This is a genomic window from Shewanella sp. SACH, from assembly GCF_001887095.2.
Classification (GTDB): Bacteria; Pseudomonadota; Gammaproteobacteria; order Enterobacterales; family Shewanellaceae; genus Shewanella; species Shewanella baltica.
On record NZ_MPDG02000008.1, the window covers coordinates 1 to 57,671 of the forward strand.

At 46.4% G+C, this 57,671-nt stretch carries 41 protein-coding genes and 4 tRNA genes (1 of these 45 running past the window's edge); 25 read left to right on the plus strand and 20 right to left on the minus strand.

Going from position 1 to position 57,671, the window contains the following annotated elements; all coding sequences use genetic code 11:
* From BM607_RS19755 to BM607_RS19785, 7 genes are all read left to right on the plus strand, one after another.
* Positions 1–5,541 (plus strand): type I secretion C-terminal target domain-containing protein (locus tag BM607_RS19755; RefSeq protein ID WP_140393436.1); only part of this gene is annotated, 5,541 nt, incomplete at its 5' end.
* 91 nt (positions 5,542–5,632) lie between these two features.
* Complete coding sequence (locus tag BM607_RS19760) at positions 5,633–7,810, plus strand: type I secretion system permease/ATPase (protein ID WP_071940599.1); 2,178 nt, start codon at positions 5,633–5,635, stop codon at positions 7,808–7,810.
* Positions 7,807–9,189 carry an HlyD family type I secretion periplasmic adaptor subunit gene (locus BM607_RS19765; protein ID WP_006083434.1) on the plus strand — a complete coding sequence of 461 codons (1,383 nt, stop codon included), beginning with the start codon at positions 7,807–7,809 and terminating at the stop codon, positions 9,187–9,189. Before BM607_RS19760 ends, BM607_RS19765 begins: the two co-directional genes overlap by 4 nt.
* Positions 9,190–9,218: 29 nt before the next feature.
* Entirely contained in the window at positions 9,219–10,637 is a 1,419-nt protein-coding gene (locus BM607_RS19770; RefSeq protein ID WP_006083435.1) for a TolC family outer membrane protein, read from the plus strand.
* Entirely contained in the window at positions 10,637–11,245 is a 609-nt protein-coding gene (locus tag BM607_RS19775) for an OmpA family protein (protein ID WP_006083436.1), read from the plus strand. Before BM607_RS19770 ends, BM607_RS19775 begins: the two co-directional genes overlap by 1 nt.
* 19 nt (positions 11,246–11,264) lie before the next feature.
* Entirely contained in the window at positions 11,265–11,972 is a 708-nt protein-coding gene (locus tag BM607_RS19780) for a transglutaminase-like cysteine peptidase (protein WP_006083437.1), read from the plus strand.
* Between the two features lie 8 nt (positions 11,973–11,980).
* Positions 11,981–13,900, plus strand: coding sequence for an EAL domain-containing protein (locus tag BM607_RS19785; protein WP_012090415.1), 1,920 nt, complete (start codon positions 11,981–11,983; stop codon positions 13,898–13,900).
* A gap of 511 nt (positions 13,901–14,411) precedes the next feature.
* On the opposite strand, the gene BM607_RS19790 is transcribed toward BM607_RS19785, so the two are convergent.
* The 4 genes from BM607_RS19790 to BM607_RS19805 all read right to left on the minus strand — a co-directional run bounded on the left by BM607_RS19790 (position 14,412) and on the right by BM607_RS19805 (position 14,860).
* A tRNA-Pro gene (locus tag BM607_RS19790) sits at positions 14,412–14,488 on the minus strand.
* A gap of 56 nt (positions 14,489–14,544) precedes the next feature.
* Positions 14,545–14,621, minus strand: a tRNA-Pro gene (locus BM607_RS19795).
* A 33-nt stretch (positions 14,622–14,654) separates the two neighbouring features.
* Positions 14,655–14,730: transfer RNA gene (locus BM607_RS19800), tRNA-His, on the minus strand.
* A gap of 53 nt (positions 14,731–14,783) precedes the next feature.
* A tRNA-Arg gene (locus tag BM607_RS19805) sits at positions 14,784–14,860 on the minus strand.
* Between the two features lie 206 nt (positions 14,861–15,066).
* Between BM607_RS19805 and BM607_RS19810 the strand changes: the two genes are divergently transcribed.
* Positions 15,067–17,715, plus strand: a complete 2,649-nt coding sequence (locus tag BM607_RS19810; protein ID WP_071940600.1) for a diguanylate cyclase — start codon at positions 15,067–15,069, stop codon at positions 17,713–17,715.
* A 47-nt stretch (positions 17,716–17,762) separates the two neighbouring features.
* On the opposite strand, the gene rep is transcribed toward BM607_RS19810, so the two are convergent.
* A complete protein-coding gene (gene rep, locus BM607_RS19815; RefSeq protein ID WP_071940601.1) occupies positions 17,763–19,775 on the minus strand; it encodes a DNA helicase Rep in 2,013 nt (670 codons plus the stop codon).
* Positions 19,776–20,009: 234 nt separating this feature from the next.
* Here rep and BM607_RS19820 point away from each other — a divergent pair, with 234 nt between their 5' ends.
* From BM607_RS19820 to BM607_RS19830, 3 genes are all read left to right on the plus strand, one after another.
* Positions 20,010–20,264: an accessory factor UbiK family protein gene (locus BM607_RS19820; protein WP_006083441.1), complete on the plus strand. Its 255-nt coding sequence runs from the start codon at positions 20,010–20,012 to the stop codon at positions 20,262–20,264.
* 96 nt (positions 20,265–20,360) lie between these two features.
* The gene (locus BM607_RS19825; RefSeq protein WP_071940602.1) at positions 20,361–20,705 is read left to right on the plus strand and encodes a hypothetical protein; all 345 of its coding nucleotides are present in this window, start codon (positions 20,361–20,363) and stop codon (positions 20,703–20,705) included.
* A 70-nt stretch (positions 20,706–20,775) separates the two neighbouring features.
* Positions 20,776–21,123: a hypothetical protein gene (locus BM607_RS19830; protein ID WP_071940603.1), complete on the plus strand. Its 348-nt coding sequence runs from the start codon at positions 20,776–20,778 to the stop codon at positions 21,121–21,123.
* Here the strand turns inward: BM607_RS19830 and BM607_RS19835 are convergent.
* Entirely contained in the window at positions 21,120–22,292 is a 1,173-nt protein-coding gene (locus tag BM607_RS19835) for a crosslink repair DNA glycosylase YcaQ family protein (RefSeq protein ID WP_071940604.1), read from the minus strand. The two genes, BM607_RS19830 and BM607_RS19835, sit on opposite strands and share 4 nt — an antisense overlap.
* Positions 22,293–22,541: 249 nt before the next feature.
* On the opposite strand from BM607_RS19835, the gene BM607_RS19840 reads away from it, so the two are divergent.
* The 3 genes from BM607_RS19840 to BM607_RS19850 all read left to right on the plus strand — a co-directional run bounded on the left by BM607_RS19840 (position 22,542) and on the right by BM607_RS19850 (position 25,639).
* Positions 22,542–23,048, plus strand: a complete 507-nt coding sequence (locus tag BM607_RS19840) for a hypothetical protein (protein WP_012588743.1) — start codon at positions 22,542–22,544, stop codon at positions 23,046–23,048.
* A gap of 207 nt (positions 23,049–23,255) precedes the next feature.
* Positions 23,256–24,734 (plus strand): cell envelope integrity protein CreD, encoded by a 1,479-nt coding sequence (creD, locus tag BM607_RS19845; RefSeq protein ID WP_071940605.1) that lies wholly within the window; start codon positions 23,256–23,258, stop codon positions 24,732–24,734.
* A 122-nt stretch (positions 24,735–24,856) separates the two neighbouring features.
* Positions 24,857–25,639, plus strand: coding sequence for a phosphatase PAP2 family protein (locus BM607_RS19850; protein WP_071940659.1), 783 nt, complete (start codon positions 24,857–24,859; stop codon positions 25,637–25,639).
* A gap of 53 nt (positions 25,640–25,692) precedes the next feature.
* On the opposite strand, the gene BM607_RS19855 is transcribed toward BM607_RS19850, so the two are convergent.
* Entirely contained in the window at positions 25,693–26,418 is a 726-nt protein-coding gene (locus tag BM607_RS19855; RefSeq protein WP_012588746.1) for a transporter substrate-binding domain-containing protein, read from the minus strand.
* Positions 26,419–26,610: 192 nt separating this feature from the next.
* On the opposite strand from BM607_RS19855, the gene BM607_RS19860 reads away from it, so the two are divergent.
* Positions 26,611–27,111, plus strand: a complete 501-nt coding sequence (locus BM607_RS19860; RefSeq protein ID WP_006083449.1) for an Lrp/AsnC family transcriptional regulator — start codon at positions 26,611–26,613, stop codon at positions 27,109–27,111.
* Positions 27,112–27,479: 368 nt separating this feature from the next.
* A complete protein-coding gene (locus BM607_RS19865; protein ID WP_071940606.1) occupies positions 27,480–28,844 on the plus strand; it encodes a sodium-dependent transporter in 1,365 nt (454 codons plus the stop codon).
* A 235-nt stretch (positions 28,845–29,079) separates the two neighbouring features.
* On the opposite strand, the gene BM607_RS19870 is transcribed toward BM607_RS19865, so the two are convergent.
* A complete protein-coding gene (locus BM607_RS19870; protein WP_071940607.1) occupies positions 29,080–29,943 on the minus strand; it encodes a Tim44-like domain-containing protein in 864 nt (287 codons plus the stop codon).
* A gap of 745 nt (positions 29,944–30,688) precedes the next feature.
* On the opposite strand from BM607_RS19870, the gene BM607_RS19875 reads away from it, so the two are divergent.
* Entirely contained in the window at positions 30,689–32,446 is a 1,758-nt protein-coding gene (locus BM607_RS19875; protein WP_071940608.1) for a retron Ec67 family RNA-directed DNA polymerase/endonuclease, read from the plus strand.
* A 100-nt stretch (positions 32,447–32,546) separates the two neighbouring features.
* Positions 32,547–32,675, plus strand: coding sequence for a hypothetical protein (locus tag BM607_RS22265; protein WP_012090428.1), 129 nt, complete (start codon positions 32,547–32,549; stop codon positions 32,673–32,675).
* Between the two features lie 58 nt (positions 32,676–32,733).
* On the opposite strand, the gene BM607_RS19880 is transcribed toward BM607_RS22265, so the two are convergent.
* From BM607_RS19880 to ilvC, 7 genes are all read right to left on the minus strand, one after another.
* Positions 32,734–32,994 (minus strand): hypothetical protein, encoded by a 261-nt coding sequence (locus BM607_RS19880; RefSeq protein ID WP_071940609.1) that lies wholly within the window; start codon positions 32,992–32,994, stop codon positions 32,734–32,736.
* Between the two features lies 1 nt (position 32,995).
* Complete coding sequence (locus BM607_RS19885; protein ID WP_071940610.1) at positions 32,996–34,129, minus strand: alanine--glyoxylate aminotransferase family protein; 1,134 nt, start codon at positions 34,127–34,129, stop codon at positions 32,996–32,998.
* Between the two features lie 266 nt (positions 34,130–34,395).
* The gene (gene ilvA, locus BM607_RS19890) at positions 34,396–35,991 is read right to left on the minus strand and encodes a threonine ammonia-lyase, biosynthetic (RefSeq protein WP_012090431.1); all 1,596 of its coding nucleotides are present in this window, start codon (positions 35,989–35,991) and stop codon (positions 34,396–34,398) included.
* Between the two features lies 1 nt (position 35,992).
* The gene (gene ilvD / locus BM607_RS19895) at positions 35,993–37,867 is read right to left on the minus strand and encodes a dihydroxy-acid dehydratase (protein WP_006083458.1); all 1,875 of its coding nucleotides are present in this window, start codon (positions 37,865–37,867) and stop codon (positions 35,993–35,995) included.
* Positions 37,868–38,040: 173 nt separating this feature from the next.
* Positions 38,041–38,298, minus strand: a complete 258-nt coding sequence (ilvM, locus tag BM607_RS19900) for an acetolactate synthase 2 small subunit (protein WP_006083459.1) — start codon at positions 38,296–38,298, stop codon at positions 38,041–38,043.
* A complete protein-coding gene (ilvG, locus tag BM607_RS19905; RefSeq protein ID WP_006083460.1) occupies positions 38,295–39,968 on the minus strand; it encodes an acetolactate synthase 2 catalytic subunit in 1,674 nt (557 codons plus the stop codon). Before ilvG ends, ilvM begins: the two co-directional genes overlap by 4 nt.
* 750 nt (positions 39,969–40,718) lie before the next feature.
* Entirely contained in the window at positions 40,719–42,197 is a 1,479-nt protein-coding gene (gene ilvC / locus BM607_RS19915) for a ketol-acid reductoisomerase (RefSeq protein ID WP_071940611.1), read from the minus strand.
* Between the two features lie 261 nt (positions 42,198–42,458).
* Between ilvC and ilvY the strand changes: the two genes are divergently transcribed.
* Positions 42,459–43,331, plus strand: a complete 873-nt coding sequence (gene ilvY / locus BM607_RS19920) for an HTH-type transcriptional activator IlvY (RefSeq protein ID WP_006083462.1) — start codon at positions 42,459–42,461, stop codon at positions 43,329–43,331.
* 209 nt (positions 43,332–43,540) lie between these two features.
* Here ilvY and BM607_RS19925 read toward each other — a convergent pair whose 3' ends face one another.
* The 4 genes from BM607_RS19925 to BM607_RS19940 all read right to left on the minus strand — a co-directional run bounded on the left by BM607_RS19925 (position 43,541) and on the right by BM607_RS19940 (position 50,472).
* Positions 43,541–44,857 carry a hemolysin family protein gene (locus BM607_RS19925; RefSeq protein ID WP_006084442.1) on the minus strand — a complete coding sequence of 439 codons (1,317 nt, stop codon included), beginning with the start codon at positions 44,855–44,857 and terminating at the stop codon, positions 43,541–43,543.
* Between the two features lie 908 nt (positions 44,858–45,765).
* Complete coding sequence (locus BM607_RS19930; RefSeq protein WP_071940660.1) at positions 45,766–47,550, minus strand: GGDEF domain-containing protein; 1,785 nt, start codon at positions 47,548–47,550, stop codon at positions 45,766–45,768.
* Between the two features lie 45 nt (positions 47,551–47,595).
* Positions 47,596–48,624: an ABC transporter substrate-binding protein gene (locus BM607_RS19935; RefSeq protein WP_071940612.1), complete on the minus strand. Its 1,029-nt coding sequence runs from the start codon at positions 48,622–48,624 to the stop codon at positions 47,596–47,598.
* 729 nt (positions 48,625–49,353) lie between these two features.
* Positions 49,354–50,472 (minus strand): DUF1963 domain-containing protein, encoded by a 1,119-nt coding sequence (locus BM607_RS19940; RefSeq protein ID WP_071940613.1) that lies wholly within the window; start codon positions 50,470–50,472, stop codon positions 49,354–49,356.
* Positions 50,473–50,685: 213 nt separating this feature from the next.
* On the opposite strand from BM607_RS19940, the gene BM607_RS19945 reads away from it, so the two are divergent.
* The 3 genes from BM607_RS19945 to BM607_RS19955 all read left to right on the plus strand — a co-directional run bounded on the left by BM607_RS19945 (position 50,686) and on the right by BM607_RS19955 (position 54,176).
* On the plus strand, positions 50,686–52,212 hold the full coding sequence (locus BM607_RS19945; protein ID WP_071940614.1) for a YifB family Mg chelatase-like AAA ATPase: 1,527 nt from the start codon (positions 50,686–50,688) through the stop codon (positions 52,210–52,212).
* Between the two features lie 109 nt (positions 52,213–52,321).
* Entirely contained in the window at positions 52,322–53,224 is a 903-nt protein-coding gene (locus tag BM607_RS19950) for an acyltransferase (protein ID WP_071940615.1), read from the plus strand.
* A gap of 7 nt (positions 53,225–53,231) precedes the next feature.
* On the plus strand, positions 53,232–54,176 hold the full coding sequence (locus BM607_RS19955) for an acyltransferase (RefSeq protein ID WP_071940616.1): 945 nt from the start codon (positions 53,232–53,234) through the stop codon (positions 54,174–54,176).
* 18 nt (positions 54,177–54,194) lie between these two features.
* On the opposite strand, the gene BM607_RS19960 is transcribed toward BM607_RS19955, so the two are convergent.
* A complete protein-coding gene (locus tag BM607_RS19960) occupies positions 54,195–54,689 on the minus strand; it encodes a DUF523 domain-containing protein (RefSeq protein WP_011848084.1) in 495 nt (164 codons plus the stop codon).
* Between the two features lie 300 nt (positions 54,690–54,989).
* On the opposite strand from BM607_RS19960, the gene BM607_RS19965 reads away from it, so the two are divergent.
* The 3 genes from BM607_RS19965 to prpC all read left to right on the plus strand — a co-directional run.
* Positions 54,990–55,757, plus strand: coding sequence for a GntR family transcriptional regulator (locus BM607_RS19965; RefSeq protein WP_012090443.1), 768 nt, complete (start codon positions 54,990–54,992; stop codon positions 55,755–55,757).
* 57 nt (positions 55,758–55,814) lie between these two features.
* Entirely contained in the window at positions 55,815–56,693 is an 879-nt protein-coding gene (prpB, locus tag BM607_RS19970; RefSeq protein WP_071940617.1) for a methylisocitrate lyase, read from the plus strand.
* Between the two features lie 275 nt (positions 56,694–56,968).
* Positions 56,969–57,671, plus strand: partial view of a 2-methylcitrate synthase gene (prpC, locus tag BM607_RS19980; protein WP_071940618.1) — the 5' portion only. The gene runs 425 nt beyond the window's last position; 703 of the gene's 1,128 nt are visible here — the first part of the coding sequence; it begins with the start codon at positions 56,969–56,971; the stop codon falls past the right edge of the window.

Sequence of the window (57,671 nt, forward strand, 5' to 3'; positions counted from 1 at the left end):
GCCAACGGCTTGGTGATTGATGCCAGCGGTAACTGGAGCATCGACTTAACCGGCACCACCTTGGCCGATGGCACTTACCCTGTCAGCGCCACGGTCACTGACCTGGCGGGCAACAGCAAAACCGTCACCCAGGACGTGGTGATTGATACTACCGCCCCAGCGGTCAGCATCAGCATCACCGAAGACACTAACAATGACGGCCTGCTCAGTAGTGCTGAGCTCGACGGGCAAGTAAACTACGTCGTTACCCTCGGCGCCGGCACTGCCCTGGGCGATACCTTAGTGATTGTCGATCAAGACGGGAGCGAGCTGTTTAACGGCCCTGTCACCCAAGCCATGCTCGACAGCGGTCTGGCGCTGGCAGTGAATGCTCCAGCAGACGGAGCTACCCTAACCCTAACGGCCACTGTCACCGACCCTGCGGGCAACAGCTATTCCGCCCACGACAGTGTCACGATTGATACCACCGCCCCTAATCCTCCAACAGTATTAATCGTTGATGACGGTATACCTGGTGATGGTGTACTTACTCAATCTGAGATTAGTAGTAATGGTGCTGGTGTTCAGATCGAAGTTAATATTGATGCCACTGACTTTTTAGCTGGAGGGCATGTTAATTTAACGATCAATAACAGTGCAGTCATAACCTCAATTGAGCTTAAAATAGTCGATGTTGGTAACGGGGTTATCGAACTACAATTTGCTGATGGCACTCCCGCAACAAACTTCAGCTACAGTAATGGTATCATTAGCTGGACAGAGTCAACCCCTGAAGCAGGTCAAGATATTACAATCTATGCGACCCAAACGGATGCGGCGGGCAACACTTCAAGTCAGGGCTCAGATACTGCAACGGTCAATTCAGTACCAACGATTAACGTACTTAATAACGTAATTGTTTCAGAGGAAGGTTTGCCCCTAGGTCTACCTGATAGCACTGGAGATACCGATTCGACTAATAGTCCTGACGCCTCTGGGACAGTAAGCATACAAGATAGTAATAATGATAATCTGACCGTTTCACTTTCTGGCCCATCAGGATTATTCTCTGGTGGCCAAGCAATTCAATGGAGTTGGGATCCTGTCACGCAAACTTTAACGGGTTATATTGGTACTGCAGGTGAGGCTTCATATACCGAAATTATGACTGCAACACTGACGCCACCGGTTACTGGTAGTTCAGGAAATTGGGCCTATGATGTCACGCTTAAAGGTCCTGTCGATCATCCAGATACTGCGACAGAAGACACCTTGTCAGTCAATATTGGCATCAATGTTAATGATGGCCATGGTGGTACATCAACTGGAAGTTTCAATGTCACCATTGAAGATGATGCTCCAGTCATATCACCAATTGCAGCCGTGCAAACCACAACGACAAGTATTCCTGATTCATTGGTGGGTTCATTCTCACTCACTGGTTACAGCGGCAACAATAATTCATTAGATTTCAATGGATTTACTATCAGTGCAAGAGGATTCACTTCGTCAACTAACTCAAATTTAATTGATGCCGCAATCTTTGGTAGTAGTAGTGGGATAGGTGTTAGTAGCGCTGGTGCTCCTTATCATAATCTCGCGAACGAAGTCGATTTCCGTAAATTTGCAGATGGAAGTTCTGCATCTGAAGAAATCATCATTACTCTCGATCCTGGAACTATTGCCTACGGCGTAAATATCCAGTTTTCCCACATGTTTGGTGGCGAACTAGAAGTCGGTGTCGTCGAGTTTTGGCGAGATGGCCAACTTATCGCAACTCAAACATTTAGCTCAGATGCCAGCAGTGGCGACTATGCCGCCAACTTCCAAGCCTTACAAGGCGGTTTTGACACTATGGTCATCAAAGCCCTTGATAATGGCCAGGGCCCAAGTAGCGGTGATAATAGTGACTTCACTGTTACCGCTATTGAGTTTTTAGGCACAACGACTCCACCAGCAATCGCCTTTGCTTCAGGAACAGTTAGCCCTGATTGGGGCGCAGATGGTAAAGGTTCGCTCACCTTACAAGGTAGTGATGAAACCAATTTATTCACGGCAACAGGCAGTGCAATTACTATAACCCAAACGGCAAATACACTGATTGGGGTCGATGCAGCTGGTCACTTGGTATTCAAACTTGAGTTCACCCCAGGTACAGGTCAATGGGACTTCCATCAATATCAAGAGATGTTACAACCTAGCGATGGTGATATTGATTTCAAAGTAAGAGCCACTGATGGAGATGGCGATCATACAGATGGTACTTTCTCTGTTATCCCACAAGTTTATGTTGATACAACACCACCTTCGGCACCTGAAGTACGCATCATCGATGATGTAAATGATGACGCGTATTTGACGAGTACAGAGATAGGTAATAATGGCATTCAAATACAGGTCAAAATTAATGCTAGTGACTTTAATACTGGCGGCAGTGTACATCTAGAAATCGATAATGCAGGTAATAGCAGTACAGTAGACCTCATTCTTGACAATGGCGTACTGAAATTTAGTAATGGTGCTCTAGCAACAGGTTACACCTATACAAATGGTGTTATTACTTGGACAGAGCCTACTCCGACTGCAGGTCAGGCAATCTCAGTCACCGCCACTCAAACTGATAGTGCGAATAATGAATCAGCTGAAGGCACGGATAATGCTACCGTTATTGATGCGACTGACGATCGTTATACCATCGACGAAGATCAGCAGCTAACGGGTAATGTTCTTACCAATGATCAACTCGGCAATCTGAGCATCACTAGCTTCAGAGTCATGTATAACGGTATGCAAACCAGTTTTAACGCCGGACAAACCGTTACCTTGGCCGTGGGTAGCTTATTAATACAAGCCAATGGTGAATTCCAGTTTATTCCAAATGATAACTGGGCAGGCGAAATGCCAAGTGTCACCTACACAACAAATACTGGTTCCACAGCAGCACTTGATATCACTGTCTTACCTATAGCAGATAAGCCTGTAGTTAACGTTATTCTGACTGATAATGGCATACCGCTATACAGTAACTTTAAGACTTCAGGTATCACTACCGAACAATTCCGTACGGGCGATTTTACTACCGCACCATTTAATACTGGTACGCGTACTATTGATAATACTTCCGGACAAGATCAGTTGCTCGGTACTGGAGGGAACGATCATCTTGTCAGCGCAAATGGCGGCGGTGATCTACTCTACGGTATGGATGGTGATGACATACTCGTCGGCAGTGATGCCGTTCAAGGTGACTCTCTCTATGGCGGAACAGGAAATGATGTTCTTGTTGCTGGTCTAGGTAATGACGGACTCTACGGTGGTGCAGGAACTGATATCGCCGTACTTCTTGGCAACCGAGCCGACTACATAATAGAGAAAGGCACAGGCTACTCTAGCAATGATCGTTGGTTCAACTTCTTTGTAACTGAAAATGGCATCGGTGTTACTAAGGCCCTGCATGATGTTGAGTATGTGCAATTCAAGGATGGCATATACGCGATCAATCAAATCACAGGTGAACTCACATTAGAACAGCCTACAGCTGTAGACTATCCAATCGAAATTAATGTGTCACTTGCGGATCGAGACGGTAGCGAAAGCATCGATAGCATTCAGCTCAGTGGTTTACCCGAAGGCACCTTACTCTACAGCAGTAACGGTACATTGATGGGGACTGCAGATGCAGACGGTAATATTCTTCTAAATCATGGCAGCGTATGGAACAGTGCATCCTTAGATGTCAATCTGACAGGATTAACATTAAGGGTTCCTGGTGAATATGCAGGTCAAGTCAACCTCGTTGTCGAAGCAGTATCAAGAGAGTCAGGTACAGACCTGACCAATACTGCAACAGATGCAGATAGCGTCATTCTTAGCTACTTCAGTGGTCATGAAGGAGAGCCTGGCGATCAAAATCTTAACTTTGGTAATGAGCACAACATTGTGGTCGGCGATTTAGACGGTAGCGTTATTTTGCCAGGTCAAAACTACAATATCGCCTTTATGGTTGATAGTTCTGGCAGTATAAATAGCGCCACGTTGAGTACAATGACTGATCAATTAGCGCAGGTATTTGAAACACTTAAAGCCAGCGCAGGTTCAAATGGTGCAGGGGTTGTAAAATTATTCCTTGTCGACTTTGACTCCCATGGCAACAAGAGCATTAGCGTAGACTTAAGTTCGCCAAATGCTCTGTCCCAACTGCAAACTATATTACAAAGCATGGTTTCAGGTGGTAACACTAACTATGAAGACGTATTTAAAACTACGGCAAATTGGTTTAGTAGTGCAGATGCAACAGGAAATGCGGGAGCAACGAACCTGGCTTACTTCATTACTGATGGACAAGCAAATAGATACAATACTAATGAGGGATCAAATCCATTGATAGATGATTGGATTAATAACTCTAAAGATGTTTATCTCAATACTCTATTACAAAATGGTTATATACCAGGACAAGTGTATAAGTCTAATAACTACACGATTATTAATGCAGCTGGTGAAGTGTTTAAAATAGATACGCAGGGAAAATCTAGCCTGATTGGTTATATGCGCCCTAATGGTACTGGTACCTATGAATACTCAAGTCTAGGAAACAATAGTGGTAGCATTGATAGCCAATCTCAAAGTGGTTTCGCATTCTTATCAGCCCTTGGCGTCACAGTAGCTGCAATCGGAATGGGTTCAAGCTTGAACAATAGTGACTTACTTCCTTACGATTCGGACGGACATATCCAAACGGGTGTCAACGCTGAGGATTTAGCTGATGCGATCATTGGTACTCCAATTACCCAACTGCCAGGATCTGATACCATCAACGGTGGTAACGGCGACGATATACTCTTTGGTGATGCCATCAACTTTAACGGTATCAGTGGCCAAGGTTATGTTGCCATCAAAGATTATGTTGCTGATCAGCTAGGGGTAGCTGCAGTAACCGATGCCCAAGTACATAGATATATTACTGAGCATGCATCTGATTTTGACCAATCTGGTGCCAGCGATAAGGCAGATATTCTTATCGGCGGACAAGGTAATGACATACTTTATGGGCAAGGTGGGAATGATCAGCTTTACGGCGGTAATGGTAATGATCTTATATTTGGTGGTGCTGGTAACGATACTATTATTGGCGGCCTAGGAAACGATAAACTAACGGGTGGGACTGGTGCTGATACTTTCGTCTGGCAGGCTGGCGAGTCAGGAACAGACCATATCACTGACTTTAATATCCATGAAGATAAATTGGATTTACGCGATCTACTTCAAGGTGAAAATACCAACACGCTAGACAGCTATTTGAATTTCAGCCTTAACAGTAGTGGCTCTACAGTGATCGATATTGATGCCAATCAAGACGGTGTCTTTGAACAACATATCATCCTTGATGGTGTTAATTTGTTCGACGAATATGGCAGCACTAACGATGCTGGTATAATTAATGGCTTACTGGGTAGTAATAATGATGGTCCGCTAATCATTGACTCTCAGCCTGTCACACCAGAACCTGCACAAGGAATCGCGCCACTGGATACTAATCCACACCATAATATTATTCCTTAAATAAAATCAGTTCAGATGGCCTATAGAAATATAGGCCATCATGACCGATACTTGCCATAACCATATAAAAATCCAAAGGATAAGTAATTAGGTGTCAGCTGCAGCTTCTGAAAAAATTGACCAATGGACCATTTCAGCCTCGCAAAGAGTCTTAGTGGATCCGCTGCTGGATTGTTTAGTGTTACTCACTGAGCATTTTGGCAACCCGTGCTCAAGCGACTCGCTTGCGGCAGGTTTACCTTTGTCAGGTGCGGTATTAACACCCGATTTATTACCTCAGGCCGCGTCGAGGGCTGGCCTAGCGGCGAAGTTATCTCGAAAAGGCTTAAACGAAGTATCACCTATATTGCTTCCCTGTATTTTGTTATTAAAAGACAAGAAAGCCTGCATATTGCGTGAACTTGATGTTGAGTCCGATAAAGCGATTATTCAATTACCTGAGACGGGTGGTGAAGAGACGCTGACAATTGAGTCGCTCGAAGCCTTATATGTGGGATATTTATTTTTAGTTAAACAAGAATACCGTGGTGACATGGGCTTTGATGTTTATCTACACGATAATAAAACCCACTGGCTAGTCCAAACCTTAAAAGATTCTGCGCCCATTTATCGCGATGCATTAATCGCTTCTGTATTAGTGAATTTGTTCGCCTTAGTTTCACCTTTATTTATTATGAACGTGTATGACAAAGTCGTGCCCAATCTTGCCTTCGAATCCCTGTGGGTGTTAGCGATTGGCGCTTCTATTGCTTATCTGTTTGATCTTGTCATGCGGCAGCTCAGAAGCTACCTGATTGATGTAGCAGGTAAAAAAGTAGACATCATAGTATCTTCTCGCCTCTTCGCAAAAGCGATTGGTATCCCCTTAGAAAAACGCTCCCCCAGTATTGGCGGTATGGCAAAACAATTAGGCGAATTCGATAACATCCGTGAAATTTTAACCTCGGCGACGATCACAACTTTAGTCGATCTGCCCTTTGCGGTATTTTTCTTAATTATTATCTACATCGTTGCCGGCGATCTCGCCATTGTTCCAGTGATCGGTGGCGCCATCATTATTGGCTTTACACTTTATATACAACCTAAACTCAAAGCCGCTATCGAAGAAGGCAATAAATTTTCAAGCTTGAAACATGGGCATTTAATCGAGAGTTTATCGGCACTAGAGTCAATCAAAGCCAATGGTGCCGAAGGGATAGTACAAAAAAGCTGGCAACAAATGATAGGCCACAGTGCCAACTGGCAATTAAGGTCAAAAAAGCTATCTAACTCAGTATCGAACGTGGCTAACTTCACAGTGCAATTTACCGTTGTTTGTGTGGTGATTTTGGGCGTTTATCGCGTGGCCGATAATGCGATATCGATGGGCGGAATTATTGCAGCCGTTATGTTATCAAGCCGTGCCATTTCACCTATGGCGCAGCTTGCAGGCCTGATGACCAGAGCAAACCACACTGCCAGCGCACTGCGTCAGCTTAATGAAATCATGACTCAAGAAGATGAGTTTGAAAATAAAGGGCATTTGGTTAGTAAACAAAGGCTGATAGGTAAAATCAATGCTGATCATGTCGGTTTTGGTTACCCTGGTTCAGAAAAACCTGTACTTCATCCTATGTCACTGACGATTAATCCCGGCGAGCGTATTGCGATTATTGGCCGCAATGGTTCAGGTAAAAGTACCCTTGCTAAGCTATTGGTTGGACTATTTCAACCGACAGCAGGAAGCTTGCGTTATGACGGTTTAGACTCGGCACAAATCCATCCGAGTGATTTACGCCGTAACTTTGGCTACTTGCCCCAAGATGTCACCCTGTTCCACGGTTCGATTCGCGACAATATTTTATTTGGTACCCGCCAAGTCACTGAACATCAGCTAATCCGTGCCGTACAACTTTCTGGGGTAAGCCAATTTACCAACCTAGAAGCAGAAGGGTTAGATCAGCAGGTCGGTGAAGGTGGTATGTCACTCAGTCGCGGACAAAGGCAAACCGTTGCCCTTGCGCGTGCCACACTCAATGATCCACCAGTGCTACTAATGGATGAGCCCACCGCCAGCTTGGATGCGCGCGCAGAACAACAATTTATTCGCTCAATGCAGAATGTCAGTAAAGACAGAACCTTGATTCTTATTACCCATAAGATGCATCTACTGCAGCTTGTTGACCGTATTATCGTACTCGAACGCGGCCATGTGGTCGCCGATGGTCCCAAGACAGAAGTGTTAGAAAAACTCAATTTTGGCCTCGTGAATGGAGAAGCTAAAAGATGAGTAAAAATTTAACCGCAAATGACTTAGACATGGTTGATGATGTCTACGGCGCCATGATGACGGACGCTCCCAGCGGACACAGGTTAATCATATGGGCACTTGCAGCTATGGTTGTGTGTTTTTTACTGTGGGCAGGTTTTGCTAAATTAGACAAGGTCACCACTGGGACGGGGAAAGTCATCCCCTCATCACAAGTCCAAGTCATCCAGAGTTTAGATGGCGGCATAATGCAAGAACTCTACGTTCAGGAAGGTGAAATGGTGACCAAAGGGCAACCTTTAGTACGTATTGATGATACCCGCTTCCGCTCCGACTATGCTCAACAAGAACAAGAGGTTTTTGGCTTAAAAACCAATGCTATTCGTATGCGCGCCGAACTCGACAGCATTCTCATATCAGACATGACTTCCGACTGGCGCGAGCAAGTACTCATTACTAAAAAAGCATTGGTATTCCCGGAGAATATTATTGCAGCGGAACCGGCCTTAGTTAAAAGACAACAAGAGGAATATAACGGACGCTTAGATAACTTAAGCAACCAGCTTGAAATCTTGGTCCGTCAAATTCAACAAAGACAACAAGAAATTGATGATCTTGCTTCTAAAACAACGACGTTAACCACCAGTATGCAGTTGATCTCCCGTGAGCTTGAACTCACTCGGCCTTTAGCTAAAAAAGGTATCGTGCCTGAAGTTGAACTGCTCAAGCTCGAACGCACAGTGAACGATTTGCAAGGCGAATTGAATTCAATGCGCCTACTGCGCCCGAAAGTCAAAGCGGCGATGGATGAAGCCATCTTAAAACGCCGTGAAGCCGTATTCGTTTATGCCGCCGATCTACGCGCACAGCTTAATGAAACCCAAACCCGCCTGTCTCGCATGAATGAAGCACAAGTGGGCGCACAGGATAAAGTCAGCAAAGCCATTATCACCTCACCAGTTAATGGCACCATTAAAACCACTCACATCAATACACTAGGCGGCGTTGTGCAACCTGGAGTCGATATTATCGAGATAGTGCCATCGGAAGATCAGTTACTGATTGAAACCAAAATCTTGCCTAAAGATATCGCCTTCTTACACCCAGGATTACCCGCAGTGGTAAAGATTACCGCCTATGACTTTACTCGCTATGGCGGCCTTAAAGGGACAGTTGAACATATCAGTGCCGACACATCCCAAGATGAAGAAGGCAATAGCTATTATCTCATCCGAGTCAGAACCGCAGAATCCAGTTTAACCAAAAACGATGGCACACAGATGCCAATTATCCCGGGAATGTTAACTTCGGTTGACGTTATCACGGGGCAAAGATCCATACTTGAGTACATTTTAAATCCAATTTTAAGGGCTAAGGACACAGCGCTAAGAGAGCACTAAGCCTTTTTTTATAAACCGGGAGGTTGATCATGAAGACTTCAGCAAGACGACAATTTCAATGTTCAAAGATAGCCATAGTGCTGTCATTGATCCTGTTACCTTTATCGGCTCAAAGCCAGACGTTAGAACAAGCCGTTGCACATACGCTTGATACGAACCCTGATTTACGGGTTGCCTTTAACCGCTTTAAAGCGCGTGAAGAGCAAGTTAATCAAGCAATCGCAGGCTATATGCCGACGATTGATGTCACTGGTGGCTACGGTTACGAACAGACAGACAGTGTGTCGACCCGTAGACGACCTAACGTCGGTGAAGTTGATAGCAAAGGAGTGGCAGAATTAAACCGCGGAGAGTTTGGTGTTAGCTTAAAGCAAATGCTTTTCGATGGTTTCTATACTAGCAGTGAAGTTGATCGTTATAGCTTTGAAGCCAGTGCCGACCAATGGGCGCTACTTGCAGCGGCTGAAGATATGGCACTCGATGTCAGTAAGGTCTACCTCAACTATTTACGCACCGATCAGGTGTTGAAATTAGCCGAGAAGAACCTTAACAGCCATAAAGATATTTATGACCAAATCAAGCAACGTACTGATTCAGGTTTAGGTTCAATTGCAGATCTCTCCCAAATCACGGGACGCTTAGCGCGGGCCAATGCCAACGTGATTTCTGCTCGTAACAATTTACTTGATGCAAAAGCGCAGTACATTAGAATTGTAGAGTCGGCACCAGCAGACTTAATCTTACCAGTGCCCGATGCAGAGATGCTGCCAAAGGATCTAAGCTCAGGCATTATCGAAGCGCAGGAGAATCACCCCATACTCAAATCTGCAGCGAATGATATCCGTGCAGCAGAGAATGAACGCTCTTCAGTACAATCTAATTACTATCCTCAGGTGTCTTTAGAGCTGAATGGTAATTGGAATAATGATGTCGGCGGCGAAGATGGTATCTCTGGCGCAGGAGCCTTCCGCAGTGATGTGGGTGGCTATAGCAATGATTTAATGGCCATGGTTCGAGTAAAATATAACTTATTCTCGGGCGGTAAAGATCTTGCCCGTGAGAAAGAAACGGCCTACAAACTTGGTGAAGCCAAAGAAATCCGTCAACGTGCCCAGCGCGAAGTCGTTGAAGGCGTCAACCTGGCTTGGAACGCTTTTGAAATGCTTGCGCCGCAAAAACAATACATTCGAGATCATGTTGTGGCCGCAAAGGATACCCAAACAGCCTATGCGCAACAGTTCAACTTAGGCCAACGCAGCCTACTCGACTTATTGGATACCGAAAATGAGCTCTTCGAAGCACGTAAAGACTACTTACAAGCCGAATATGACGAGATCATCGCTAAGTATCGCGTGCTAAATTCTACTGGACGCTTATTAGACTCACTCAGAGTCACCAGACCTGAAGCATGGCGTGGTGAGCGCAACTATGAAGGAGGAGCTAACTAATGAAAACTCTCACATTTTTTCTCAGTGTCACTCTTTTAGCTGGTTGTTCAATGCGCGATACAGTTAATATTGACGAAATGACCACAACCCAAGCCTATGATCTATCTGATAAAGATGGTGATGGCGTGATAGAGGCCCGTGAACGTTGCAATGATACCGCGCAAGGGGCTGGCACAGACAACTATGGCTGCGGCAAAATCAAAGCGATAAACGAGCGAAAAGAAATAAATATTTTATTTCCTAATGACTCTGCATATATCGCACCTGAGTATTATCCTCAGATAGAAGAAGTTGCCATTTTTCTTCGTCAGTATCCAACGACCAAAGTGACGATTGAAGGCCATACTAGTCGCACAGGCACCGATGAGCGTAATGCGGTATTATCGCAAGATCGTGCAAATGCGGTGACTGCTGTGTTAGCCGAACGCTTTAGTATTGATAGAAGTCGATTAACTGCAATTGGATATGGCTCTAGTCGCCCTGTTGTTTTAGAGCAAACACCAGATGCTGAGATCCGTAACCGCCGTGTCGTGGCTGAAGTGACCGGTGATGATACGGCCACGGACATGAAATGGACGATTTACTCGGTCGATGACAACACACAATAAAGGACTCACACATTAGGTTATGAACGGCAGACTTGGTTATAAACATTCATTATTGCGAGTCTGCCGCTTTAGCCTAATAGCGTCAGCCTTAGGCATATGCTGCCTATATGCTGCCCCCACACAAAACCTTGATGAAGGGAAGATCACTTCAACCCTTGAAAAACATTATGGTGAGCGTGCAGGGATGCGAGCTAGGGCTTGGTTCAAAGTGTTATCGGAAGCAAGTACGCTAGATGAAAAAGAAAAGCTATTGAAAGTAAATAACTTTTTCAACTTATTCCGCTTTATTGATGACAGTAAATTATGGGGTGAGTCGAATTATTGGGCAACGCCGATGGAGTTTATTGGCGTGAATGGTGGTGACTGCGAAGATTTTTCGATCGCTAAATACTTCACCTTGCTCCAACTTGGCGTGCAAGAGGACAAGATGCGGATCACTATGGTTAAAGCGACTACGGTGAATCAATACCACATGGTATTGGCTTACTATGAGACACCAGCATCGATCCCCTTAGTTCTCGATAATCTTGATCATGAAATAAAGCCCGCCACCAAAAGAAAAGATCTACTACCTGTTTATAGCTTTAACGGTAAACAGTTATGGCTCAATAAAGAGCAAGGTCGAGGTGTACTAGCGGGTTCGTCAACACGGCTAGAAAAATGGAACGATCTTAACCATAGATTAGGTGTTGACCGCCTTAGACAACCAAAATTAAAACTGGAGTAGCACCAAAAATGACACTGTTTAGACAGATTTATTCGCTGCTTTTTAGCCTATTTTTGCTCGTAGTTGCAAGCCTTGGCTATGTGCAATTTACTGAGACTCAAAGCTTTTTAACCAAGCAAATGGAGTCAGATCTAAACAATGCCAGCACTTCACTTGGTCTAATGCTTACCCCAGCACTTCAAGCTGGCGATACCGCAGCGGCAGAAACCTTAGTGAATGTCATCTTTGAAGGTGGCTATTATCAAAATGTAAAGCTGACATGGATGGTGGATGGTAAGCAACAAGAGTGGAATAACCCTTTAAGAATTGAAGATGTACCTCAATGGTTTATCAATTTAAATCTATTTAAAACCATCAAAAAACAAAGCACTATCACTTCTGGCTGGTTGCAACTCGCGCAACTTGAGATCACCGCTCATCCTGGGTTTGGTTACCATGAGCTGTGGCGAATCATGTCCAATACGATCATTGCCTTCTCTCTACTTTTCCTCGTAGCCATTTTTACCGCAAGAATTGGTTTAACGTGGATATTGAAACCTCTACACACTTTGTCGGAACACGCGAAAAGTATTGCGGCACGCCAATTTGGCCCAGACATGGCATTACCTAAGACCACTGAATTGAAAGACTTAGTGACCGCATTTAACAGTATGTCGGCGCAGTTGAAGCAAGTGTTTCATTCCCTCGACGAAGAAGTCGGCGCATTACGTAAGAAGAATCTTGTCGATCCTGCGTCAGGCCTGCCTAACCGCCAATATGTGGTGAGCCGTTTAAATGGTTGGTTGAGTGAACCTAGCAGCGGCGCGTTATTCCTTGCTAAACTCGACTGGCTCGAAGAAGTGCACAGCAAATATGGCTACCAAGTTCGAGATGAAACCATACGGATCTTGGCAGAAAAGTTTCAGCTGCAGTTAAACGAAATAACACCGTCTGTTATAGGCCGCATTGCCGCCTATGAATTTGCATTTTTAGTGACTGATGTTGAACACGATCAAATCAGCAAATATTTACAAACGCTTATCCGCACCATCAACCAAGAAATGTCGAAGGCGGGCTGTAAGCCTAATGAAGACTTTGCGATTGGTATTGCGGAGCGTATTGGGCAAATGAATGTGTCGGATATTTTGGCCCAAGCCGACAACGCCCTTCAAAAAGCGTTACAAGAGAATAAAACATTCCATTGGTTTGAAACCACAGAGCAGCAACTATTCACCCGTGAACAGTGGCGGGATAACCTTAGCCATGCCATCAGTAATAAGAAGTTTAAGTTTAGATGGCAACCTATCCAGTTTTGCGATGGGGATGGTATAGCGCAGCGGGAATTATATTGCCAATTAGAGCTCGGCGATCAACTCGCCCATGCAGGGCAATTTATGCCTTATATCGAGCTCTTATCTCTCGGTGCCTTGCTCGATAAATGCTTGATTGAAACCGTCTACGAGCAAAAACTACTAGAGCGTAGCTATGAACCGCTCGCGATTAACTTAACCCATCAAAGTATTAACGATCCTCAGTTCCATGAGTGGCTCAATCACTTCTTACGTAATGCCGCATTTATTGAGCGGATCTGCTTCGAAATCCCTGAGGCAGGCGTTTATAGCGATCTTAAGTCGTGTCAGCACTTATGTAACATTATTCGTGATAATGGTGCTAAGTTCGGCATTGACCACTTTGGCCGCCAGTTTGGCTCTATGTCTTATCTACAGGAATTAAGACCGAGTTATGTAAAACTCGATCAATCCTTCGCCTACTATGATGAGACACACCATAATAGTGAGCTCTGCCGCGCGCTAATCAACGTAGCGAAAGGATTAGATATTCAAGTCATAGTGACGGGTATTCAAGAAAAAGCTCAGCTAGAGCGCTTTAACGAGCTTAGAACTGATGCCTATCAGGGCTTTATCGCCCCTCCGGTGAGTCTTGATTAAACCGAATTAAGAAGTGATATTAAAAACAAAAAGCTCCGTAAGGAGCTTTTTACTTTTCTAACGACAGAATGGCTATATCGATACCGTTGCACATCTGTATTGCCTACATAGAGTTTAAGCAAACGCATAAACAATTTCTGTATGAAGCTACATTGCACAAGTGGCAAAAAGTCCCTGTGTATTGATTAAGAATGCTGAGGTCTTTCTGCTTATTTGTTCGATGCGTTGAATTTGGTCGATACGTTGAAAGCGCGAGGATTCGTCATCTTCTGTCTAACAATAAGGCTCTTAATACCAATCAAGACAAGCAAACCGTAGATGCAAAAAAGCCCCAGTGTATTCATTAAGAATGCTGAGGCTTTTTACTTATTTGGTCGATACGTTGAAAGCGCGAGGATTCGACCTCTTCTTTCTAACAATAAGGCTTCTAATACCAATCAAGACAAGTAAATCGCAGATGCAAAAAAGCCCCAGTGAATTCATTAAGAATGCTGAGGCTTTTTTACTTATTTGGTCGGTGATAGAGGATTCGAACCTCTGACCCTCTGGTCCCAAACCAGATGCGCTACCGGGCTGCGCTAATCACCGTAAAATTTTAACTATTTGCTTAACTTACATTAAGCTCGCTAGCTATGCGAAGAATTTGGTCGGTGATAGAGGATTCGAACCTCTGACCCTCTGGTCCCAAACCAGATGCGCTACCGGGCTGCGCTAATCACCGAGAATATCAATCTTTATATCAAAGCAAACGAAATGGGGTGACTGATGGGGCTCGAACCCACGACAACCGGAATCACAATCCGGGACTCTACCAACTGAGCTACAATCACCACTGACTTTCACTTATCTTGCTAACCTAAAAGCTCACAACTCTATTCGGAATTGGTGCGCCCAAAAGGATTCGAACCTTCGGCCTCACCCTCCGGAGGGGTGCGCTCTATCCAGCTGAGCTATGGGCGCTCGCCTTGGTTAGCGCCGCATATACTAGGGTCAAATCCCCTTTGAGTCTATAGCTGTTTTGCACTTTTTTTACTGACTGCTCAAGTTTTATCACATTAGCTGACTTTTAAAGCAAAATGCAGCCAAAATATGACTTGGATGTTACAGTATTTCATGCTAATTATAGAGATTGGTAAAAACAACCCTATATTTAACTAGTGAGTATCATGTTTAAGGATGAAGATGAAACTGGCCAGCCTCGTATAAATGAAGCTGAACGCTTACGCAAAAAAATTATTCGCTTAAAACAATTAGCGCATAAGTATAAGCATGCTGAGATCATTCAAAACGCATTACTCGAAATATCCAATATTGCGACCCATGCTTCTTCACTCGAAGAATTCTATGTCGGCGTGCATAGCCACCTAAAACAACTCATTCCCGCTGATAATTTTTTTATTTCAACCCTTGATGTCAGCACGGGCGAGCTTGCTATCCCTTTTTTCGCCGACGAGAAAGACGCGCATCCTGCAGAGCTTTATCCTGAACAATCCTTATCAACATTACTACAGCAGGGGTTAACGGGCTACGTTCTCAGAACGGGTAAGGCTTTGTTATGTGATGATGACAAAGTCAATGAACTGATTGCCGCAGAGGAAATTGTTAACTTAGGTTCTCCCTGCCATTTATGGCTTGGCGTGCCCATCAAACACGATGACATAGTGACCGGCGTATTAGTCGTGCAAACCTACGACACGAATGTCAGTTATGGTGAAATCGAACTCGAGTTAATGACCTTCATTTGTCACCACATTTCTGGGGTAATGGAACGGCTCAAACATCAGGAGCAATTAGAACAAGCCATCCAGCAAAGAACCAGAGAACTCAGCCAAGCCTACGACAAATTAAAGCTAGAAGTCTATGAAAGACGCAGAGCTGAGCGCTTACAAAAATCACTGTTTGAGATTGCCGAACTAGCCAGTTCCAGCGCCGACAACCCAGACTTTTATGCCCAATTGCATAATGTCATTCGACACCTCATTCCCGCCAACAATTGCTATATCGCGCTTTTGGACGACACAGAAACTCATCTCACGTTCCCCTTTTATGTCTCGCAATTAGCCAATAAGCATCCAGGAACTCGGCCGCTACAGGATGGCTTAACCGAATATGTACTCAAACATAAGCGCCCACTACTGTTAGATCAAAATAGTATCAATGCGTTAATTGCCTCTGGCGAATTGTATTCCCAAGCGCCAGCGTTAAACCACACTCAAACTATGCATCAATGGATTGGCATCCCCCTCTTTATCCATGATCAAGTACGTGGTGCCTTGACGATTTACAGTTTTAGCATGACGCAAAATTACCAAGTCAAAGACTTAGAATTACTGACATTTGTCTCGCAACACATTGGTTCTGCTATTGAGAAAAAACTGTCAGCAGAGTCCTTGCAACGCAGTTATGAAGAGTTAGAAGAAAAAGTCATCGACCGCACTAAAGCGTTAGCCGAACTTAATCAAAACCTTGAGAAAGAAATTCAACAACGCCGCAGTATGGAAGCTAAGCTAGTTCACGATGCTAAGCATGATGCGCTCACAGGCCTGCCTAATCGCGCTATGTTTATGGAACGCTTATCTCAAGCCATTAAGCACGTCCGTCGCCATAGCTTAGAACAATTTGCCCTGCTCTTTATCGATCTCGACCGCTTCAAACAGATTAACGACACTATGGGGCACTTAGAAGGCGATAAATTCTTAATTGAGACCGCAAGCCGTCTCAAGTCCTGCATTCGTGATAACGACACGTTAGCGCGCCTGGGTGGCGATGAGTTCGTCATCCTGCTCGATAGTATTAACAACATCAACGACGCAAGAGACGTATCAGAAAGAGTGATCCAAAAAATATCCCAGCCCTATCGACTCGGCACGATGGAATTTAACTCTGGCGCCAGTATCGGTATCACCATCAGTGGTAAACATAAAGTCGATACCAGTGAATCTATGTTGCGCAACGCGGATACGGCCATGTATCAAGCGAAAGCCAACGGTAAGGGCTGCTATGTTATTTTTGATGATAACGCCCAACATCAAGCTATACAGGATGTCGAGTTAGAAAATGAATTTAGACAGGCATTACACCATGCCGAAATCGAACTCGGTTATTTACCTGTCGTCGATTTTATTACTGGTCAAGTGCATGCACTAGAAAGCCGTCTGTTCTGGCAACATCCACAGCGTGGACTTTTACAACAGGACCAACTCAGTGCACTTGCTGAACAATCACATCTTACCGTTGAACTCGATAAATATACGATCAGCATCATAGATCGCACTTATGCTGAACTTCTCAAGCAACATGATGAATCTATTGAATTACATGTGATGCTTTCGAGTCAACATCTCAAGCATAAGCACGTACTGCGCAGTTTGAAAAACACCCTCAAGCAGACCCAGTTAAACCTGAGCCATTTGTGGTTATTCTTTAATGAAAAAGCGCTAGTGCAAGAGACTGAAAATCATATCAATGGCTTTGAATTGTTGCAGAAACTCGGGGTGAAACTCGGTATCAGTCATTACGGTAGCGGCTATAGTGCATTAAATAGCTTATTGTTTTTGCCGATTAAAGGCTTAAAGCTCGACGCCAATCTCACTAAACAGATACACGCTGAACAGCAGCTTAAATTAATGTCCGCTTATCAAAAAACGGCATCAACCTTAGAACTGCAAACCTTTGTTGATGGCATTGATAGCCCTGAACAAAAACGTATCTTCAGTGAACTGGGTTATCAGCTGGGTCAGGGGGCTGCTTTAGCCGACACTTTTACCTTAAGTGACACCCAATCACAGATCTGTACTCAGCTCGAATATGCCTAGATAAAACCCGAGCGATTGACTTTAAATAACAGTAAGCGAAACGCTCGTTATTTTTTAAACATATCCCTTAAGCTAGAAATGTTGGCTCGCCCAGTCTGCATCCGCTCCTGTTCTGTCTGCTGTGGTTTACGATTTTCCCACACCACATCGTCTTGAGGTAACTCAAGCAAGAAACGGCTCGGCTCACAACGCATGGTTTCACCAAATTGACGTCTTTCACGGCAGAGGGTAAACCACAGTTCTCGCTGGGCCCGAGTGATGCCCACGTAGGCTAAGCGACGCTCTTCATCGACATTGTCTTCATCTATGCTAGTTTGATGAGGCAAGATCCGCTCCTCCACTCCCACCATAAACACAAACGGGAACTCTAAGCCCTTAGAAGCATGCAAGGTCATCAACTGCACTTGATCGCCGCCTTCGTCCTCGCTATTGCGCTCCATCATGTCTCTGAGCGTCAGTCGAGTCACGACCTCAGGTAAGGTCATTGGCTCATCTAATTCATCACCTGCAAGCATCTCAGTTACCCAACGGTATAGCTCGGAGATATTCTTCATCCGCATTTCAGCGGCTTTGGCACTCGTGCTGGTTTCGTATAGATAATCTTCATAATTGATCTTACGGATCAAATGCTTCACAGCTTCGACAGGTTCACCACGCTCTGCATGATCCCCGGTCTCGACGATGAAACGACCAAATTGATACAGGGATGACATGGCCGCCGGCGGCAAATGATGATTGAGTTCCGGCTCAAAAATCGCCGCAAACATAGAAATATGCTTCTCATTAGCGAAATTACCTAAGCGCTCTAAAGTCGATGGGCCTATGCCACGTTTAGGCAAGTTAACGATGCGCAGGAAAGCATTATCATCATCGGGATTCACCACCAGCTTTAGATAGCCCATGATGTCCTTGATTTCAGCACGGGAGAAGAATGACGTGCCACCACTCAATTTGTAAGGAATGCGGTTCGTCATCAGCGCGCGCTCGAGTAACCGCGATTGATGGTTGCCGCGATACAGAATCGCATAGTCGCCAAACTGAGTACGGCCAACAAACTTGTGTCGCACAATTTCCGCGACCACACGTTCTGCCTCTTGCTCCTCGTTGGCGGCAAATAGCACCCGCAGCGGCTCCCCATAGGCAAGCTCACTAAAGAGCGCTTTATCGTAAACATGGGGATTGTTCGCGATAAGAATGTTGGCAGCCCGCAGGATCCTTTGGCTAGAACGGTAGTTTTGCTCGAGTTTAATTAACTTAAGCTGCGGAAAATCCGTACCCAATAACACTAAGTTTTGTGGTTTAGCACCGCGCCATGAATAGATGGACTGATCGTCGTCACCCACTACGGTAAAGCGCGCCCGATCACCCACTAACAGCTTTACCATTTCATATTGGCTGGTATTGGTATCTTGATATTCATCCACCAGCAAGTATTGGATCTTGGTTTGCCAGCGGGTACGCACTTCTTCATGATGCCGCAACAATAAGGTTGGCATCAGGATTAAATCGTCAAAATCTAAGGCGTTATAGGCTTTCATGTGCTGGGCATAACGCTGATACAACATGGCAAATAAATGCTGCTGCTCATCTTTAGCGATTTTGCGCGCATGCTCGGGAATAACTAAACCGCCCTTCCAGTTTGAAATCGTACTGGCGAGCGCTTTGAGTAAATCTTTATCTTCGTCTAACTCGTCTTGGGTTAACTCTTTGAGCAGTGCCAAGGTATCTTGATCATCAAACAGCGAAAAACCTGGCTTTAAGCCTAAGACCTTATGCTCACGCTTAATGATTTCAAGCCCTAAGGTGTGGAAGGTTGAAATCCACAGGCCTCTGGCCTCTTTGCGTCCCATGGACTGAGCGACCCGCTCTTTCATCTCACGGGCAGCCTTGTTGGTGAAGGTCACCGCCGCAATATTACGCGCCTTATAGCCGCATTTTTCGACCAAGTAACCGATTTTATTGATAATTACGCGCGTCTTACCACTGCCCGCACCCGCCAATACTAGGCAAGGGCCTGAAACATAATGAACAGCATCGTTTTGGGCGGGATTGAGTTTCATCTTTGCGCAATATCCAAACAAGTCGACAGAAAGGGATGGGATCATAGCAGAATCGGCGGTTTTAAGGCTAACAAATCCCCGCTTGGGCTAAGCAGAACTCAACCCAATAGACATGCTTGGCCGTGATATAAGCCTCAACAACGACTCACTAAAGCCATTGCGCGTTAGCTTTACTTTTGAAACCTAACGCACTGAGTTACAATCGAGCTATTCAGTGAAGAGGCGGACAAGATTATGATCAATCCAAAGAAAATCGAAGAAATGGCGAAACAGCTGAGCGAAAGTTTGCCCAGCGGTCTGAAGCAATTTGCCGGTGAATTTGAAGAGCGCAGCAAACAAGTTCTGCAAAATCAATTACTCAAGTTGGATATGGTTTCCCGTGAAGAATTTGATGTGCAGCAACATGTGCTACTGAAAACCCGCGAAAAGTTAGAAGCGCTGCAAGCTCAAGTCAATGAGTTAGAAAAAAAGCTCAACGCTGCGGGCTAACTTACGTTACGCATATTGAATAAAGCACGGTGAGCGAAAGCGCAGCTGTGCTTTTTTGTTTTTAACGCTTCGAGCAGTGCGTCACTTGGGGAAATAATGCAACAACTCGCCAGCTATATTCTTGCGATTCATGGATATCCAAGCTTAGTATCGGTAGTGAGCCATTCGAGTAAAAGCCATAGCTATCAAGATGACGACCTCACTATTCATGAAATAGAAACGCTGTATCACTTCGATAATGGCGTGGTGATCTGCCAGCAAACCGAGCAAGATCAACTCATGATTGAGGCAACATCGGATAATGTTTGCGAAGACTATTGGATAAACTATCGGGTGATAGCATCAAGCAGAATCGTTATTTCACCGCAGCAGAAATCCTTCAGTAACCTTTGCCAACAGGGATTCTGGCTCAAGATGCAACGGGATCGCAGCTCAATATAGACCAGCAAAATAGACCAGCAAGCCTGCGTAATTGAGGTAAAGCATCAACAGAGGGAAGACGATAAGCGTGATGGAAACCGCAGTGGAGTTGACGACTTTTGAGAGCCTAATACGCTGGACATTACTCCTGCTTGGTGGCCTGCCGCTACTCACTTATCCCGGAGTGCTCCTCGCCAGTTTGATGGGACTGGCCAGTCAATCAAGTATCAAACCCGCTTTTATTTATCGATTGATGAATCAGTGTTTTCTGTGGGGCAGCTTAGTTTATCCCGCCGTATATATTCCCTGCTATCGCATCGCTAGCGATAGCACAGCCTCGTCACCCTTAGTCACCGCAGCCTTGCCACTGCTGTATCTTATTTTACTCTATGGTTGCTTCCGCTTTATGGACATTCCAATTAAAGCGACTGATGACTAACACTTTTGTTGGCGAGCATACTTCTGCTTAAGGCCTTTATGATTTGCTTTAACTAACTTCCAGCGATCGCAACCGTTAAAGCGGGCATATTCACTGACGGCGATATCAAAGGCAGCACAGAAATCCTCATCTAGGCCATTCACCATCACGCCCGCTTCTAAGGTCAATTGCTGCAATAACAAGATGCCCGTTTGGCGATCGGCTTTCACATCCACGCGGCCGACAAAAGTATCGCGCCACAGAATCGCTAAAGAATAATAACCATACCGACGCTTTTCGGCGGGCACATAGACTTCAATTTGATAATCAAAATCAAACCATTGCTTTAGCCGTTGCCGTTGGATTAATAAATTATCGAAGGGATTTAGCAGCCAGACTTTATTGGGTAATGGCGCATGGAGCTGTAATGCAGGGTAGTAAAAGTAGCTTTGCCCCGCCGCCTTAAAACTCGCTAATCCACCCTGTGACAGCATTTCTGCCAGCTCTTGGGCTACTGCTGATTTTAAGCCTTTGCGTAGATAAGCTATTTGCGCCGCAGTACCAAATGCATGGGCATCGAGATAACGATCAATCAGATAGCGGGTAAATTCAGCCTCTGTCGGTGCTTTGGCATTTATGTCTTGTGGTAACACCCGCGCAGTAAGATCGTAAACCTTCTGGAATTTCTCTCGCCGCACCACCATCAGCTCACCACGCATAAAGAGCTGCTCTAGGGCTTTTTTCGCGGGTTTCCAATCCCACCAGGCACCGTTTTTACCTTCACTGTGTTCAAAATCACTGGCCTTGAGTGGCCCTTCTGCAAGGATTCGTGCCCGCACTTCTTGCATTACTTTATCGTCGGGCTCAAACCAATGCTTACCGCCATTTTGCAGCTGCAGTTTACGTTGCAAACTAAAACGGTAATCGGCGATCGGTAAATAGGCCGCCGCATGGGACCAATATTCGAAAATCTCACCTTTAGCCAAAGCCGAATCGAGCATCTTCGGCTGGTATCCGGGCATACGGCTATGCAACACATGGTGATGCGCACGCTCAACCACGTTAATCGAGTCGATTTGCACATAACTTAGGCGCAAGACAGTCTCAGCCACCGAAGTCTGTGGCTGTAATAATCCTTGCTGCTGCATCGTTAATTGCAGCCATTCGCGGGGTGAAAAGGGATTCGACATCAAGTCTCCTAACGCAACGACCGGCAAAACTTCAGGCTCAATAGATAAACTTAAAATACTGAAAATAAAGCTGATGTACTTATTATTTTGCGAGTGTTCCTCTAAAATACACCGCAAACCAGCTCATGCAGCGCGCTCTTCGGATAACATAAGCCATTTATAACTTAACGGCTATCGCTTTACAGGCCTGCTAGTTTCACGACTCAAGGTCGCGCTAACCACGTACTGACGCCTCATTAAGGATTGATGATGAATATCTACTATCGCCAAGCACAACTCTGCGGCCGCAAAACGGGCAATGGCGCTAAGCTGCCATTTTTGATGAATATCTTGTATTCACTTGCGGCTAAAAATGGCGATCACCAGCCCTTTTCAATGGATGACATTAACACCGTACTATTTAATCGACATCAGTCGATTGGTTGCTCTATCAAAGCGCCGCTACCGATAGTGAGTTGGCGCACCGAAGCGATAGAGTATGAGTTATTCAAAGGCGAAGAGCTGGTGTACCTGCCCCAATGCATCATCTTTAGCAATGGCGCCATCGCCTATGTCATTGTCGTCATAGGTGATGAGTATGAGCTGCGTATTTGGCCCGATTACAGTAACCGTGAGCGTGAAAAACAGCACTGGTTTTCCCACCATGCCGTAGTCTATTCCGCCGAACTTGACGTCTTTAAGCAAAGCTTCGAAGCACTGCTTAAGCATATTCGAAAAGAAGATGACTACGAGGCAAAACACCCCAAGTTTGGCTAAAGCGCCATGCTTTTGAGTAACTCATGTATCGCTTAATATTTTAATTAACAGCCACTGCCATAATTTTGCCACTATTGATCAGCAACTTGCCCGCAACTCTTGTAGGGAAATCTGTTTTAATACTTGCCGTTAATGCTTAGCCTTCTTGGCGAAACATGGCATAAAAACTTAAGGCTCAGTACTGTATTTCATAGGGAATGAAATCACATGTTCAACATTATCGTGGGCGTCATCGCCCTATTCACTTTGGCATTATTTGGTGGTGCAGCCTACTTAGTCGTACGTGCACTGCTAAAAAAATTCAATCGAGATCAAGGAATAGACATGGAATCGCCACAGGCACAGTCCTCACACAGCAAAGGGACACCACTCGCCAAAAACACCACCCTATTGAAAGCGTTAACCATAGGCATACTGTCGATCTTAGCTATGATCCCATTAGGGATCATCATGGATATGACCTCAGATCGCGAAGCCTTGTACCACAGTGTTGTCAATGAAATTGGCCGTTCATGGGGTGAGCAGCAAACCCTCTCAGGGCCTGTGCTTGTCATTCCCTATAGCTATTTTGTGATGCAGGAAGAAGTCAGCGCCGATGGCAAAAATCGCCATCAAGTGAAGCGTACCTATCAAGATGAATTAGTCATACTGCCAAAAAAACTCAAGCTCGATTTAGATCTTAAGCATGACTTCCGTACCCGTGGCATTTATCAATCCTTAGTCTACAACGCTACTTTGCAAGGCAAGGCAGATTTCAGTTTAAGTAATTATGAAATCCCTAACCTCATTGCCTTTGACAATAAAAATGCGCGCCTCGCCTTTGGTGTTTCATCAAATCAAGCCATTGATAAAGTGGATAAACTTGAATTAACGGGTGATGCGGTCACGCTTTCAGGCTCACTGATGTCTGGCACCGGATTAGGCAGCACAGGTGGCCTAGAAAAGGGCTTCAACCAAGGCGTACAAGTCGCCGAAGCCAGTGACTTTAGCGTGGACTTTGCGATGACACTGCGCGGTTCTCAGTCTATCAGCGCCCTGCCACTGGGTGAGCGAACCTTAATTAACATTCACGCCGACTGGCCACACCCCAGCTTTAAGGGATTATTACCCGCAGAGCGTGATATTAACGCGCAGGGCTTTACGGCAAGCTGGAATATCAGTCACTTAACCCGTAACTATCCTCAGGAGTTCATTAAGAGTAATCAATCGAGTCTGACCGAAGTATCGGCCAATGCGATTTTATTCGAACCTGTGACTCACTATGGCAAGATTGAACGCTCAGTGAAATATGGCCTACTGTTTATCGTACTGACTTTTATCATGTTGTTCATTTTTGAGCTTGGGCAAAAAACTAGCCTCAGCACGATTCAATATGTGTTAGTCGGCAGCGCCATGGCTTTGTTCTATTTGCTACTGCTGTCGCTGTCTGAGCATTTAGCCTTCTTGCATGCCTATTTAATTGCCGCCTGTATTCCCGTGTTGTCGGTATCTGCCTACGTGGGCAGTGCCACCGCAAGCATCAAGCGCGGTGCGATAGTGGGCATTATGCTGGTGAGTTTATATGCCGTGCTGTACTCGATACTGCAACTGGAAGACTACGCCCTGCTAATGGGCACAGGATTACTGTTAGTCGTCCTACTGATTTTGATGTTTGTCACAAGGCATCAACCCAAGAACACGGCGTAACAACGCCCAACCGATCCACCCTTGAAGACCCCCGACAGCGCCACTTTTTGCTGTCGGGATTTTTTTATTGGCAAAGCCATTGCCGCGTTGTAGCCTATGGCGTTTATCAAGAGGCTTATATTTTGACCCATAGCGCCTATCTTTTCCGCCGTTTAGGTTTAGCCTGGTTATTGCTGGCAAGCATTCCAAGCTTACTGTTACTGACCCAAAATCAGTTGTTTCCACTGATCGATCTGCATTCTCACTTAGCCCGAACCTTATATTGGATTACCATGACGGGCACAGCGCCTTATGGCGTGGCCACTGTGTTGTTTGTGCTGGCTATCGCCTATCGTCTTATGCCTAAAGCCCTCTTTATGAGTTTGTTTTTAGCCATTAGTCTCAGCCAAGTCATCAGCTTAAGTGTGAGCCATACGCTCAAATCCTATTTTAAAGAGCCCAGACCTAATCTGGTCTTTTTGGCTAAGCAAGCACTGCCTACGGACGAACAGCTTTCACTCGATGCCTTTTATCAATTGGATAAACAAGGGCGCTCCAAGACAATATCCACTGCGCTCGATGGCTTAAAAGTGACGGAGCCTGAGATGAGACTCGACTCGCGCATTCACCAGCATTGGGAAGATGAAATTGGTTACTCATTCCCTTCTGGGCATACCATTTTTGCTGTGACACTTGTGCTCACCGCCAGTTACTATCTGCTGCTCGCAGGCCTACCTAGCGTTGCATTGGTATTATTGGGTTGGGGATTTTTGATGGGATTGAGCCGCATGCTGTTAGGGATGCACTGGCCACAAGATGTGTTGTTTTCGACCTTTTTAGCCGCCTTCATCAGCGGCTTGAGCGTGTTCTTAGTCAGTAAAATACGCCCACTCACGCAAACGCTCGTGAACGAGCCAGAACGCTAACCTCTGTAGTTGATCATCTCGATTCAGCCTTTCGCTCAAATACTTAGGCCTTGCTAAGCACTGCCTAAGTATTTGACCACTAAGGTCTGATAAATCCCATTGGCCTTAATTTTTGCCAGCCCTTGATTAAAAGTATCCCGCGCCACTGAGTTGTGGAATACCATGCGATAGGATGTCGGCGGGAAAATAAAGTGATAGCTCAATGCTTGCTGGGTGTCGATATTGGGCTCAACAAACCGATTCAATTGGGTAAAGATATAACGGTCGGCAATCACGGTATTAATCCGACCTAAGTACAACATACGATTCTGGCTTAATTGAGTATCAACTTCGCGATAAATCGTCTGTTGCGCTACGGCATTAAATTCAGCACCGAGCAATAGGCGAGCATTTTCAAAGGCCGCAATACTGTAGTTTTTTAGATCGGCAATACTTTTTATTTCAAGGTGTTGCGCAGCCAAGCTAATCGCCACATTGGTATAGTCGACATAATCATTAGACCAATAGCCATCTACACCATTTGCGGGATTCATGGTCATCACGGCATCTAATCTGTCTTTGTTGAAATATAAGACTTGGCGCTTACGAGAGTAAAATTTAAAGTTAACTGACTGGCCCATTTCCTTAAAGGCGGCCTTAATAATATCAATCTCAAGTCCCGATTCGGCATCTTCGATAATATAGGGTGGGCGATTTAACGCACTACCAATGGTTATCGAGGCAGGAAATGCATACGTCGGTAAGATTAATAGGCAGATTAACAGCAAACTCAAGCGCATACAGTGTCTCACTCTTATTAGTATTATAACTATAGCGGTAAATGGTGGGAGATCCAGACAGCGCGCCCCTCACCCACAGTCAGTAAGGGGGATCACTCTCCCAACTTTTAAATCCCGATTGACTCAAGATTTTTGGCAAACTTGGCTAAGACTGGCAAACTAGGGGCAGACCCTGCTAACCCTAAGCTTTCGATGACAGAAACTCACCCATACAAACTCGACCAACTCGATTTAACCATTTTGCGTTTACTGCAAACCCACGGCAGATTATCCAACCTCGAACTGGCCAATAAAGTCGGCCTGTCGCCGTCCCCTTGCTCGCGCCGTGTTAAAGCCTTAGAAGAAGCGGGTTATATTGCCGATTATGCAACGCGTCTGTCGGCGGATAAGTTCAACCTGCATTTGACTGCGTATATTCATGTGCGGATGGAAAAACACACGCCAGCAATCCTCAATCAATTTGAAGCCAATGTACTGGCCTACGAAGAAGTCCAAGAATGCGCGCTGATCACAGGTTCTGAAGCCGACTACCAACTTAAGGTATTAGTGCAAGATATGGCGCACTTTCGCACTTTCCTGTTAGATAAACTCACGACGAATGTGCATATCGCAGGTGTGCATTCCAGCTTTGTGTTGAAAAAGGTCAAGGACCACACGGCCATTCCCTTAAGCCATATCACCATTCAACCATAGGCTATGTAAAAGATACGGCGTTCAGGCACAAAGTGCTGCGACATGACTCAGACTTATCCAGTCACAATCGTGGCTCAAGTAAAGTCATAGCATCAAAATACCCACTAAGCTTCTGCCATACGGTATTTTTTGACCATAAGATCACAATTCATTGCATTTTTATCATCGCAATTATTCGCTAAAGTGAGGTCGCGAGTCATCGCTACTCGCAATATAGTCTCGCATTAAGCCATCAAGAAAAACATAACACCAAAATATCAGCTAAATGAGAATATAAATTGCCAATTAACATCATTTTAACGCACTAAAATTGCGTTGAACTTCTTATTTATCCGCCTAAGATACGCCTTCTTTTTACGGGAGGCACAATGCAATCGGCCAATACAAGTTCGACTAACCACTTCAGCTCACGCTTAGGTTTTATCATGGCGGCAGCCGGTAGCGCCGTTGGTGTAGGTAACATTTGGGGATTCCCCACCCAAGCGGCCACCCATGGCGGCGGAGCCTTTTTGCTGGTTTACCTGGTACTGATTTTCATCCTAGGCATTCCCATGTTAATGGCCGAACTCATGATAGGTCGCCACGGACAGACCAACCCCGCCGATGCCATGGGCAAACTCGGCTTCAACACCCTAACTCGCAGTTTAGGCAAGGCGATAGGTTTGATTTCCATCGTCACCGCGGGATTAATCTATACCTTCTACAGCATTCTTTCTGGCTGGTTTGTCAGCTACGCCATCGCCCCGATTGCCACAGCTTTGGGCTCGAACGACACCGCAGCTTGGTTAGTGGATTTCTCGCTGTCGCGCAATCTCGTGTTCACGCTGATCTTCAGCACACTCGTGTTTCTGGTATTGCTGCAAGGCGTACAAGAAGGCATAGAAAAATGGTCGAAACGCTTGATGCCGTTATTGTTGATCATGCTGATCGCGGGCGTGGCGTATATCTTCACCCTTAATGGTGCGAGCGAAGGCATTACCGCACTATTAACGCCTAACTTTGCCAAGGCACTGGCGCCAGATACCTTGATCAGCGCGCTCGGACAAACCTTCTTCTCCCTCACCATAGGCACAGGTGCCATGATGGTTTATGGCAGCTATTTGAGCCAAAAAGAGAATATTGCCAAACTGACCGTCTGGGTTGCCTTTACCGATAGCGGCATCGCCTTTCTCGCCGCTTTCTTGATTATCCCAGCCATGTATGTGGCCCAGCACAATGGCGTGGAGATTTTTAACGCCGAGGGTAAATTACTCGACTCAGATGCGCTGGTGTTTACTGTCTTACCCGCTTTATTTTCGACCTTAGGTGACACAGCTAATCTCATCATTAGCGTGGTGTTCTTTATTCTGCTGATCATCGCCGGCCTGACTTCAGCCATTTCCATCGCCGAAGTCCCGACTAGCTATGTGATGCAAAAATTCGGACTCAGCCGCAAGCGCGCCACCTTGATCATCGGCCTATTACTGACCTCATTATCTCTATTACTGGCGGTATTTTTTGAGACGTTATTTAGCTTCACTATTATGCTCACCACCCAAATCGCCCAGCCGCTGGTCGCCCTTGGCATCGCGATTTACTTAGGTTGGATTTGGCGCCAAACACAATTACTCAAGGTGATTCGTGGACAAGATGATGTCGATACCACAGGACTCTTCTGGCGCATTTGGCCAAGGTACGTGAAGTATGTGTGCCCAGTACTGATCATCGCGATCGCCATCAGGCAATTTGTGTAACCCTTTAAAAAGCAAAAATCCCCGCTAAGTGCGGGGATTTTTTATTTAGCAATTGATGATCTAATTAACTTTTTAAATAATCATCAAGGCTTGCTGCCGCCAATAGTGAATGCGATGACAGCTGTATCCTTCAATCTATCAATAACGTTGAACTGCTAAGGGAGGCAGGATTTGAACGAAAGGGGATATAAACAGCAGCCTTAAGAGATTAAGGCTGCTTTTGAAGACGGGCAGGTTACTGTTCGATCCCAACGATCAACCAAGGTGAATTGGCTTGCGTTACGTTACGCTCTAAATGCCAGATTTCCTTAATGTCCTCTTCTACGCCTTCAACGGTATCGCGATAGCGGCCGCTAAATTTAACACTCACTTCCGCAAGATTTGCATTGTGTGTGGCGCGGACAAGTTCAGCATCCAAAAACATCACTTCAGTGTGCTGCTCGCCAACTAACTCGCGACGTTGGTTGCTGAGTTCATTGTAAAGATCAATCGAAACATACTCTTGGATTTTGCTTAAGTCGTTTTCATTCCACGCCAATTGCAAGGTTTTGTAGTGGCTACGAGCACCTTCCAAAAAGCCGGGTAAATCAAAACCGGCTGGCAAATCGAAAGGAACTGCGCTTGTCGCTTGGCCAAAACCATTGCTTCCACTGTTAGCATTGGTGGCAAAACCTGTTTGTTCAGCCTGTTGGCGCTGCATATTCGGATTGGGTTGGCCTGCTCCCGCGTAGGCTGGTCTTTGCTGCGCCCCCGCTTTTGAGGCCATCACAGTACGGACAATTTTGAATAGTACGAATGCCAGCAAACCGATTATCAAAATATCCATGATTTGAATATTTTCAAAACCACCGCCCATAAACAGCGCCGCCAATAAGCCACCTGCTAATAAACCGCCTAACATGCCGCCCATCATACCTTTCTTGCCCGGCGCTCCCGCTGGTGCCGTAGTCGGTGTGTTAGTCGCCGCTGGTTGAGCAGGCGCTGTTTGATGACTCTTGCCAATAGACTTACTACCGCCGAACTTTTTCGCTTCTGCAATTGGACTAGCAACCAAGCTAACCGCAAAAATCATCGCAAACATAATTAATAACTTTTTCATTTATAAGATCTTTGTTTGTATAACCTGTGGTGTCGGCATCATAGCGGGATGACATTATATGTCAACTATCAAAAGAGGGGCCTAGGCTTACAAACTTCGTTTGCTCTTCTAAATCGAAATCAAAGTCGTGGGGCTTCATCCCTAATTGTTCAACATGACTCGACTAAGAATGCGACAAAAGACACGTCAGTTCTGACTATGTAATGTGAGAAATGATTAAGCACTGTCATTACAGTGACACGCAGCAAGCACATCCCTGTGTGCTCGACCGTGACATCCCTGTCACGGACGGTCACTTCCATGCCAGTGCTTAATCTTGCCAATCGCGACAGTAATCTGCCCCCCCCTCTACCAAACATACACTCTGTAAATTTCACAATGGGTGGCTCGTTAATTTCAGTGCTCAATCTCGTTAACTATTGTGCGCACTATTCGCCAGAACTCCGAAAAAAAATGCCAAGATCGAAGCAGCATCTCAGCAAACACTGTTTTGAAAGAGTCATTAACACAGCCGCCATCGTGAAAATGCTTGTCGTATCTTTTTATAATATACGTTGACAAATCATAATGTTAATGTAACGTGGTTATAGCTTACGGGCAGATTTTGGGTTGCGTATCGCAATCAGTGAAAAAAATGTCTGATAGACTCGCCTTATGAATAGTTACATTACTTCTAATGTCTCTGACTATGCGAAGGAGTGCCCGTAAGCTACCTTCATAATAATGTGATGAGGTTTTATAGGTTATGGATGCCATAGATAAATTGCAAAGTTGCAAAACTAGACGTGATTTAGCAATTTTACTGAATTATAACCCGTCTCATTTTACTCATTTGCTCTACCATTCAATACCTGAACAAAGGTACAAATCTTTTTTAATACCAAAAAAAAATGGTGGAGAAAGATCAATCAGTGCGCCCAATGAAAAATTAAAACAATTGCAGCGAAATTTATCTAACCTATTGCTAGAGTGCATTGACAATATAAATAAACGCAATGGAGTTAATAATTCTTTGTCGCATGGTTTTGTCAGAGAGAGATCTATTATAACTAATGCAGAGATGCATAAAAATAAGAAGAATGTACTTAATATCGATCTTGAAAATTTCTTTGGTTCTTTCAATTTTGGTCGAGTTAGCGGCTTTTTCATTAAAAACAATAGCTTTTTACTTGAAGAGGTAATTGCGACAACTATTGCTCAGATCTGTTGTTTTAATAATGAATTACCTCAAGGTAGCCCGTGCTCCCCCGTTATTACAAACTTGATAACCCATTCGTTAGATATTAGATTAGCATCTTTGGCAAAAAAATACTCCTGTACATATACCCGATATGTTGACGATATAACTTTTTCAACTAGAAAATCAACATTCCCAATTCAAATCATGAACTTTGAAGACGGAGAGTATTTACCTAGTCAAAGATTGTTGCATGAGATAACTAGATCTGGTTTTAACATTAATAATAGCAAGACCAGAATTCAATTTAAAGATTCTAGACAAGATGTAACTGGTTTAATTGTAAATAAAAAAGTTGGGGTTAAACGAGAATATCGCCAGTTAACTAAAGCAATGTGTAACAAACTATTTAACACTGGGCGGTTCACGAAAGAAATAGATGGACAAGAAATTGAAGGTTCGTTATTAGAGCTAGAAGGGCAATTGAATTTTATCGATTCTATCGATTACTACAATAGAGTTAATTATCCTCAAAATTTAAGTATCCACTATACTCATAGAAACTTTGGTTTTAGAACAAAACTTTTATTAAATGGGCGCGAAAAGATATTAAGCAAGTTTTTATTTTATAAAAATTTTTATTCTTCTGATAAACCTACAATTCTTTGCGAAGGAAAAACGGATAATGTTTATTTGTTATCTGCATTGCATGCATTGTCTAGCAGTTTTAAGAAACTTGCAACCCCGCCTACTAAAACTACTGATTTCAAAACTGAAATTAAATTTTTAAATTATACAAAAAGAACTAAATTCTTATTGGAGTTAGCAGGAGGAACATCATATTTGGCAATGTTCATAGCAAACTACCACTCAAATTACATACAATATAAAGCCCCCAAACCTAAGCACCCCGTAATTATAATTCTTGATAATGATGAAGGATTGAAAGATATAATCAATGAATTAGAGAAGATTAAAACCTGCACTTTTTCACCCCCAAAAACGAAGGGGTCTACAACTCGTGATGCGGTTAAAACATCAACCTTTGTTCATGTTGTTCATAATCTATATCTTGTCATTACCCCCCTTAGTGATGGAAACGACACAATGATTGAAAATTTTTTCGAGAAAGAGCTTTGGGAAACTGTTGTCAATGGTAGAAAGTTTGACCCAACAGAGAAAAAGGAGCCTAAAAATATATTTTATGGCAAAAACATTTTTGCTAATGATGTTGTGAAATTAAATAGAAAAAAAATTAACTTTGAAGGTTTTAGACCATTATTTTATAGGCTGGAAAAGGTTATCTCCAACTACAATAAAATTTAAAAATTTTAAAGAACCTCCTATTTTTAAATTTTTGAAATGCCCTATTTGTAAACAACAGACTATCAGGCATACCACGGGCTTAACTGGATTAAGCACTGTCATGGAAGTGACCGTTGGCGGTATGGATGCCGCCGTCGAGCCCTCAGGGATGAGTTCATGGCGTGTCACTGGAATGACAGTGCTTAATCAATATCACCTGCTGCCAAAAGTGACTTTATTAACAAAATAAAAAAATCCCCGCATTACGGGGATTTTCAATATTTCAAAGACAACTAACACTCACAGCGTTACACGCATTTCCCATCCGATGACTTATCGGAAGAAAGTGCTCGGCTTATGCCGCCGAAGATGACACTCAAGAAGCCAATACTGACATCTTTTTGTCGCTCATCGGCGCTGCCCGTATCGTGGCCGCTCGCCTCACGCATGCTTTGGTTATTGTTAGTTCCGCGCACAAAATCACAGGACGCATTGCTGGTATTGTTCACCGAACAGGCACTGAGCAGAGCGATCATTAGGCCGCAAAGGGCAAAGCGTAATCTTGGCATATTAGTTCAACACTTCTTCTAATGCCTTGAGGCATAAAGAAACATTCTCACGGCGGGCACCAAAGCCCATCAGACCGATGCGCCATGCTTTACCCGCAAGGGCACCAAGGCCTGCGCCGATTTCGAGGTTGTAATCCTTCAGTAAACGAGTCCGCACTGCGGCATCATCCACACCTGCGGGGATATAAACCGTATTCAGCTGCGGTAGGCGATAATCTTCGGCCACTACAAAGTTAAGCCCTAACTTTTCCAGCCCAGCACGCAGCACTAAATGCATTTCGTGATGGCGTTGCCACGCATTCTCTAAGCCTTCAGCCGCCAAAATACGCAGGGATTCATGCAGTGCATAAAGCGCGTTCACTGGCGCAGTGTGATGATAACTGCGTTTGCCGCCCGCGCTGGTCCAATAGGCCATCACTAGACTTTGATCGAGGAACCAACTTTGCACTGGGGTCTTGCGATTCTTGAGTTTATCTACCGCTGCGCTCGAGAAAGACACAGGTGATAGACCTGGTACACAGGAGAGGCACTTTTGACTGCCGGAATAAATGGCATCTATGCCCCATTCATCGACTCTTAACTCGACGCCACCAAGGGAAGTCACGGCATCGACGATTGATAAGCAACCGTATTGTTTGGCTAATGCGCACAAGGTTTTGGCATCGGACAAAGCACCAGTAGAGGTTTCGGCGTGCACAAAGGCTAAAAACTTGGCATCGGGATTGGCTTTCAGCGCCGCTTCCACCGCAGCAGGGTCGACAGGTGCGCCCCACTCATTGTCCACCAGCACAGCAATGGCGCCCACGCGCTCGACGTTTTGGCGCATACGCTCACCAAACACACCGTTACGACAGACAATCACCTTCTCACCCGGCTCGACTAAGTTTACGAAACAGGTTTCCATGCCCGCACTGCCCGGCGCAGAGACTGCCATGGTCATTTCGTTTTTAGTTTGGAAGGCGTATTGGATCAGGCTCTTAAGCTCATCCATCATGCCGACAAATAGCGGATCTAAGTGGCCAATTGTCGGTCTGGACTGCGCCGCAAGCACTTCGGGATAAACATCCGACGGGCCTGGGCCCATCAAAATACGGCGAGGAGGATTAAAAGCGGTAAAACGCGGTGCTGGTAACATCATGTCTCCTTAATGCGTGCAGGTCGAGGTCTCGTTGTTATTCGTTAGCCGTTCTGTTTTAAGAAACAGCCAGTTAATCGTTAACGGGTTAAGTCAGTAACTTAACTGTGACGTATTAATCGGCGGCTAGAGTATTAAGTCTACAAAACTACCACAAAAAAGGGCGCATGTGCGCCCCTCCTTTAGCCTAACTTTGACTTAACTTGTGCCTAACTTTGCCTAACATGTCATCGCGTCGATCTAAGCTATTTGCTTCACCGCAAACGCTATAAGACTTTGTTGCCGTTACCCGCATTTAAAAACAGCTGATAGGCAGGACTTTGGGTTTCCTCTTGATAGACAAAACCCAACTCAGTTAAAAACTGTTGGAACGGCAAGGCATCACTCGCGGGCACTTCAAACCCCGCCAGCACTCGGCCAAAGGCCGCGCCGTGGTTGCGATAATGGAACAGACTAATGTTCCATTTGCTCTGCAAGGTAGTTAAAAACTTCAGCAACGCGCCGGGATGTTCGGGGAACTCGAAGCTAAACAAACGCTCTTCTAAAGGTTCAGGTGGATGACCGCCGACCATGTAGCGCACATGCAATTTCGCGGTTTCATCGCCGGATAAATCCTGCACTTCAAAATCGTTAGCCTCTAAGGTAGCGATGATTTGTTCAAGTTCGCCTTGGCCTCGGCTTAAGCGAATGCCAGCAAACACCACGGCCAGATCGCGACTACTGAAACGATAATTAAACTCTGTCATCACCCGCTTATCGAGTAACTCACAGAATTTTAAGAAACTTCCCGGACGTTCAGGGACTTTCACCGCCAGTACCGCTTCTTTTTGCTCGCCGAGTTCGCAGCGTTCAGACACATAACGCAAACTGTGAAAATTCACATTCGCGCCACTCAAAATCGCGGCAACTTTCTCGCCTTTACCGCTGTCGCCACTGGCATTGGCGCTGACATATTTTTTAAGCCCAGCCAAGGACAAAGCCCCAGCGGGTTCAGCAATCGCACGGGTATCTTCGAAGATATCTTTCACCGCAGCGCAGATTTCATCCGAGGTCACAGTGACCACTTCATCGACATACAGTTTTGCGACTCGAAACGGCTCAGTACCGATACGTTTCACCGCCACACCATCAGCAAATAAACCAACTTGCGCCAGTGTCACAGGTTCGCCCGCTTCCATCGCAGCCTTTAAACAGGCGGCATCTTCTGGCTCGACGCCGACAATTTTCACCTGCGGCATCACCGCCTTGTAATAGGCTGCGATACCCGCAATTAAACCGCCACCGCCCACGGGCACAAATACCACTTCGAGATCGCGCTGCTGCTGCAACATCTCTTGGGCGATAGTGCCTTGGCCTGCGATCACCGCTTCATCATCAAAGGGCGCGATATAGACTCGGCCCTCTTCTTTGGCCATCGCCATCGCATAGCCATTGGCTTGATCAAAAGCTTGGCCATGCAATACCACGTTGCCACCTAAACGGCGCACCGCATCGACTTTGATATCGGGCGTCGTCTCAGGCATCACAATCACAGCATCCACGCCGCGACTCGCCGCCGACATTGCCACACCCTGAGCATGATTGCCTGCCGAAGCGCACACCACGCCGCGCTGACATTCTTCTTTCGTCAGCTGGGCGATACGGTTATAGGCACCGCGTAACTTGAAGGAATGCACTGGCTGCATATCTTCGCGCTTCAAAAATACCTGACAACCTAAACGCGCCGATAACTTGTTCATGCTTGAAAGCGGCGTCACTTTCGCTATGTCATACACAGACGACAACAGGATTTTTTGCAGATAGCTTTGTGCCAACTGAAAATGTGCTAAATCCGTCCGAGCTTGCGATGCAAGTGGCAACATATTAGTCCTCCAGTTTACTGCGATCGCGCACAGCGCCCTTGTCGGCACTGGTGGCGAGCATGGCGTAGGCCTTAAGCGCGAGTGATACATAACGTTGGCGACCGATAGGTTTCCACGCCATTGGGCCAAGACTGTGCATTTTTTCGCGGCGAGCATTGAGTTCAACATCACTTACTGCCAACTTGATGCTGCGCTTGGGTATATCAATTTCGATGCGATCGCCATTTTCAATCAAGGCGATTGTGCCGCCCGCTGCCGCTTCGGGTGAAACGTGGCCAATCGATAAGCCTGAAGTGCCACCGGAGAAACGACCGTCGGTGATCAGCGCACAGGCTTTGCCTAAGCCACGTGATTTTAAGTAACTGGTTGGATACAACATTTCTTGCATACCCGGGCCGCCTTTCGGGCCTTCGTAACGGATAACAACCACATCACCCGCCACCACTTCGCCACCTAAGATACCCGCCACGGCATCATCTTGGCTTTCATAGACGCGCGCCGAGCCGACGAAGGTCAGATTCGATTCATCCACGCCCGCCGTTTTAACGATACAACCGTTCTCGGCCACGTTGCCCGACAATACGGCAAGCCCGCCCTCTTGGCTGAAAGCAAACTCGCGGCTACGGATACAACCTTCTTGTCTGTCGTTATCCAGTGACGGCCAGCGACAATCTTGGCTAAAGGCTTTAGTGGTCGGAATGCCCGCAGGTCCCGCCATAAAGAAGTGTTTTACTTTTTCATCTTGCGTCTGCATCACATCGTACTGGGCCAATACCGATTTTAACGTCCCGCTGCCCGGCGTGCCGTCATTATCGGCCGCCACATGGAACACATCGGTATGCAGTAATCCGGCTCTGTCGAGCTCGCCCAAAATCCCCATCACGCCGCCCGCACGGTGCACGTCTTCCATATGGTATTTAGGCGTCGATGGCGCAACCTTACAAAGGTGCGGCACAAGGCGCGACATACGGTCGATATCCGCCATGGTAAAATCAACATCGGCTTCCTGAGCAGCGGCTAATAAATGTAATACAGTGTTAGATGAACCGCCCATGGCGATATCTAAGGTCATGGCATTTTCGAAGGCGTTAAAGTTGGCGATATTACGTGGTAATGCCGATTCATCATCTTGATGATAATAACGTTTTGCCAGCGCCATCACGCGGCGACCCGCTTCTAAAAACAGCTCACGGCGATCGGCGTGGGTTGCCAGCATAGAACCGTTACCCGGCAGCGATAACCCTAGGGCTTCGGTTAAACAGTTCATTGAGTTGGCGGTAAACATGCCCGAGCAAGAGCCGCAGGTTGGGCACGCGCTACGCTCGATTTTGGCACTGTCTTCATCGCTCACATTCGAGTCGGCGCCCGCCACCATAGCATCGACTAAGTCGAGCTTAATGAGCTTATCCGACAGCTTAGTTTTGCCTGCTTCCATCGGTCCACCAGACACAAATACGACGGGAATATTGAGGCGCAGCGCCGCCATCAACATGCCGGGGGTGATCTTGTCGCAGTTGGAGATACACACTAAGGCATCGGCGCAGTGGGCGTTAACCATGTATTCCACACTGTCGGCGATAAGCTCACGCGATGGCAGACTATAGAGCATGCCGCCGTGGCCCATGGCGATACCGTCATCGACGGCAATCGTATTGAATTCTTTTGCGATACCGCCCGCTTCTTCAATGGCGCTCGCGACGAGTGAGCCCATGTCTTTTAAGTGCACGTGGCCCGGTACAAATTGAGTAAAGGAGTTAGCAATGGCGATAATTGGCTTACCAAAATCATTGTCTTTCACCCCTGTGGCGCGCCATAACGCACGTGCACCCGCCATATTGCGGCCTTCGGTACTGGTAGCTGATCGTAACTTTGGCATTGACTGTATCCTTTATCTCAAATCGAAAATCGTATTCTTAATTCACATGGCGAATGCTGCACTTACCGCATTCCCCTCAATATCTGTCGCTAAATAGTATCTGGCACTAATTCATACTATTTGGTACTGATCGGCGCCCCAACATCAGGGACTAAGATAACCCAAGCAAGGCCTTAAGCATTCGCCGTTTGTTGCAGGCTCAGCGGTAACAATACCTTACATTGGGTCACATCAATCAGTTTATTCAGCTGATTACTTAACAGTTCGATGGCGCGTTCGCTATCGACCTCCATATCCAGCGACAGGCTCGCATCGTCATTCATGCGCATCTGCATTTGGGTAATCGTAAAGCCACGATGGCGAGTCACGCGCAAAACACGCTCAAGCACTTCGGGGCGTTGTTGAACCGTTAATTCCAGAGAGTGGATCATGTTTGTTTCTCCATTTCGTCCATCATATCGCTGTTTGATGCGCCGGGGGGCACCAGTGGCCAAACGTTAAAAGCATCGTCGATTGCAACGTGTAACAAATACGGGCCCTTAGCTGCTAACATTTCGGTTAATGCTTCTTCCACTTCGTCGGAAGAGAAAATCGTGCGGCCGGGGATATCAAAGGCGGAGGCCAATAAAACAAAATCTGGGTTATCGGATAAATCCGTTTCGCTGTAGCGTTCTTCAAAGAATAGCTGTTGCCACTGCTTCACCATGCCAAGCTTTTGGTTATCAACCAGCACGATTTTCACTGGCAGCTTGCGGCGTTTGATGGTGGTCAGTTCCTGCACATTCATCATGAAAGAACCATCGCCAGACACAGTAACTACAGTGGCATCGGGACGGGCCACTTGCGCACCAATGGCGGCGGGTAAGCCAAAGCCCATAGTGCCTAAGCCCGCGCTGGACAGATGATCTTCTGGACGGCGGAACCACATATGCTGGGCCACCCACATTTGGTGCTGACCCACATCGCAGCACACTACGCTGTCTTCGGGTAATTTATTGGCTAAGCGGCGCAGCAGCGCAGGCGCATAGATCAAACTGCCGGGGTGTTGATAATCCCATTGATGCTTACGGGATAAATGCTCCACCTCGGCCTGCCAAGGGGTGATGTTCATCGACATGGCTAAGGCAGGTAAGATTTGGCGTAAGTCGCCGGCGATTGCCACCTCAGGCATACGTAATTTGCCCAGCTCAGCGGCGTCGATGTCTAAATGGATCACTTTGGCCTTGTCGGCAAAGCTCGCTAAACGGCCGGTGACTCGGTCGTCGAAACGGGCGCCCACCACGATCAGCAAATCGCAATCCTGTACCGCTAAGTTAGCGGCCTTGCCGCCATGCATGCCTAACATGCCCAAGTAGCCGGGTGTGCCGTGGGCAATACTGCCCAGCCCTTTCAAGGTTGCGACCGAAGGTATGCCCGTCACTTTGATAAACTCACGCAGTTGATCGACCGCGCCCGCCATGCCTACACCACCGCCGACATACAGCATAGGCTGTTTAGCCTCAGCCAACAGTGCACGGGCAGCGTCGATATCACTCATCTCGGCTTGAGGTTCGTTCATCACGGCCAGCAAAGGGGTGCGGTATTCCAATTGGGCGATTTGGATATCCTTCGGGATATCGACCAGCACAGGGCCAGGGCGACCAGATGCGGCGATTTCGAAGGCTTGATACAAGGTTGGGATCAGGTCGTTGACGTCTGTCACCATAAAACTGTGCTTAGTGCAGCTCAGTGACATGCCCAGCACGTCGATTTCTTGAAAGGCGTCGGTGCCGATAACGGCGGTAGAAACTTGGCCTGTGATAGCCACCATAGGCACTGAATCTAACAGGGCATCGGCTAAGGAAGTGATCAAGTTAGTCGCGCCAGGGCCTGAAGTCGCAAAGCACACGCCAGTTTTACCGCTGGCTCTTGCGTATCCTACGGCGGCAAAGGCGGCGCCTTGTTCGTGACGGCTGAGCAGATGTTCGACAGGGCTTCCATAGAGGGCATCGTATATTGGCATAATGGCACCACCTGGGTAACCAAACACTGTGGTGACTCCATGTGCTGCTAACACTTTAATTACCGCATCTGCGCCTCTGATCATCTGCCCTGGTTCCATATTCTCTCTCGCTACGTTAGTCCTGAATTGCCGAAAATCGACGCTAATTTTTAACTCTTTCGAAGCTTAGGACCTTGTTCTAGGCCCTGAAACGAAGAACCCCCCGGTCCTTTCGGAGCGGGGGGTTCTTTCGAAACTTTTAACCTTTTAGGTCTATCAGTTCGCCATGCGCCGCCCCCGCTGTGATTTAATAATCACGACGGTAATAATCACGAGAATGAGCTTGGCAGCTTGGTTAAACATCAATATGGATTCCTAATCGGTGTTTCTAAAATTGGGATATTGCATGAAAGTTAGTTTCGCTTTGGACTTTGCCCGACCGCGAGCTATTAGCTTTACCATAAAGCGACAGCCAAACACAATAAAAAATATCTTTTGTCAAAAAAAATTCAGCTTCCCTGCCGAGACAATGCAAAACAACAAAGTAAAACGTTAACTGTTGATCCTCAGTCGGCGCGATTCACCTACCGCAGGATTCATTCACTGAACGCGCATTTACTCGCGAACGCTCACTGAAGATTCACTCACTAACTATTAACTCACTAACTATGTCGTTTTTGCCCGCTCGACAACCCACTGAACAGGAAAAAATTTGTTTCTCACTACACTGATTTATCACAAAGCTGATTCATCACTAAGCAAACTCAAGATGCGCGTTTCAGTCTCTGAGGTTGCTTGGGAACTGAGCTGAGACCCAAGTCCTTTGAATCTCAACCCTCTCCCCCAAAGTTGGGCTTAACTAACGATCAATTAGGCCTCAACAATGCTTTTCATATCAGTCATGTAACCGCGAAGTTCAGCGCCAACATATTCCACCGCCGTTTCACGAATCGCTTCGTTAACTGCGATGAGCGTTAGGTTGTCGACACCGGTTGCGCTGTCTTTCAGGCCAGCACCTAAATACTCAGATGACATGGCATTAACGTAATCGCGAAGCATAGGTACGGCGGCGTGATTGAACAGGTAGCAACCGTATTCGGCCGTGTCTGAAATCACCACGTTCATTTCATACAAACGCTTACGGGCAATCGTGTTAGCGATAAGTGGGGTTTCGTGCAATGACTCGTAATAAGCCGACTCTTCCACGATACCCGCAGACACCATAGTGTCGAACGCCAGTTCCACACCCGCTTTGATCATAGCGACAAGGAAAATTCCTTTGTCGAAATAGGTTTGTTCGTCGATATGCTCGCTCGATACGGGTGCATTTTCGAAACCTGTTTCGCCAGTTTCCGCTCTCCAACGCAGTAAGTTCGCATCATCGTTCGCCCAGTCTTCCATCATAGTGCGAGAGAATTCGCCGCTGATGATGTCATCCATGTGCTTTTCAAATAATGGCTGGAGGATTTCTTTTAAATCTTCTGCAATTTCAAATGCTTTAATCTTGGCTGGATTAGACAAACGGTCCATCATGTTAGTGATGCCACCGTGTTTCAGCGCTTCAGTGACCGTTTCCCAACCTTGCTGGATAAGCTTGGCCGCGTAGCCTGGCTCAACGCCATCGGCGATCATTTTCTCGTAACCTAAGATGGCGCCCGTCTGCAACATACCGCACAGAATGGTCTGCTCGCCCATCAGATCCGACTTAACTTCAGCGATGAAAGACGACAGTAAAACACCGGCTCTGTCGCCACCCGTTGCGCTAGCGTAGGCTTTCGCAATCTCTAAGCCGTCACCGTTTGGATCGTTTTCTGGGTGAACCGCAATAAGGGTTGGTACACCAAAACCACGTTTGTATTCTTCACGCACTTCAGTGCCTGGGCACTTAGGCGCAACCATCACCACAGTGATATCGGGACGAACTTGCATGCCCTCTTCAACGATGTTGAAGCCGTGTGAGTAAGACAAGGTAGAACCTTGCTTCATCAGTGGCATAACAGCGTTAACCACATTTGAATGCTGTTTGTCCGGCGTCAGGTTAAGCACTAGATCCGCTGCGGGAATTAATTCTTCAAAGGTACCGACACGGAAACCGTTGTCGGTCGCTTTCTGCCATGAGGCACGTTTCTGTTCAATCGCTTCAGGACGCAGGGCAAAAGAAATGTTCAGACCCGAATCACGCATGTTCAAGCCTTGGTTAAGACCTTGAGCACCACAACCTAAAATAACTATATTCCAATCTTTGATGTAGTTACAGCCGTCGCTAAACTCAGAACGATCCATGAAACGACATTGGCCAAGCTGTGCTAATTGTTGACGTAAATTCAGAGAGTTAAAATAGTTAGCCATCTGATATACCACCTATAAGTCAGAAATTTTGGACGCAACCAAACTAACATAATGTTACGGCTTGGTTGTGATTGAAATCACTATAACCCATGCTTATCATTGCTTAAAATGATATATTCGGAACTTCATATTGCATTATGCGCAACGTCAACTGCAATCATGGATCAGTAACACTGACAGTAACATCGGCGCCAATATGCGGTCCCCAATCACGCCATCACTCAAGCCAAGGCTCAAGTTCAGACTAAACAGGATAAGATCATGGATATTCGTACCCTCAAATTGTACCTGCACTTATGTGACAGTTTGCACTTCGCCAAGACAGCGGAACAGATGCATGTGAGCCCATCGACCTTAAGCCGAGCCCTGCAAAGATTAGAAGAGGAAGTAAACGCTAAGCTGTTAGAGCGGGATAATCGCAGCGTGACCTTAACTCACGCGGGACACGAGTTTAAGCGGTTCGCCGAGCAGACTTTGAACCATTGGAGCACACTCAAGCACAGTATCGATCTCAAGCAGGACGTACTGCGTGGTCGGTTGAATCTGTATTGCTCGGTCACCGCAGCCTATAGCCATTTACCAGGTTTATTGGATTTATTCCGCCAAGAACATCCCTTCGTCGAAATCGCCTTAACCACGGGAGATGCGGCGAACGCACTGGCCGAAGTGCAACAGAATCGCGCCGATATCGCCATCGCCGCCCTGCCCGATCCGTTTCCCAGCAGCTTACACTTTGCCAAAATCGACGATGTGCCGCTGTCGATCATCGCCCCAACCATACGTTGCGCGGTGCAGCAGCAGATTTCCCAAACGCCCATCGATTGGTCGAGCGTGCCCTTTATCATTCCCGACCATGGCCCCGGACGTCGCCGCGCCGATAACTGGTTCAAACAAATGGGCATCAGCCCTAATATTTACGCCCAAGTGTCGGGCCAAGAAGCGATCGCCTCTATGGTGGCGTTAGGCTGCGGCGTAAGCATGAGCCCAGAAGTGGTTATCAATAACAGCCCAGTGCGGGATCGCATTCAACTGCTCTCGTCGCCGGTTGCGATTCCGCCGTTCGAGTTAGGTTGCTGCTGCAAAGTAAAACGGCTCGACGATCCCATAGTCAATGCGTTTTTGGATGTGATTTAAGCGGTACGAGTTAATTCAAAAGAAATTTGTGCGACAAGAGTTAATTCAAAAGAGATTTTTGCGTGGCGGGTATCGATGGGGACTAGGAGCGCTAACAGTAAAACGACTCTCCAAGGCAAACACTTAGCCCAAGAGAGTCACTTATATTGAGAGTCGCTGAATCGAAAATAACTTAATCGAGAATAGCTTAATCGTCACCAGATGACGGGTTACACATCCGGTGAGTTGAGCTTATCGATAGGATCGATACGGGTCACCAACAACTGATCGACCTTGTAAGAATCGATATCGACCACCTCAAATTTATAGCCCGCATAGTTCACGAAATCGGTGCGCTTAGGGATTTTACGCAGCATATACATCATAAAACCGGCAATGGTTTCGTAGTTCTGATTATGCGGGAATTCTTCGATGCCGAAGGCGCGCATTACGTCGGTAATAGGTGTTACCCCATCGACTAACCAAGAGTTGCTATCACGGGCGATGATCTGCTCTTCGCTCTCATGCAATGACCAAGCACCCATTACCGCGCGCTGCAAATCGTTGGTCGTGACAATCCCGACCACTAAGGCATATTCGTTCATGACCACGGCAAAATCGGCGCGGCTATTCTTAAAGTATTCCATTGCCTCAGATAGGCTCAAAGTATCAGGAATAATCAGCGAAGTGTGGACTAAGTTACTGCCTTTTAAGGTAATATTCTCACCGTTAATCACTCGGATCAGCAGCTCTTTTGCATCCACAAAACCTTTGATCATATCTAACTGACCATCGCAGACGAGGAACTTGGTATGGGGATCTTCAGAAATCTTACGCTTGATATCTTCTTCGCTATCTTGCAGTAAAAAGTACACTAAGCTTTCACGGGCCGTCATGGCCGAAGTGACAGAAACGGTTTGCATTTCAAACACATTTTCCATCATCTGTTGATCACCGCGATCTAACACCCCAGCTTCGGCGCCCGCATTCATCACGGCATAAATGTCGTCAGAGGTGATGGCATCGTTACGCACGGTTGGGATTTGCAGCAGTTTAAAGATGCCGCTCGCCATGCCATTGAAAAACCACACTAATGGACGCAGTAGCACGATACAGAAAGACATAGGCCCAACAACGGCCAACGCGACGGGCTCTGGCATCGCCATGGCAATGCGTTTTGGCATCAAATCGGCCACTAGAATAAAGGCACTGGTGACGACAATAAAGGATAAAACAAAGCTCATTTGGCTCAACCAAGGATCGGTCAGCAAAGGCGACAGTAACTCATAGAAATAAGGCCGAAATGCCGACTCACCGACGATACCACCCATGATGGCAACGGCATTAAGACCGATTTGTACCACAGTAAAAAAGCTGCCGGGAACGGCTTGTAACTGCAGCACTTTTTCTGCACGGGCATCACCCTCATCGGCCAACTGACGTAAACGGATTTTACGTGAAGCGGCAAGTGCAATTTCTGACATAGAGAAGAAACAACTCGCGCCGATTAGGCACAAAATAATCATCACGTTATCAAACAGACTCATGTAACACCTTTCATTTAACACTGGACTAACTAGGACCAACCCGCGCTTTATTGCTCGCGTGTCAGCTGAATTCATTTTATTTGGGCGCAGTTTGCTTTGTCTTGCTTAGTCTAAAAACCGTTCAACGCGGCTGCGCCAGCCACTTGCTACCCTAAGATAAAAAAGCGCTTAAATTGCTCGCTTTAGAGTGTTCTCAGTATATCTGCAAATTCACGGCTTAGGCGTGACTCGACTCTCGCAGCCAGCGAATAGCGCAAATACGCTTGCATCATTTAAGTGACGTTTGGTGTCGAAGAGACTGAATATCCAGCATTTAATTATTTTATTCGACTCGACATCATTAAGATATCTAAGTGCTGCGGCTTTGATATTGAGCTGCTAGAACGTACATTTAAGCCAATGGAATTGACTATGCAGTCGTGGCTTTCGCTTAGTTGCGTTACGAGAAATACGTCCAGAATGGCAGCATGGATGTCACTCAGAGTGCATCGCTAAATCGACTATGGGCGACAGATTATATCTCATCTGCCGCCTAATATTACCTCACCTTGAGATAATTTTTATCTTAACGGCGGATCTACAGCACACTTTCATATAAATGTTATCAGTTAGTTAGCACGATTAGAGGCTATCTGTGACATAACGAAACTCAGCTGACAGGGCCTAAATGTCACCGGATTTGTCTATGAGTGAGTGGGGATTACTGAGTAGAGATGACTGGGTGGTAATGGCTTAATGGTGATGAATTAGACACAGCTTAGGTATAAGCTTAAGCATGGATACAGGGCAGTTTGACTGCATGGTAATCAATCACAAAGCACAGAAACAACCTAGTGATGGAGCAAAACTCAACCTGTACCCAACCGCGAAAGACTGCGATAGGCACAAGCCTGCCTTGACCCTAGCCATTAAATCACTTCAACCTCGACTCTATTGCGACCTTTATCCTTAGCGCGATAGAGGCAAACATCGGCGCGGCGTAACACGTCGGCCATCTTAAGCCCCGAGACCTTATCTAATGGCAAAAACACGCTGCCAATACTGATGGTCACCACAGCCAAGGGAGAAACTTGATGAGGAATATTGAGTTGCTCGACGAGATAACACAGCTGCGTGGCAATGGCCGTTAGCTGTGCCGGCGTGACATGCTCAACGACTAAGGCAAACTCTTCGCCACCGATGCGCGCCAATAAAGCATTGTGCGGCAGGATATCGCACTGCGCTAAGGCATCTGCCACACGCTTAAGCACGACATCACCTTCGAGATGACCGTAAGTGTCGTTGTAGGATTTGAAATAATCGACGTCCAACATAAACAGTCCCGCAGGAGTATCCGCCTGTAGTACGGTTTCTAATCTTTCGGTAAAGGGGCGTCTATTGGCTAAGCCCGTTAACTCATCGGTTTCGGCCATTTCTTTCAATTGAGTATTGGCAGAAACCAGCGCTTGTTGCAGCACTATCATCTGCCGCTCTTTTTGCTCGCGCAGCAGTAACTCGTTCAATGCGGAGGCAAACTGAGTCAGCATATTTTTTTTCTGGGCGTTCCAATTCAAGGGCCGCGACACCGTCGACAGCGAGAGTAATCCCAATAACTCTCCGGCATTTTTAATCGCAAAGGCAGCAATAGAGCAAATGCCCACGGATTTCATCACCTCATATTCCTGTGGTGAAAAGTCCTTTAACGCCTCAAGATCCTCAATCATTAAAGTCGATTCTGTTTCGAATTTTTTAGCAAGCTGAGTAATGTTGTCCACCGAAATCCCTTGGACCTTGTTAGCATGTAACTCGCTGGTCCAAAAACTGCGGTAATAGGCATGCTGTTGATGAAATTCGAGAATACTCACCCTTTCAACATCAAACAACTGACCTATTTTGTGGCACACCTCAGTTAAGGTTTTGTCTACATTGCAGGTGTCGATACTCAAAAATTGCAGCGAAATCTCTGCCAGTAATTGATTCGACTGCGACTGCCAATCCAGTTCTTTGGTCCGCTCTTTCACTAAGTCCGACAATAAATGCTGCTGTTGCTGTAACGCACGTTGATGGCGTTTATTGATAGCGAGGTCGTTGCGTATCCTTTGATACATGGCCTTAAGCGACAATGCCACATGGGCAATCTCGTCAGGACTGGCGGTCACCGTCTCGGGCACAGATAGCTTTTTTAGCGATTTTAGATTGATTTTATTAGTAAAATCTTCCAATGCCGACAATCTATCCGTCACCATGAGTCGCACTAAGGTCAAGATCAAATAGATCATCAGCAGGGTCTTTAAGCCATTGCCGAGCACAATAAAAATCAACTGTCGCCACAGCTCGTAGTAAAGCTGGTTAGTGTCTAAGCCTACGGTTAAAGTTGCGATCAGCTGATCTTGATAAGTCACAGGATAATGAAACAGGGTTTGCGACTCGTCGTCGGTTAACAGCGGTTTACCCAGCTGCATAGTGACGCCGTCGATACTGTCTAAATGCACACTCGACACTAACGGCATCATCCCTAAACCAGAGAGCAAATCAGATAGCAGGCTGCGGTCAACGTCCCACAGCGACTTCGCCACGCTCGGCAGAATAGATTCTGAATATTCGCGGATATCCGACGTGGCATTGTCGATACTATCCTGATAGTTCCAAATCAGCTGCACCAGCATAGTTAACACAGCAAAAAATGAGCTCACCCCGATAATGGTCAGCGTCATCTTATGACTAATAGAATGATTTCGATGCTTCATGTACACCCGTTATTACGCCTTGAAGGGCAACTTATTCAAAATCTGAGACTGGAAAATCTGTGGCCAATCCCGAGCAACTAACATTTGATAAAATGCCGAATCAGGCAGTAAAACGCCGAACAAGGTGACATTGTCATAGGGAATATAGTGCTTATGCTGCTGATAATATTTCAACTCGACCAAAGCTAACGCGCCAGCCATAAAGTGCCCGCCACCAATAATGCTCACCGAGTGTTGGCGACAAAGCTGTAAAATCTCGGGGGACGTATTGATCGTACTGACAAATACATCCTTACCTGAGACTAAGCCTTTTTCCTTCAATGCTTTAAGCACCCCAATCGCCATACGATCACTGGCGGTCCAAATCACATTCAGATCGGGATAACGATTCAGCAGGGTTAACGCTTGACCATAAGCCACAGCGTCGCTCCACTGGCCATAAACCGTTTGAGTCAGAGTGGCATTGGCCTGCATAAAGAAATAATCACTGGCACCTTGGGTACGTAGCACTGAAGCAGGCGTCGATTTATCGCCCGAAATCAACAAAACTTTAGCCGGCTTATCCTCTAAGTCGTCCATTAAGCCCTTAGCGGTCGCCGAACCTATTGCGTAATTATCGGGAATAATGGCGGGTAACAGATATTCTTGCCAATGGGGATCTTGCAGTAGAGCATCACGCTCACCGATGGAAATATCATTTAAAATCAATTGCACGTAGATAGGATGTGGAGAAAGCGCTTGCAGCATTTTTATCGCGGATTGTTTTTCATTAACCAGAATAACGTAATTAGGCAGTACCTTTGCGGAAGCTAACAACTCATTGAGTTGGGTGATCATCTTGAAATGATTGCGATCGGAATGAATGATTTCGAGCTTAATATTGAGTGTCGTCGATGCCTCCAACATCAATTGGTCGACGTCCCCCCAAAAACTGTCATCGACAGCCCCCGGATTAAAAAATACAACATCGAGTTTTGCCCAAGCCGCCCCACCAAAACCCGCAGTACAGATAAACACACACGCTAACATCCACGAACGCATAGGCGAGTTCTCCTCGACCATGTTCCCTCAAATGTCATCCTTCACAAGAGGTCACTTTATTATTATCGATTCACAACCTTGTTACCGCATCGCCGCCCAAAATGTTGCTAAAACCAGCAGCAGATGTTTCGATTAAACCACAAAATGATACAAAGTATACTTTATATGCTGACTATTTATTCCGACACCCAGTCGGTATAGGGAGATCGAGCGGCTCAGTAGCAGAATGTTTATGAGTCGTTGCTGACTGTCTTATGGGTCAGTTTTACGACTTAACCACGGAGAAAATGACGGGGACTTAAACACTTTAAAGGTGGAAGTTGTTGGTTCGTCATTAAAAGTCACAAGGTATACGAGTTCACTCTAGGCGTTCATCTGGCCTAACGGCCGAGGTGAATCAAGATTGGGGGATTTGAACCATGATTTTCATTGGAGGGTAAACCAAATGAGACAGCTCAACGATGCTCTCATATAATTGCATAGGTTGACTAATTTCCATTAACTGATTGAAATAATTAAATATAACTATCAATCGCTTAATCTATTCAGTAGTAATCATTTCTCCCAGAATCAATCCTTTATAACTCATATTCACTCAAAGGCACGAAATTGTGCGACTCTTCTTTTAATCGGTCGCAACATACATCTTCAATAGTCTCGATGTACTACAAGTGCTGTGTAGCCCGCATCGCCAAACAAAAGGTTGGTTATAGCCAACCTTTCAATGCGCTAATAATCATATATGCAGTAAATGCGATCGAATTTGCCTAGCGCTAAATCCGCTTGGTGGATAATAAAATTCAACTGCATGGAGTGCTCACTATAGACGACTTTGAGCAGCACCAGATAATCTTCGGCATTGCCGCCTAATTCAGCTGCGGCGTGGAGCTCGGGGGCTTTATAGCGGCTATCGCCATGGCCATTAATGCTGGCGATACCATTGTAATACGGCAGCGGCTGCTCGGGGACGAGCAATGCCTGCAAGTTGGATGACTGCCAGTCGGGTAGCGCTGACCATTGTGCTTGAGTGAGAATCTGACCGGGGATTAACCCGTGTTTATTCATTTTCATCAGATCAAAGAAATAGAGCTGATCTTGCCACTCTGGTGCCAATTCATCTTCCGCAACCTCTAGGGCCTCCAGCACCATAGCTTGTTGCGGTTCTGGTAGCGCTTGTAAACGTGCCTTGGCTAACTTTAATAAATGCGGGTTGTCACTATTAACCATGTCAGTGGCTATCATCTTAATGCTGGCAATCCCCTGAAGTTGATAAGCCGCCTCATACTCATAGTTTGCACATACCGCATCGTCGAACTTAAGTTCGGCAATCGCTTTCCCAGAGTTCAGTTGCTGACCCTCTGCGACATAATAGACATGGCCGCGAAGCATTTCCGAGAATCGCCAGCGCTCCAAAAAGAACAACAATCGCCCCTCTCGAGGCAAATAAGATTGAAATGCCTTCAGTTCGCTACAATTGATTTGTGCGATAAATTGCATAGGCACACGGAAGGCTTGCGCAGCCTCGTCCCAATCCGAATCTTGCGACCAACAATAATGCTCCTCGATATACTCGCGAGTGTGGTCGAATTCCTCAGCGTAAGCATCCAGCATCTCCTCCCTTCCGACCAAAGTCACTGGGTAATCCATGCCGACAGGCAAATCAGGCAATCCACCCAGTCGGCTGTTACCTAACTGGGCATAGTCTTCGATTGCACTGGGATAGAGATCGACACTACTGCGAATAAACGTCGATAACGTATGGGCAAGATGCGGGTCTTTAAACTGCACCAGCTTTTGCTCGAGCAGCTGCTGACGAATGGGGGAATTTTCTGCTAACAACATATCCATATTGACCTCAGGACTCCAATGTTTGCTTTTTATCATTTCTATCAACTATTTGCTATCGTCCAATATGGCAATTTGCCAAAGCTATCACGGGAACGGTAAAGCCAGAGTCAGCAGCTTACTGATGAGGCGAATGACCAAGTTAATCGAAAACCCCTAACGTCAATTACTGCTACACTCAAATTCTGCGCGAAATGACCACAAAAGGATTTGTTTATGGCGATTGCCTGCGTCAATACCCGAGCCAGTTGTGGGGTCGAAGCTCCCCAAGTCACAGTTGAGGTGCATCTCAGTAACGGCTTACCGGCATTTAATCTAGTGGGATTACCCGAAGCGTCGGTGAAAGAAGCCCGCGAGCGGGTGCGCAGCGCACTGATCAATGCGGGATTCGAGTTTCCGATGCGGCGGATAACCGTTAACCTCGCGCCAGCAGATTTACCTAAACAAGGTGGCCGCTACGATTTACCCATAGCCGTGGGCATATTGGCCGCCTCGGAACAAATCCCAGCTAATAGCTTAAAAAATCTTGAGTTTGTCGGTGAGCTGGCACTGTCTGGGCACATACGTTATTGCCAAGGATTATTACCGGCGATTATCGCCGCTAAGCGCCAAGACCATACCTTGATATTGCCGCTGGATAATCGCCACGATGCCGAGTTAGTCGGCTATCCTAATGTGTTGTTTGGCTCGCACCTTCAGAGCTTAGCCGCTTATTTACAGGGGCAAAATCAGCTGCCGACGTTAGCGCCGCAATTAGAATGGATCAGCCAAGAGACGCCTGAGTCCCATACCTGCCTGAGCGATGTGATTGGCCAATATCAGGCCAAGCAAGCACTCGAAATTGCCGCTGCGGGAAACCATAACCTCCTGATGCTTGGCCCGCCAGGTACGGGCAAAACCATGCTTGCCAGCCGCATGATGGCGCTATTACCTGCGCTTAATTATGAGGAAGCATTAGAAGTAGCGGCGATTCATTCCGTTGCCGGACTCGACATTAAGCCGCAGCATTTTTTGCAGCGCCCCTTTCGCTCGCCACACCACACGAGTTCGTCGATATCCCTCGTGGGTGGCGGCAGTATTCCCAAACCCGGTGAAATTTCCCTCGCCCACCGTGGCGTGCTGTTTTTAGATGAAGTGGCTGAATTTCCGCGTAAAGTCTTAGATTGCCTGCGCGAGCCGATGGAAACCGGCGAAGTGGTAATTTCCCGCGCCGCCGCTAAGCTAACGTTTTTGAGTCGCTTCCAATTGATCGCGGCGATGAATCCTAGCCCGAGCGGTGATATTGATAGCCAACACAGATCGAGCCCCGAACAGATTCAACGTTATCTCTCAAGGCTTTCTGGCCCGTTTCTCGACCGCTTCGATTTAACCATTGAAGTGCCCAAACTCCCCGCGGGTACCTTGACTCAAGCCGCGCCGCAAACAGAAACCAGCCAAGATATCGCCAAGCGGGTCAAACTGGCGCGTGAGCTGCAACTCGCCCGTTCAGGCGTGCTCAATAGCGAACTCACAGGAAAACAATTGAAACGCTTTAGCGGGATCAGTGATGCTGATTTAGTGTTTTTGGAACAAAGCGTGGTAAAGCTTGGCCTCTCGGTTCGCAGCTTCCACCGTATACAAAGAGTCGCGCGTACTATTGCCGATCTTGAACAAGTGCATAACACAGAACGCCGCCATATTGCCCAAGCACTGGGTTATCGCGCTATGGATAGATTACTCGCACGCTTATCCCAGCAATATTGAGTTTTCGCGGGAACAAATGTTAACAAATGCACCGACCAGCAGTGCCTAAGATTGAGCCAAACGCCGACACCGAGTAACATAGGCCTCCAATTTTTGTCAGGGGGCTCGGATGGGAACGCTGTTTTCACAGATAAAAGGCTGTATCGCATTTTTAGGCTACGTTATAAATACCGTCTTTTGGACTATCCCAATCGTGTTGATCAGTTTTATAAAACTGATACCTATCAGTTCATTAAGGACTGCGACGAGCCATGTGCTCGACTTTTGTGCCAGTGCTTGGATCAGCGTCAATGGTGTGATTGAGCGCTGCTTGCATCCCGTTAAGATAGAACTGAGTGGTGACACCGACTTTTCCACTAAAGAGTGGTATATGGTGATTGCCAATCACCAGTCTTGGGTGGATATCCTGATCCTGCAGCGGGTTTTTAACCGAAAAATCCCTTTCTTGAAGTTTTTCCTCAAGCAAGAACTGATTTTTGTGCCGATTTTAGGCTTAGCTTGGTGGGCGCTCGATTTTCCTTTTATGCGCCGTTACAGCACGGCAGAGTTGCGTAAAAATCCTAAGCTAAAGGGCAAAGACATTGAAATTACTCGTAAAGCCTGTGCTAAGTTCAAGGCTAAACCGGTAAGTGTGATGAACTTTGTCGAAGGCACGCGCTTCAGCAAAGCTAAACATCAAAAGCAGAGCTCACAGTTCCAACATTTGTTAAAACCCAAAGCGGGCGGCATGGCCTTCGCGCTATCAGCCATGGGTGAACAGATCCACAAGCTAGTCGATGTCTCCATTTACTACCCAGACACAGTGCCAAGCTATTGGGACTACCTGACAGGCAAGTTGCCAAGCGTTAAAGTACACATCAAGGTTTCTGATATTGATCCTGCGATGCGCGGCGATTATATGAATGACCGCGATTTTAAAATTGGCTTCCAAGAGCAGCTAAATCAACTCTGGCTCACCAAAGATCAGGTGTTAAGCCAACTCGCTAGCCAAGTGAATAAAGAACAAAGGTAACGCCACTATGTTGAATTTCCTGCCTGGTTCAGTGCTGTTTATGCTGAGCTTAAGCTTGCTGATCATTAATACCGCCGTTTGGGGCTCACTTATCAGCATTGGCGGAGTCGTAAAACTCGTGATGCCAGCACAAAGTGCTCGCAATGCGGTGACTACGGTTATGAATCGTTTTATGTGGGCGTGGGCCTGCTGCAACGGTGGCATTCTGTTTTTGATCGCTAAAATTGAGTGGGACGTTGAAGGCCTAGAAGGACTCGATAAAAACAGCTGGTACTTGCTGATCAGCAACCATCTCAGTGGATTCGACATTGCCGCGCAAACCTATGTGTTACGCAACCATATTCCTATGCTGAAGTTCTTCCTCAAAAGAGAACTCGCCTATGTGCCGATTATGGGACTGGGTTGTTGGGCGCTTGATATGCCTTTCATGAACAGGACTAGCCCGGCAAAACTCAAGAAGAATCCAAAGCTTAAGGGCAAAGATTTAGCGACCACACGCCGCGCCTGCGAAAAGTTTAAAAATATGCCCACCTCGATCATTAACTATGTTGAAGGCAGTCGTTTCACTAAAGATAAACATCAACGACAAAGTTCACCCTATCAGCATTTATTACGCCCTAAAGCGGGCGGTATCGCCTTTACTTTATCAGCCATGGGCGAGCAATTTACTAACTTGCTGGATATGACGATCGTTTATCCCGATGCACCTGACGATATTCTGTTTTGGGTAATGAACGGTAAAGTCACTAAGATCATTGTTAGGATAAGAGCGTTGCCTGTACCTCAAGTCGATCCAACGCGTTATTTCTCTGAATCTGAGTATCGCGTCGAGTTCCAACGCTGGTTAAACCAAGTGTGGGCGGAAAAAGATCAACAAATCGATGCTTTACTGCAAACGAATCAAAATGTCGCGGATAGCACCGACAGCGCCAATCACACTCAAGCGAGCTAGATCTGCTCTAGTTCTTTTCTAACTTTGCTCTAGTTCTGCAACCCATGCCGCTGCAGCGGATAGCTCAAATTCATTGAATACGGTTATCCCTGCGGCGCTGAGTTTTTCAGCCGTTAATCCCTGTCCCGCAATTAATTGCTTCGCAAAGTGACCATCGTAGATCTGCTTATTCCCACAGGATGGACTACGGGCTTTTAGGATCGCCACTTTAATCCCTTCTTGCTGCGCCAGCTTTAGGGCGAGATCGGCTCCCAGACTAAAAGCGTGGGTCACATCCTCACCCTGAGCGGTTAAGATACGCTGTCCAACCCGCTCCGCAGGTGGTCTGGGTGTTGGCAAACCGCCTGCACATTCGGGACAAATCGCCACAATCCGTCCTTGCTCAAGCCACGTCTGTACAAGTTCGCTCTCCATCAAGTTATGACCACCGTCGTAGCGCACCGCTTGCCCGAGTAAACAACTGCTCACTAACACTTTTTCCACTGTCACCTCCAAGCGTGTCATTCCGCCCATAGCATAACGCGAAGGACAAACATGCAAAATGCATTTGGACGATTTCCCCCAAAGCCATCAACACCTGCAACAAGAACGGACGGCAAAAACCACTTCATTGTTGACAATTTAATATTTAAAAATTCATAAGCTAAAATATTAAAAACGAACGAATTAAAATAAAACTATAAAAATCAGAGTAATAAATAAAAAGCAATTAGAATGTAGACTTACGTCTAAGTAAACACATTGTTGACAATCCACTGAGAGAGGGCTATTTTTTACCCATTGTCGACAATCCTATTAATAGTGATGCGCTCTATGTTGAAGCAAGACACGACGTTCGTTTCTGATGACACACATGTTTCCCACCTGCATAAGGTCAAATCGACCTCGGCAGATAAAACGTCGACCACACTCGCCGATCAAATTTTGGTGCAGATCCAAACCAGCATCATCAAGGGCGAACTGCCTGCGGGCAGTAAAATTAACGAGCAAGCGCTGGCCGAAAAATACGGTATCAGCCGCGGCCCGACCCGCGAAGCCCTGCAAACCTTAGAAAGACAACGCTTAGTAGTGCGCGCACCCCATGTTGGCGCCCGCGTAGCACAACTGACAGTTAGCGAACTTAACGATTTATATCAACTGCGTAGCGTGCTTGAAGGCATGGCCTGCGAACTTGCCGCCAGTCGTATCACCCCTGAGCAATTAGCCAAGTTAGAAGATTTACTCGCAACGCAAGATGCGGCGCTCGCTAAGGGTGATACCTACTTCCAAGAGGAAGGCGATGTCGATTTTCACTACCAAATTATTCAAGCCAGCGGTAACAAACATCTGCAGGAAACCTTAGTCGGCGGCCTGTATCACCTGCTGCGCATGTACCGCTACCAGTGCACCAATAAAAATCGCCCCGTTAAAGCCATTGCCGAACACAGACGCATAGTCGAAGCCATTGCCCAGCGCGATGGTGAGTTGGCGAGTTTACTGATGCGCCGCCATATCGAACAGGGGCGTAAAAATACCGAATTACGCTTAATTGAATTGCAAGCCAATGCAGCCGCAAAAGAAACCTTAGCCAACATCAGCTAAGTTTATACGGCTCAATATGCCCACTTCCCATAAATGGAAAAGGATAAGGACAAGACCATGACCCAAAGCGCAGGATTACGTTTTCGCCAAGCTCTTGCTAAGGCTAAACCGTTACAAATCGTTGGCACCACCAATGCCTATTTTGCCTTGATGGCAGAGCAAACTGGCTTCCAAGCCTTGTATCTTTCGGGCGCTGGCGTTGCCAATGCTTCATACGGTTTGCCTGACTTAGGCATGACCTCAATGAACGACGTGCTGATCGATGCCGGTCGTATCACCTCAGCCACACAAGTGCCTTTATTGGTCGATATCGATACTGGCTGGGGCGGCGCATTCAACATTGCTCGCACCATCAAAGAATTCGAAAAAGTCGGCGTCGCCGCTGTGCACATGGAAGACCAAGTGTCGCAAAAGCGTTGCGGCCACAGACCTAACAAAGCGGTCGTGAGCATTGAAGAAATGGTCGATCGCATTAAAGCGGCCGTCGATGCCCGTACCGATCCTAACTTTGTGATCATGGCGCGTACCGATGCGGTTGCCGTTGAAGGCTTAGAAGCAGGTATCGAACGCGCGCAAGCCTATATCGCCGCCGGTGCCGACATGATCTTCGCCGAAGCTTTAACTGAGCTAGACCAATATCGCCACTTTAAAGCGCAAGTCAAAGCGCCGATTTTGGCCAACATGACTGAATTTGGCCAAACCCAATTGTTCAATAAAGAAGAACTCGCCGAGGCGGGCGCCGATATGGTGCTCTATCCACTCGGTACTTTCCGTGCAGCCAACCAAGCGGCACTGAACGTCATGCAAGCGCTGATGAATGATGGTCATCAACGCAACGTGCTCGACACTATGCAGACCCGTAAAGACTTGTATAAGTACTTGGGCTACCACGCCTTTGAAGACAAGTTAGATCAACTGTTTAGCCAAGATAAATAGCTAAACAAGCGAGAAAGCAAAATACACAAGACCATGGATTGTCAGTAGAAGCGCAAGCTCATGTTGTTACTGAAACCCAGACGCTTTGCCCCAAGCAGCAAGGCGTCACCGAAAAGCTGCAACCCTACAGGGTTTGGCGTTAAAGCAGATTTAACGTTAAACAAGTTACATAAAAAGTGCAGCCTTAACCAATAAATGTCGGCGAATGAACACTCAAAAATAAGTGCATTCATCCACCAGCAATAACCACACAGAGTTAACGGAAGGGAAGGATTATGTCAGAAGCTAAAAAACTAAGCGGTGCAGGATTACGTGGCCAGAGCGCAGGCGAAACAGCATTGAGCACAGTGGGCGTGTCAGGCTCAGGCCTAACGTACCGCGGTTATGATGTGAAAGATCTCGGTGAAAATGCCACCTTCGAAGAAGTCGCCTATCTCATTCTTTACGGCGAGCTGCCCACTCAAGCCCAGCTTGATGCCTACAAAACCAAACTCAAAGGCCTTCGCGGTCTGCCGCAAGCCTTAAAAGAAGTATTAGAACGCATTCCTGCTGAAACTCATCCTATGGATGTGATGCGTACTGGCTGCTCTATGCTAGGCAACTTAGAAGCCGAACACAGCTTTGCCGATCAGAGTGAAATCACCGACCGCCTATTGGCTGCATTCCCATCGATCATCTGTTACTGGTATCGCTTTAGTCACGATGGCGTGCGTATCGACACTGAAACCGATGACGATCAAATTGGTGCGCACTTCCTGCATTTATTACATGGTAAAGCGCCGTCGGCACTGCATGCAAAAGTGATGGACGTATCATTAATTCTTTATGCAGAACATGAATTTAACGCATCAACCTTTACCGCTCGCGTCTGTGCTTCAACTCTGTCAGACATGCATTCATGCGTCACTGGCGCCATTGGTTCACTGCGCGGCCCGCTGCATGGCGGCGCGAACGAAGCGGCGATGGAACTGATCCAAG

What these genes read in the sequence shown, in the direction of transcription:
- BM607_RS19820 (WP_006083441.1), top strand. Translation starts at nt 20,010, where the DNA reads ATGATCAATCCAAAGAAAATCGAAGAAATGGCGAAACAGCTGAGCGAA.
- BM607_RS19825 (WP_071940602.1), top strand. Translation starts at nt 20,361, where the DNA reads ATGCAACAACTCGCCAGCTATATTCTTGCGATTCATGGATATCCAAGC.
- BM607_RS22265 (WP_012090428.1), top strand. Translation starts at nt 32,547, where the DNA reads ATGGAAGTGACCGTTGGCGGTATGGATGCCGCCGTCGAGCCCTCAGGG.
- BM607_RS19865 (WP_071940606.1), top strand. Translation starts at nt 27,480, where the DNA reads ATGCAATCGGCCAATACAAGTTCGACTAACCACTTCAGCTCACGCTTA.
- BM607_RS19965 (WP_012090443.1), top strand. Translation starts at nt 54,990, where the DNA reads ATGTTGAAGCAAGACACGACGTTCGTTTCTGATGACACACATGTTTCC.
- rep (WP_071940601.1), bottom strand. Translation starts at nt 19,775, where the DNA reads ATGAAACTCAATCCCGCCCAAAACGATGCTGTTCATTATGTTTCAGGC.
- BM607_RS19855 (WP_012588746.1), bottom strand. Translation starts at nt 26,418, where the DNA reads ATGCGCTTGAGTTTGCTGTTAATCTGCCTATTAATCTTACCGACGTAT.
- BM607_RS19775 (WP_006083436.1), top strand. Translation starts at nt 10,637, where the DNA reads ATGAAAACTCTCACATTTTTTCTCAGTGTCACTCTTTTAGCTGGTTGT.
- BM607_RS19930 (WP_071940660.1), bottom strand. Translation starts at nt 47,550, where the DNA reads ATGACGCTGACCATTATCGGGGTGAGCTCATTTTTTGCTGTGTTAACT.
- BM607_RS19840 (WP_012588743.1), top strand. Translation starts at nt 22,542, where the DNA reads ATGAATATCTACTATCGCCAAGCACAACTCTGCGGCCGCAAAACGGGC.
- BM607_RS19830 (WP_071940603.1), top strand. Translation starts at nt 20,776, where the DNA reads ATGGAAACCGCAGTGGAGTTGACGACTTTTGAGAGCCTAATACGCTGG.
- BM607_RS19870 (WP_071940607.1), bottom strand. Translation starts at nt 29,943, where the DNA reads ATGAAAAAGTTATTAATTATGTTTGCGATGATTTTTGCGGTTAGCTTG.
- BM607_RS19925 (WP_006084442.1), bottom strand. Translation starts at nt 44,857, where the DNA reads ATGAGTCTGTTTGATAACGTGATGATTATTTTGTGCCTAATCGGCGCG.
- ilvM (WP_006083459.1), bottom strand. Translation starts at nt 38,298, where the DNA reads ATGATCCACTCTCTGGAATTAACGGTTCAACAACGCCCCGAAGTGCTT.
- BM607_RS19875 (WP_071940608.1), top strand. Translation starts at nt 30,689, where the DNA reads ATGGATGCCATAGATAAATTGCAAAGTTGCAAAACTAGACGTGATTTA.
- ilvY (WP_006083462.1), top strand. Translation starts at nt 42,459, where the DNA reads ATGGATATTCGTACCCTCAAATTGTACCTGCACTTATGTGACAGTTTG.
- BM607_RS19765 (WP_006083434.1), top strand. Translation starts at nt 7,807, where the DNA reads ATGAGTAAAAATTTAACCGCAAATGACTTAGACATGGTTGATGATGTC.
- ilvD (WP_006083458.1), bottom strand. Translation starts at nt 37,867, where the DNA reads ATGCCAAAGTTACGATCAGCTACCAGTACCGAAGGCCGCAATATGGCG.
- BM607_RS19880 (WP_071940609.1), bottom strand. Translation starts at nt 32,994, where the DNA reads ATGCCAAGATTACGCTTTGCCCTTTGCGGCCTAATGATCGCTCTGCTC.
- ilvG (WP_006083460.1), bottom strand. Translation starts at nt 39,968, where the DNA reads ATGGAACCAGGGCAGATGATCAGAGGCGCAGATGCGGTAATTAAAGTG.
- BM607_RS19885 (WP_071940610.1), bottom strand. Translation starts at nt 34,129, where the DNA reads ATGTTACCAGCACCGCGTTTTACCGCTTTTAATCCTCCTCGCCGTATT.
- BM607_RS19835 (WP_071940604.1), bottom strand. Translation starts at nt 22,292, where the DNA reads ATGTCGAATCCCTTTTCACCCCGCGAATGGCTGCAATTAACGATGCAG.
- BM607_RS19770 (WP_006083435.1), top strand. Translation starts at nt 9,219, where the DNA reads ATGAAGACTTCAGCAAGACGACAATTTCAATGTTCAAAGATAGCCATA.
- BM607_RS19780 (WP_006083437.1), top strand. Translation starts at nt 11,265, where the DNA reads ATGAACGGCAGACTTGGTTATAAACATTCATTATTGCGAGTCTGCCGC.
- BM607_RS19945 (WP_071940614.1), top strand. Translation starts at nt 50,686, where the DNA reads ATGGCGATTGCCTGCGTCAATACCCGAGCCAGTTGTGGGGTCGAAGCT.
- BM607_RS19960 (WP_011848084.1), bottom strand. Translation starts at nt 54,689, where the DNA reads ATGGGCGGAATGACACGCTTGGAGGTGACAGTGGAAAAAGTGTTAGTG.
- BM607_RS19810 (WP_071940600.1), top strand. Translation starts at nt 15,067, where the DNA reads ATGTTTAAGGATGAAGATGAAACTGGCCAGCCTCGTATAAATGAAGCT.
- ilvA (WP_012090431.1), bottom strand. Translation starts at nt 35,991, where the DNA reads ATGTTGCCACTTGCATCGCAAGCTCGGACGGATTTAGCACATTTTCAG.
- BM607_RS19935 (WP_071940612.1), bottom strand. Translation starts at nt 48,624, where the DNA reads ATGCGTTCGTGGATGTTAGCGTGTGTGTTTATCTGTACTGCGGGTTTT.
- BM607_RS19955 (WP_071940616.1), top strand. Translation starts at nt 53,232, where the DNA reads ATGTTGAATTTCCTGCCTGGTTCAGTGCTGTTTATGCTGAGCTTAAGC.
- prpB (WP_071940617.1), top strand. Translation starts at nt 55,815, where the DNA reads ATGACCCAAAGCGCAGGATTACGTTTTCGCCAAGCTCTTGCTAAGGCT.
- BM607_RS19950 (WP_071940615.1), top strand. Translation starts at nt 52,322, where the DNA reads ATGGGAACGCTGTTTTCACAGATAAAAGGCTGTATCGCATTTTTAGGC.
- ilvC (WP_071940611.1), bottom strand. Translation starts at nt 42,197, where the DNA reads ATGGCTAACTATTTTAACTCTCTGAATTTACGTCAACAATTAGCACAG.
- BM607_RS19785 (WP_012090415.1), top strand. Translation starts at nt 11,981, where the DNA reads ATGACACTGTTTAGACAGATTTATTCGCTGCTTTTTAGCCTATTTTTG.
- creD (WP_071940605.1), top strand. Translation starts at nt 23,256, where the DNA reads ATGTTCAACATTATCGTGGGCGTCATCGCCCTATTCACTTTGGCATTA.
- BM607_RS19940 (WP_071940613.1), bottom strand. Translation starts at nt 50,472, where the DNA reads ATGGATATGTTGTTAGCAGAAAATTCCCCCATTCGTCAGCAGCTGCTC.
- BM607_RS19860 (WP_006083449.1), top strand. Translation starts at nt 26,611, where the DNA reads ATGACAGAAACTCACCCATACAAACTCGACCAACTCGATTTAACCATT.